General features: G+C 63.4%; 52 protein-coding genes and 1 riboswitch (2 of these 53 running past the window's edge). Of the genes, 25 read left to right on the top strand and 27 right to left on the bottom strand.

Features of this window, described 5'->3' with window-relative positions; translation table 11 throughout:
- A protein-coding gene (locus tag DKK67_RS18990; RefSeq protein WP_111498096.1) for an SDR family oxidoreductase crosses the window boundary here: on the top strand, positions 1–52 show its final stretch. It extends 671 nt beyond the left edge of the window; 52 of the gene's 723 nt are visible here — the last part of the coding sequence; its start codon lies off the left edge, out of view; its stop codon occupies positions 50–52.
- 72 nt (positions 53–124) lie between these two features.
- On the opposite strand, the gene DKK67_RS18985 is transcribed toward DKK67_RS18990, so the two are convergent.
- The 3 genes from DKK67_RS18985 to speA all read right to left on the bottom strand — a co-directional run bounded on the left by DKK67_RS18985 (position 125) and on the right by speA (position 3,437).
- Entirely contained in the window at positions 125–760 is a 636-nt protein-coding gene (locus DKK67_RS18985; protein WP_111498095.1) for a ChrR family anti-sigma-E factor, read from the bottom strand.
- On the bottom strand, positions 757–1,404 hold the full coding sequence (locus tag DKK67_RS18980; protein WP_111498094.1) for a sigma-70 family RNA polymerase sigma factor: 648 nt from the start codon (positions 1,402–1,404) through the stop codon (positions 757–759). The genes DKK67_RS18985 and DKK67_RS18980 overlap by 4 nt, the downstream gene beginning before the upstream one ends.
- 125 nt (positions 1,405–1,529) lie before the next feature.
- Complete coding sequence (gene speA / locus DKK67_RS18975; protein ID WP_111498093.1) at positions 1,530–3,437, bottom strand: biosynthetic arginine decarboxylase; 1,908 nt, start codon at positions 3,435–3,437, stop codon at positions 1,530–1,532.
- A 207-nt stretch (positions 3,438–3,644) separates the two neighbouring features.
- On the opposite strand from speA, the gene speE reads away from it, so the two are divergent.
- Positions 3,645–4,505: a polyamine aminopropyltransferase gene (speE, locus tag DKK67_RS18970; protein ID WP_111498092.1), complete on the top strand. Its 861-nt coding sequence runs from the start codon at positions 3,645–3,647 to the stop codon at positions 4,503–4,505.
- A 239-nt stretch (positions 4,506–4,744) separates the two neighbouring features.
- Positions 4,745–4,942 (top strand): DUF6316 family protein, encoded by a 198-nt coding sequence (locus DKK67_RS18965; RefSeq protein ID WP_111498091.1) that lies wholly within the window; start codon positions 4,745–4,747, stop codon positions 4,940–4,942.
- Between the two features lie 87 nt (positions 4,943–5,029).
- Here DKK67_RS18965 and DKK67_RS18960 read toward each other — a convergent pair whose 3' ends face one another.
- Positions 5,030–6,298: an ammonium transporter gene (locus tag DKK67_RS18960; protein ID WP_111498090.1), complete on the bottom strand. Its 1,269-nt coding sequence runs from the start codon at positions 6,296–6,298 to the stop codon at positions 5,030–5,032.
- A gap of 75 nt (positions 6,299–6,373) precedes the next feature.
- Positions 6,374–6,712, bottom strand: coding sequence for a P-II family nitrogen regulator (glnK, locus tag DKK67_RS18955; RefSeq protein ID WP_004578958.1), 339 nt, complete (start codon positions 6,710–6,712; stop codon positions 6,374–6,376).
- Between the two features lie 321 nt (positions 6,713–7,033).
- Here glnK and DKK67_RS18950 point away from each other — a divergent pair, with 321 nt between their 5' ends.
- Both DKK67_RS18950 and DKK67_RS18945 read left to right on the top strand, forming a co-directional pair.
- A complete protein-coding gene (locus DKK67_RS18950; protein ID WP_111498089.1) occupies positions 7,034–7,300 on the top strand; it encodes an accessory factor UbiK family protein in 267 nt (88 codons plus the stop codon).
- An 81-nt stretch (positions 7,301–7,381) separates the two neighbouring features.
- Positions 7,382–8,905: a YifB family Mg chelatase-like AAA ATPase gene (locus DKK67_RS18945; protein ID WP_111498088.1), complete on the top strand. Its 1,524-nt coding sequence runs from the start codon at positions 7,382–7,384 to the stop codon at positions 8,903–8,905.
- Between the two features lie 15 nt (positions 8,906–8,920).
- On the opposite strand, the gene DKK67_RS18940 is transcribed toward DKK67_RS18945, so the two are convergent.
- Entirely contained in the window at positions 8,921–10,027 is a 1,107-nt protein-coding gene (locus tag DKK67_RS18940; protein WP_111498087.1) for a histone deacetylase family protein, read from the bottom strand.
- Between the two features lie 186 nt (positions 10,028–10,213).
- Here DKK67_RS18940 and trmB point away from each other — a divergent pair, with 186 nt between their 5' ends.
- On the top strand, positions 10,214–10,942 hold the full coding sequence (gene trmB / locus DKK67_RS18935) for a tRNA (guanosine(46)-N7)-methyltransferase TrmB (RefSeq protein WP_111498086.1): 729 nt from the start codon (positions 10,214–10,216) through the stop codon (positions 10,940–10,942).
- Between the two features lie 28 nt (positions 10,943–10,970).
- Here the strand turns inward: trmB and DKK67_RS18930 are convergent, their stop codons facing one another.
- The 10 genes from DKK67_RS18930 to DKK67_RS18885 all read right to left on the bottom strand — a co-directional run bounded on the left by DKK67_RS18930 (position 10,971) and on the right by DKK67_RS18885 (position 20,185).
- Positions 10,971–11,495 carry a hypothetical protein gene (locus DKK67_RS18930; RefSeq protein WP_111498085.1) on the bottom strand — a complete coding sequence of 175 codons (525 nt, stop codon included), beginning with the start codon at positions 11,493–11,495 and terminating at the stop codon, positions 10,971–10,973.
- On the bottom strand, positions 11,492–12,646 hold the full coding sequence (gene hemW / locus DKK67_RS18925; RefSeq protein ID WP_111498084.1) for a radical SAM family heme chaperone HemW: 1,155 nt from the start codon (positions 12,644–12,646) through the stop codon (positions 11,492–11,494). The genes DKK67_RS18930 and hemW overlap by 4 nt, the downstream gene beginning before the upstream one ends.
- Positions 12,643–13,251 (bottom strand): RdgB/HAM1 family non-canonical purine NTP pyrophosphatase, encoded by a 609-nt coding sequence (gene rdgB, locus DKK67_RS18920; RefSeq protein WP_111498083.1) that lies wholly within the window; start codon positions 13,249–13,251, stop codon positions 12,643–12,645. The genes hemW and rdgB overlap by 4 nt, the downstream gene beginning before the upstream one ends.
- A 6-nt stretch (positions 13,252–13,257) precedes the next feature.
- Complete coding sequence (locus DKK67_RS18915; protein ID WP_111498082.1) at positions 13,258–13,716, bottom strand: DUF4426 domain-containing protein; 459 nt, start codon at positions 13,714–13,716, stop codon at positions 13,258–13,260.
- A 10-nt stretch (positions 13,717–13,726) separates the two neighbouring features.
- Positions 13,727–14,320: a methionine biosynthesis protein MetW gene (gene metW, locus DKK67_RS18910; protein ID WP_111498081.1), complete on the bottom strand. Its 594-nt coding sequence runs from the start codon at positions 14,318–14,320 to the stop codon at positions 13,727–13,729.
- Entirely contained in the window at positions 14,317–15,465 is a 1,149-nt protein-coding gene (gene metX, locus DKK67_RS18905; RefSeq protein WP_111498080.1) for a homoserine O-succinyltransferase MetX, read from the bottom strand. The genes metW and metX overlap by 4 nt, the downstream gene beginning before the upstream one ends.
- A 205-nt stretch (positions 15,466–15,670) precedes the next feature.
- Positions 15,671–17,635 carry a dynamin family protein gene (locus DKK67_RS18900; RefSeq protein ID WP_111498079.1) on the bottom strand — a complete coding sequence of 655 codons (1,965 nt, stop codon included), beginning with the start codon at positions 17,633–17,635 and terminating at the stop codon, positions 15,671–15,673.
- 309 nt (positions 17,636–17,944) lie between these two features.
- On the bottom strand, positions 17,945–18,529 hold the full coding sequence (locus DKK67_RS18895) for a YggT family protein (protein WP_111498078.1): 585 nt from the start codon (positions 18,527–18,529) through the stop codon (positions 17,945–17,947).
- Between the two features lie 63 nt (positions 18,530–18,592).
- Positions 18,593–19,429 (bottom strand): pyrroline-5-carboxylate reductase, encoded by an 837-nt coding sequence (gene proC, locus DKK67_RS18890; protein ID WP_111498077.1) that lies wholly within the window; start codon positions 19,427–19,429, stop codon positions 18,593–18,595.
- A gap of 57 nt (positions 19,430–19,486) precedes the next feature.
- Positions 19,487–20,185 carry a YggS family pyridoxal phosphate-dependent enzyme gene (locus DKK67_RS18885; RefSeq protein ID WP_111498076.1) on the bottom strand — a complete coding sequence of 233 codons (699 nt, stop codon included), beginning with the start codon at positions 20,183–20,185 and terminating at the stop codon, positions 19,487–19,489.
- A 249-nt stretch (positions 20,186–20,434) separates the two neighbouring features.
- Between DKK67_RS18885 and DKK67_RS18880 the strand changes: the two genes are divergently transcribed.
- The 5 genes from DKK67_RS18880 (at position 20,435) to DKK67_RS18860 (ending at position 26,276) form a co-directional block, all read left to right on the top strand.
- On the top strand, positions 20,435–21,469 hold the full coding sequence (locus DKK67_RS18880; protein WP_111498075.1) for a type IV pilus twitching motility protein PilT: 1,035 nt from the start codon (positions 20,435–20,437) through the stop codon (positions 21,467–21,469).
- 47 nt (positions 21,470–21,516) lie between these two features.
- Positions 21,517–22,638, top strand: a complete 1,122-nt coding sequence (locus DKK67_RS18875) for a PilT/PilU family type 4a pilus ATPase (RefSeq protein ID WP_111498074.1) — start codon at positions 21,517–21,519, stop codon at positions 22,636–22,638.
- A 326-nt stretch (positions 22,639–22,964) separates the two neighbouring features.
- Positions 22,965–24,350: an OmpP1/FadL family transporter gene (locus DKK67_RS18870; RefSeq protein WP_111498073.1), complete on the top strand. Its 1,386-nt coding sequence runs from the start codon at positions 22,965–22,967 to the stop codon at positions 24,348–24,350.
- Positions 24,351–24,516: 166 nt separating this feature from the next.
- Positions 24,517–25,482 (top strand): FecCD family ABC transporter permease, encoded by a 966-nt coding sequence (locus DKK67_RS18865; protein ID WP_111498072.1) that lies wholly within the window; start codon positions 24,517–24,519, stop codon positions 25,480–25,482.
- A complete protein-coding gene (locus DKK67_RS18860) occupies positions 25,482–26,276 on the top strand; it encodes an ABC transporter ATP-binding protein (RefSeq protein ID WP_111498071.1) in 795 nt (264 codons plus the stop codon). The genes DKK67_RS18865 and DKK67_RS18860 overlap by 1 nt, the downstream gene beginning before the upstream one ends.
- A 22-nt stretch (positions 26,277–26,298) precedes the next feature.
- On the opposite strand, the gene DKK67_RS18855 is transcribed toward DKK67_RS18860, so the two are convergent.
- Positions 26,299–26,661: a hypothetical protein gene (locus tag DKK67_RS18855; protein ID WP_111498070.1), complete on the bottom strand. Its 363-nt coding sequence runs from the start codon at positions 26,659–26,661 to the stop codon at positions 26,299–26,301.
- Positions 26,662–26,974: 313 nt separating this feature from the next.
- Positions 26,975–27,162: riboswitch (cobalamin riboswitch) on the top strand.
- A gap of 128 nt (positions 27,163–27,290) precedes the next feature.
- Here DKK67_RS18855 and DKK67_RS18850 point away from each other — a divergent pair.
- Complete coding sequence (locus tag DKK67_RS18850) at positions 27,291–29,084, top strand: TonB-dependent receptor domain-containing protein (RefSeq protein ID WP_111498069.1); 1,794 nt, start codon at positions 27,291–27,293, stop codon at positions 29,082–29,084.
- Between the two features lie 20 nt (positions 29,085–29,104).
- Here the strand turns inward: DKK67_RS18850 and polA are convergent, their stop codons facing one another.
- On the bottom strand, positions 29,105–31,819 hold the full coding sequence (gene polA / locus DKK67_RS18845) for a DNA polymerase I (RefSeq protein ID WP_111498068.1): 2,715 nt from the start codon (positions 31,817–31,819) through the stop codon (positions 29,105–29,107).
- Between the two features lie 90 nt (positions 31,820–31,909).
- On the opposite strand from polA, the gene DKK67_RS18840 reads away from it, so the two are divergent.
- Positions 31,910–32,236, top strand: coding sequence for a DUF2782 domain-containing protein (locus DKK67_RS18840; RefSeq protein WP_111498067.1), 327 nt, complete (start codon positions 31,910–31,912; stop codon positions 32,234–32,236).
- Between the two features lie 3 nt (positions 32,237–32,239).
- Here DKK67_RS18840 and DKK67_RS22035 read toward each other — a convergent pair whose 3' ends face one another.
- Complete coding sequence (locus tag DKK67_RS22035) at positions 32,240–32,680, bottom strand: fibronectin type III domain-containing protein (protein ID WP_111498066.1); 441 nt, start codon at positions 32,678–32,680, stop codon at positions 32,240–32,242.
- A gap of 382 nt (positions 32,681–33,062) precedes the next feature.
- Here DKK67_RS22035 and DKK67_RS18830 point away from each other — a divergent pair, with 382 nt between their 5' ends.
- A complete protein-coding gene (locus DKK67_RS18830; protein WP_111498065.1) occupies positions 33,063–33,485 on the top strand; it encodes a hypothetical protein in 423 nt (140 codons plus the stop codon).
- Positions 33,486–33,589: 104 nt separating this feature from the next.
- On the opposite strand, the gene DKK67_RS18825 is transcribed toward DKK67_RS18830, so the two are convergent.
- Positions 33,590–34,243: a DUF4124 domain-containing protein gene (locus tag DKK67_RS18825; protein ID WP_111498064.1), complete on the bottom strand. Its 654-nt coding sequence runs from the start codon at positions 34,241–34,243 to the stop codon at positions 33,590–33,592.
- Positions 34,244–34,340: 97 nt separating this feature from the next.
- Positions 34,341–34,979 carry an orotate phosphoribosyltransferase gene (pyrE, locus tag DKK67_RS18820; RefSeq protein WP_111498063.1) on the bottom strand — a complete coding sequence of 213 codons (639 nt, stop codon included), beginning with the start codon at positions 34,977–34,979 and terminating at the stop codon, positions 34,341–34,343.
- A gap of 81 nt (positions 34,980–35,060) precedes the next feature.
- Here pyrE and DKK67_RS18815 point away from each other — a divergent pair, with 81 nt between their 5' ends.
- On the top strand, positions 35,061–35,870 hold the full coding sequence (locus DKK67_RS18815; RefSeq protein WP_111498062.1) for an exodeoxyribonuclease III: 810 nt from the start codon (positions 35,061–35,063) through the stop codon (positions 35,868–35,870).
- 75 nt (positions 35,871–35,945) lie between these two features.
- Here DKK67_RS18815 and rph read toward each other — a convergent pair whose 3' ends face one another.
- Positions 35,946–36,662 carry a ribonuclease PH gene (gene rph, locus DKK67_RS18810; protein ID WP_111498061.1) on the bottom strand — a complete coding sequence of 239 codons (717 nt, stop codon included), beginning with the start codon at positions 36,660–36,662 and terminating at the stop codon, positions 35,946–35,948.
- A 215-nt stretch (positions 36,663–36,877) separates the two neighbouring features.
- Here rph and DKK67_RS18805 point away from each other — a divergent pair, with 215 nt between their 5' ends.
- The 5 genes from DKK67_RS18805 to DKK67_RS18785 all read left to right on the top strand — a co-directional run bounded on the left by DKK67_RS18805 (position 36,878) and on the right by DKK67_RS18785 (position 41,712).
- Entirely contained in the window at positions 36,878–37,744 is an 867-nt protein-coding gene (locus tag DKK67_RS18805; RefSeq protein WP_111498060.1) for a YicC/YloC family endoribonuclease, read from the top strand.
- A 140-nt stretch (positions 37,745–37,884) separates the two neighbouring features.
- Positions 37,885–38,532 carry a guanylate kinase gene (gene gmk / locus DKK67_RS18800; RefSeq protein ID WP_111498059.1) on the top strand — a complete coding sequence of 216 codons (648 nt, stop codon included), beginning with the start codon at positions 37,885–37,887 and terminating at the stop codon, positions 38,530–38,532.
- A gap of 87 nt (positions 38,533–38,619) precedes the next feature.
- Complete coding sequence (gene rpoZ, locus DKK67_RS18795) at positions 38,620–38,832, top strand: DNA-directed RNA polymerase subunit omega (RefSeq protein WP_111498058.1); 213 nt, start codon at positions 38,620–38,622, stop codon at positions 38,830–38,832.
- A 202-nt stretch (positions 38,833–39,034) separates the two neighbouring features.
- Positions 39,035–41,209: a RelA/SpoT family protein gene (locus DKK67_RS18790; RefSeq protein ID WP_111498158.1), complete on the top strand. Its 2,175-nt coding sequence runs from the start codon at positions 39,035–39,037 to the stop codon at positions 41,207–41,209.
- 116 nt (positions 41,210–41,325) lie between these two features.
- Positions 41,326–41,712 (top strand): RidA family protein, encoded by a 387-nt coding sequence (locus DKK67_RS18785; protein ID WP_111498057.1) that lies wholly within the window; start codon positions 41,326–41,328, stop codon positions 41,710–41,712.
- On the opposite strand, the gene DKK67_RS18780 is transcribed toward DKK67_RS18785, so the two are convergent.
- Positions 41,696–42,568 (bottom strand): sugar nucleotide-binding protein, encoded by an 873-nt coding sequence (locus DKK67_RS18780; protein ID WP_111498056.1) that lies wholly within the window; start codon positions 42,566–42,568, stop codon positions 41,696–41,698. The genes DKK67_RS18785 and DKK67_RS18780 overlap by 17 nt on opposite strands.
- Before the next feature lie 76 nt (positions 42,569–42,644).
- Here DKK67_RS18780 and DKK67_RS18775 point away from each other — a divergent pair, with 76 nt between their 5' ends.
- From DKK67_RS18775 to DKK67_RS18760, 4 genes are all read left to right on the top strand, one after another.
- On the top strand, positions 42,645–43,610 hold the full coding sequence (locus DKK67_RS18775; RefSeq protein WP_111498055.1) for a hydrogen peroxide-inducible genes activator: 966 nt from the start codon (positions 42,645–42,647) through the stop codon (positions 43,608–43,610).
- Between the two features lie 4 nt (positions 43,611–43,614).
- Positions 43,615–45,690, top strand: a complete 2,076-nt coding sequence (recG, locus tag DKK67_RS18770) for an ATP-dependent DNA helicase RecG (protein ID WP_111498054.1) — start codon at positions 43,615–43,617, stop codon at positions 45,688–45,690.
- Positions 45,691–45,749: 59 nt separating this feature from the next.
- Complete coding sequence (locus DKK67_RS18765; protein ID WP_111498053.1) at positions 45,750–47,123, top strand: HDOD domain-containing protein; 1,374 nt, start codon at positions 45,750–45,752, stop codon at positions 47,121–47,123.
- Between the two features lie 211 nt (positions 47,124–47,334).
- The gene (locus DKK67_RS18760) at positions 47,335–47,619 is read left to right on the top strand and encodes a hypothetical protein (RefSeq protein WP_111498052.1); all 285 of its coding nucleotides are present in this window, start codon (positions 47,335–47,337) and stop codon (positions 47,617–47,619) included.
- A gap of 203 nt (positions 47,620–47,822) precedes the next feature.
- Here DKK67_RS18760 and DKK67_RS18755 read toward each other — a convergent pair whose 3' ends face one another.
- From DKK67_RS18755 to DKK67_RS18740, 4 genes are all read right to left on the bottom strand, one after another.
- The gene (locus tag DKK67_RS18755) at positions 47,823–48,284 is read right to left on the bottom strand and encodes a DUF2489 domain-containing protein (protein WP_111498051.1); all 462 of its coding nucleotides are present in this window, start codon (positions 48,282–48,284) and stop codon (positions 47,823–47,825) included.
- A gap of 26 nt (positions 48,285–48,310) precedes the next feature.
- Positions 48,311–50,602: a molybdopterin-dependent oxidoreductase gene (locus tag DKK67_RS18750; protein ID WP_111498050.1), complete on the bottom strand. Its 2,292-nt coding sequence runs from the start codon at positions 50,600–50,602 to the stop codon at positions 48,311–48,313.
- 192 nt (positions 50,603–50,794) lie between these two features.
- Positions 50,795–54,022, bottom strand: a complete 3,228-nt coding sequence (locus tag DKK67_RS18745) for an Ig-like domain-containing protein (RefSeq protein WP_111498049.1) — start codon at positions 54,020–54,022, stop codon at positions 50,795–50,797.
- A gap of 17 nt (positions 54,023–54,039) precedes the next feature.
- Positions 54,040–55,383, bottom strand: a complete 1,344-nt coding sequence (locus DKK67_RS18740) for an outer membrane protein transport protein (RefSeq protein WP_111498157.1) — start codon at positions 55,381–55,383, stop codon at positions 54,040–54,042.
- Positions 55,384–55,905: 522 nt separating this feature from the next.
- Between DKK67_RS18740 and DKK67_RS18735 the strand changes: the two genes are divergently transcribed.
- Positions 55,906–56,521, top strand: partial view of a glutathione S-transferase N-terminal domain-containing protein gene (locus tag DKK67_RS18735; protein ID WP_111498048.1) — the 5' portion only. It continues 80 nt past the right edge of the window; 616 of the gene's 696 nt are visible here — the first part of the coding sequence; the start codon lies at positions 55,906–55,908; its stop codon lies beyond the right edge, outside the window.

The raw sequence follows: 56,521 nt of genomic DNA, 5'->3' as shown, positions 1-56,521 counted from the left end.
AGCCGATAACGGGGCGTTCCTGAGCTGGGACGGTTCAACGCTTCCCTGGTGAGAGGCAGGCAAAAAAAAGCCCCGGGAAGGGACCGGGGCAAGCGAGTTATTCAGGAAGGACGCAGATCGCTTCTCAGCGAATAAACGGGTTGAGCAGACGGGTGAAGGTTCCGGTCAGTTTCAGCGGCGCGCTGAGCACCGACAGGGTGATGCAGTCGTCCCCTTCCAGGGCCACCGGGCGGTGCTCGTCGTGCTGGTCCAGGACCACGAAGTCCCACTGCTTGAACACCCCCTTGTGATCGGTGAAGGCGCCTTGCAGCACGATGGTGGTTTCCACGCCGCGATGGGTGTGGGCCGGTGCCTTGCCGCCGGCGTTGAGTTTCTGCAGCACCACCTTCTCCGGCTGGCCGGGAAACAGGTCGGTAATGTCCAGCACGCTGACGTCGGCCAGTTGGCGCTTCCAGGGCAGGTGGTTCAGGTCCTCGCCCAGCAGGCGTTCGAGCGGATTGCCGCGCGGTATCCTGGGCTCGGGTATCGACGCCGGCTCGTCGTCGATCCGCGACATGATCCGGTCGAACGCGTCGACGGAGACGTCGACCCGGCTCTGTTCCTCCATCATCACCGCACCCAGGCTGTCGAGCGTATCCACGCGGCTGCGACAGTGCGGGCACTGATCCAGATGGAGACGAATGCACAGCGCGTGCGGGTCACTCAGGTTCCCGGCGCTGAATTCCATCAGGGTGTGACTGTCAGGATGATGCTGGCTCATGCGTTCTCGTCCTGCAAAATGACCTTGAGCTTGTTCAGGGCAAGTCGGACCCGGCTCTTGACGGTGCCGAGCGGAATCTGGAGTTCGTCGGCGACCACCTGGTGCGACTTGTTTTCCATGTAAACTTTGGCGATCACGGTGATCTGTTCTTCCGGCAGATGCTGGAGCGAATCACGGATGCGGCGCTCTGACATGATGCGGTGCAGGGAGGTGACCGGTTCGTTCTCGTCATCGCCGGGGATCTGCCAGAGGTCCTCGGTTTCCACGGTCATTTCCGCCCGCGAGCGTTGCATCTTGCGCAGCATGTCGATGCGCTGGTTCCGGGCAATGGTGAAAATCCAGGTGGAGGCGGCGGCCTTGCGCCAGTCATACAGGCAGGAGCGGCGCCAGATGGAGACGAACACTTCCTGCACCAGTTCCTCGGCCTGACCGGCGAGCCCGTTGGCCATGGCGTAGTACTTGATCTGCGGGCCGAAGTGCTCGAACAGGGCGCGGTAGGCTTCCCGATCCTGGGATTTGCCGACCTTTTCCAGCAATGGGCTCCAGGGATCCTTGCGACCTTCGGCACGGCTGGAGCCGGGGTTGGGCGTGGACACTGAGCGGTCCCCTGTCGTGGCTGCGTTCGAACGTGTAGTTGTGATCATTCTATGTGCTCGCCATGAATTTGTCAGTTGACCGATTTACGCGCCCGGCTGGACGCTGGATCACCGGTCGATGACAAATGGGTGAGCGAGGGGCGAACAGTCCGGCCCGCGAGCGCGGGCCGGGATCAGTCTTCCAGGTAGGTGTAGCCTTCCAGGCCCTGCAGCAGTTCGCCGATCAGGGTCTCCCGCTCGGCGGTGGGCAGGTCGCTGGCGCCGAACTTGCGGCGATAGGCGTCGCGCAGGGTGTCCGGATCGAAGTTCACGTAGCGCAGGATCTTGGCCACGGTATCGCCCTCGACCCGGTGACGCACCTGGTAGCGGCCGTCGTCGGCGTGGGTGACGTCCACCGAGTTGGTGTCGCCGAACAGGTTGTGCATGTCCCCCAGGATTTCCTGGTAGGCGCCGGTCATGAAAAAGCCCATCAGCATCGGCTGGCCGTCGTCGGCGGGCAGGGGCAGGGTGGTTTCCACGCCCTGGCCATCCACGTAGCGGTCGATGCGGCCGTCGGAGTCGCAGGTGATGTCCTGGATCACGGCGCGCCGGTTCAGCGGCTGGTTCAGGCCGCTGATCGGCAGCACCGGGAAGATCTGGTCGATGCCCCACACGTCCGGCAGGGACTGGAACAGGGAGAAGTTGATGAACAGCTTTTCGGCCAGCTTCTCGTTGAGCTCGTCGATGATCTCCCGGTGGGCGCGGTTGCCGGCGTCCAGTTGGCTCTGCAGGCGGCGGCAGCAGGCGGTGTAGAGCTGTTCCGCCTCGGCGCGGTGGCTCAGGGACAGCAGCCCGTGGGCGAACAGCGTGTGCACGTCGCTGATGGCGTGCACCACGTCGTGGTAGATCTCCACCTGCGAGCGGCGCGGTGCGCTCTGCTGCAGGCTGGTGTAGTCGCGCCACAGGTCATGCAGCGGGCCCGGCGCGTCGGCCGCGGGTTCGGACGGCGTCGGCGAGGCGGGCGCTTCCCGATCGATCACGTTGGTGATCAGCACCGCGTGATGGGCGGTCAGGGCGCGTCCGGACTCGCTGATCAGGTCGGGGTGGGGAATGCCGGCCTGGTCGCACTCCGCCTGCAGGGTGTGGATCACGTTGTAGGCGTACTCGTCCATGCTGTAGTTGATCGAGCAGGCGCTGCGCGAGCGGGTGCCTTCGTAGTCCACGCCCAGGCCGCCGCCGATGTCGACGGTGCCGATGGGCGCGCCCAGCTGGCGCAGTTCGCTGTAGAAGCGGGCGCACTCTTTCAGGCCGGTCTGGATGTCGCGGATGTTGGCGATCTGTGAACCCAGGTGGAAGTGCAGCAGTTGCAGGCTGTCCAGGGCGTCGGCGGCCTTGAGCTGGTCGATCACGTCCAGCACCTGGCTGGCGGACAGCCCGAACTTGGACTTCTCGCCGCCGGTGTTCTGCCAGTTGCCCTTGCCGATGCTGGCCAGCCGCGCGCGTACGCCGATCAGCGGCTGCACGCCGAGGGTGCGGGCCTCTTCCAGGATTTCCGGCAGCTCCGACTGTTTCTCCACCACGATAAAGACCCGGTGCCCCAGCTTCTGGCCGATCAGCGCCAGGCGGATGTACTCGCGGTCCTTGTAGCCGTTGCAGACGATCACCGACCCCGGCTGGCGGGACAGCGCCAGCACCGCCATCAGCTCCGGCTTGCTGCCGGCTTCCAGGCCGATCTGGCCCTGGCTGGCGGCGGGCTCCGCCTGGGTGATGGCCTCGACAACGTGGCGCTGCTGGTTCACCTTGATCGGATAGACGGCGGTGTAACGGCCCTGGTAGCCCTTGTCCTGCGCGGTCCGGTTGAACGCCTCGCACAGGCGATTGACGCGATCGTGCAGGATGTCGCCGAAACGCACCAGCACCGGCAACTGCACGCCCTGATCCTGCAGTTCCCGGGTGAGTCGGGGCAGGTTGATGGCGGCGCCGCTGTGACCCCGGTCCGGGCGCATCAGCACGTCGCCGGCGGCGTCGATGTCGATGTAGCCTTCGCCCCAGTGGGCGGTGTTGTAGACCTGGTGGGCCTTGCTGCCGGTGTTGTCTGTCATGGTGGCGTCAATCCTTGAATGGGGCCGTCATTGTAAAGAATGGCGGGCCGGAGCGGGAAGCGCGAGGCGCGGCCGACTTCGGCAAATACCTGTATTTTTATGCTTCTGCGCGGGACAATGAGCCTCTAGAATCGCCTGCAGATCCGGCCGGGAGAGCCCGACGCTTCCGGCACGCAAGAGAATCCACCGGTCAGAAGGAGTGAAACGATGTCGGCACTGAATGAAGGATGGTTTACCGAAGTCTTCCAGGACCAGGGTACGGCGTTCTCGCTCCAGGTCAAAAGCAAGCTCCACGAGGAGCAGACCCCTTACCAGAAGCTGGAAATCTACGAAACCGAAACCTTCGGCAACCTGATGGTGCTGGACGGCTGCGTGATGCTCACCAGCCGCGACAACTTCCTCTACCACGAGATGATGACCCATCCGGCGCTGTTCACCCACAAAGCCCCGCGCAAGGTCGTGGTCGTCGGTGGCGGCGATTGCGGCACCCTGCGTGAAGTGCTCAAACACCCGGACGTGGAGGAAGCCTGGCAGGTGGAAATCGACGAGCGGGTGACCCGTATGTCGGAGAAGTATTTCCCGGAACTGTGTGAGTCCAACGAAGACCCGCGCGCCAACTTCTTCTTCGGTGACGGCATCCAGTGGATCCGCGACGCTGACCCGGACAGCATCGACCTGATCATCATCGACAGCACCGATCCGGTCGGTCCGGCGGAAGGCCTGTTCGCGCTGGATTTCTACCGGGACTGCATGCTGGCGCTGCGCGAAGGCGGCCTCATCGTGCAGCAGAGCGAGTCGCCCCTGCTGCATGCCGATACCATCATCAAGGACATCCACGCCGACATGAAGAAAGCCGGCCTGGACCACGTCGTCACCCTGCCGTTCCCGCAGCCGGTGTACCCCACAGGCTGGTGGAGCTGCACCATGGCCAGCAAGGAAAACCCGCTGCACTACTTCCGTGAGGAAGACGCGGCCGAGCGGCCCTTCGTGACCCGTTACTACAACGAAGCGATCCACCACGCGGCCCTGGCCCAGCCCCAGTTCATGCGGGATATCCTCGAAGACTGAACCCGCCCCGCCGGCCCGGTTGCCCGGGCCGGCGGACATGCCTTTTCGCACTAAGCGTTCCCCCGTTTCATCGAAATCGGTCTCTCCGCTGTCTCCCAATCTCCTACGCTAATGAGTGTGAGGTCTTTCTCACTTTTCGCATCCTTGGTTGTGCCGGACCGGGTGGTATAAGGTCGCCATCGTCTGGCAAGGCATGCCCATCATCTGGCAGTGACACCGATTCGAGTCAGGAGGGCAAAATGGTGGTAAGACAGGGAGAGCCGGAAAAGAACTGGTTCCGCTGTGAGCGGTTCAGTTTCGTCAACGGGGAATGGTTCTTCGAGACCCGGGAAGGGATCGTCAAGGGGCCGTATGAGAATGAGCTGGAAGCGGAGCTGGAGCTCAATTTCTTTCTCCAGCAGGCGGACAGTCAGCCGTGCAAGTCGGCGACCGGCTAAGCCGATCGCGCGTGATGTCTGGAAAGCACCGGCCCACAAAAAAGGCGCCCCGCAGGGCGCCTTTCTCGTTGCTACCGGAGAGAACGCTTACTTGGCGCTCAGGAACTCCGGATAGGCTTCCATACCGCACTCGGACAGATCCACGCCCTCGTACTCTTCTTCCTCGGAAACTCGCAGACCCATGACCGCCTTGAGGATGCCCCAGACAATCAGGCTGGCTACGAAGACCCAGACGAAGATGGTGATGGCGCCGATGATCTGGCCGCTCAGGCTGACGCCGCCGTTGGTGGCCGGTACCAGCAGCAGACCCAGCAGACCGCACACGCCGTGGACGGAGATGGCGCCGACCGGATCGTCGATGCGCAGCTTGTCCAGGGTCACGATGCTGAAGACCACCAGGATACCGCCCAGGGCACCGAAGATGGTGGCGGTCAGGGCGCTCGGGGTGGACGGCTCAGCGGTGATGACCACCAGGCCCGCCAGGGCGCCGTTCAGCAGCATGGTCAGGTCGGCTTTGCCGAACATCAGACGCGCGGTGATCAGCGCCGCGATACCGCCGCCGGCAGCCGCCGCGTTGGTGTTCAGGAAGACCATGGCGACCGAGTGTGCGCTGGCGATATCGCCCAGCTTCAGGACGGAACCGCCGTTGAAGCCGAACCAGCCCATCCACAGGATGAAGGTACCCAGTGTGGCCAGCGGCAGGTTGGCACCCGGGAAGGCGCGGATTTCGCCGTTCGGGCCGTACTTGCCTTTACGCGCGCCCAGCAGCAGGACACCCGCCAGGGCGGCCGCCGCACCGGCCATGTGCACGATGCCGGAGCCGGCGAAGTCGCTGAAGCCCAGGTCGCCCAGGCTGTACATGCCGAAGACAGCAGCACCGCCCCAGGTCCAGGAGCCTTCCAGCGGGTAGATGAAGCCAGTCATGACGACCGCGAAGATCAGGAATGCCCAGAGCTTCATGCGCTCGGCCACGGCACCGGAAACGATGGACATGGCTGTGGCGACGAAGACCACCTGGAAGAAGAAGTCGGACGCGCCGGAGTAGATGGAGCCACCCTCGAAGCCGCCTTCACGGCCGGCGAAATCGCCCAGAACGCCAGCGACATCGACGCTGCCCATGCCGGACAGGAACACGTTGCCGCCGTACATGATGGCGTAACCGCAGACCATGTACATGGTGCAGGCAATCGCGTAGAGCGCGACGTTCTTGGTGAGAATCTCAGTGGTGTTCTTGGCGCGGACCAGACCGGACTCGAGCATGGCGAAACCGGCAGCCATCCACATGACTAATGCGCCGCAAATCAGGAAATAAAAGGTGTCTATAGCGTACTGCAGTTGGAAAATTTCGTTTTCCATGTGAAGCCCTCCGCACAAGGCTCTTCAGGAGTGAGTTGGGTATTTGCGTTGGCGTTGTTGTTGGATTCGGTGGTCTTAGACGGCTTCTTCGCCGGTCTCGCCGGTCCGGATCCGGATCGCCTGCTCCAGTTCGGTCACGAAGATCTTGCCGTCACCGATCTTGCCGGTGTTGGCTGCCTTGGTGATGGACTCGATGACCTGGTCGAGCAGGTTGTCGCCAATAGCCACTTCCACCTTCACTTTGGGCAGGAAGTCGACCACGTATTCCGCACCCCGATACAGCTCGGTGTGCCCCTTTTGCCGCCCGAAGCCTTTGACTTCAGTGACGGTCACGCCCTGTACGCCAATCTCGGACAATGCCTCGCGGACGTCGTCCAGCTTGAAAGGCTTGATGATCGCTGTCACAAGTTTCATTGCTGTCTCCTTGGTAATTCCGTCTCAAACTTGTTCTATGGGTTTGGTTTGAGCTCGGGATGCTGCCACCTCGCACACAGTGTGTGCGGATTGCGTACGAGGCATTAAGCATCGCGTGTGCCAACGCAAAAAATACCCGGTAAAACAGTGAATTAATCAAGGCTGGCCCCGAATTGGGTCACAGTGTTGCATCAGTCTGGTGCGCACTGTTCCGTAACGAACCGGATTGGTGCGCCATTTCGGTGCGTGCTGGATCAGCCTTGTATCACCCCGATTATGGTACACTTTTCCGACCATGCCTTGGGACCCGCGAGGATTACGTTGAAAAGACCACAGGATTTTCTGTCACAGCTCCAGGGCCAGTTTGGCCAGTTCGTTCCGGATATGGCGCGTGCCGCGAAGGACGACTTCGAACAGCACGCCCGGGCCACGGTTCTGTCGGTCCTCAATCGCCTGGACCTCGTGACCCGGGAAGAGTTCGACGCCCAGCAGGCCGTCCTGCAGCGCACCCGGGAAAAAGTCGAGGCCCTCGAGAAACAGGTGGCGGAGATGGAGCAGCGTCTGGCCACCGATAAGACCGACGGCTGATACCCGCGCGGCAGGACGCCGCGTCGCCGTCCATGCAGTTGCCGGATGCCCCGTGTCCGGCCCGAACCAGGGAAGGTTGTCATGCTTGCGATCGTTCACACGCGCGCCCGCCTGGGCGTTTCCGCGCCGGCCGTCACGGTCGAAATCCACCTCTCCAATGGCCTGCCGTCGCTTTCCATCGTCGGGTTACCGGAAACCGCGGTCCGCGAAAGTAAAGACCGCGTGCGCAGCGCCCTGATGAACGCCGGTTTCGAATTCCCCACCCGCCGCATCACCATCAACCTGGCCCCGGCCGATCTGCCCAAGGAAGGCGGGCGCTTCGACCTGCCCATTGCCCTGGGCATCCTGGCCGCGTCGGGCCAGATTCCGGCGGAAACGCTGGAGCGCCTGGAATGCGTCGGTGAACTGGCGCTGGATGGGACCCTGCGCCCGGTGCGCGGTGTGCTGCCGGCGGTCATGGCGGCGCGGGCGTCCGGACGCCAGTTGCTCGTCCCCCGGGAAAATGCCGAGGAAGCTGCGCTGGCGGCGGCCGACGACGTGCTCGCCGCCGATCACCTGCTGCAGGTGGTGGCGCACCTGTGCGGCGAAGAGCGCCTGCCGCCGCTGACCCGCACGCCGGAACCTCCGCTGGATGAAGGCTGGCCTGACCTGCGCGATGTGCGCGGCCAGCACGTGCCCAAGCGGGCGTTGGAAGTGGCGGCGGCCGGCGGGCACAACCTGTTGCTGTTCGGCCCGCCCGGCACCGGCAAGAGCATGCTGGCCAGCCGCATGCCGGGTATCCTGCCGCCGCTGACGGACGAGGCGGCGCTGGAAGTCGCCAGCGTGCGTTCGGTGGCGGGGGAGTCGGTGGAGCCGGGCAGCTGGCGCCGGCCGCCTTATCGCTCGCCGCACCACACGGCCTCCGCCGTGGCGCTGGTGGGTGGGGGCAGCAGCCCGCGTCCCGGCGAGATTTCCCTGGCCCACCGTGGCGTGCTGTTCATGGACGAGCTGCCGGAGTTCGATCGCAAGGTGCTGGAAGTGCTGCGCGAGCCCATGGAATCCGGTGAGATTGTCATTTCCCGCGCCGCCCAGCAGGTCACCTATCCGGCCCGTTTCCAGGTGGTCGCCGCGATGAACCCGTGCCCCTGCGGCTACCGCGGCCATCCCAGCATCGAATGCCAGTGCAGCCCGCAACAGGTGACCCGCTACCAGTCGCGTCTGTCCGGCCCGCTGCTGGACCGGTTCGATCTGCATGTGGAAGTGCCGGTTCAGGACGGCCAGACCCTGTTGCGCCAGGACCAGTCGGCCGACGACAGCCGCGGCGTGCGCGATCGGGTGCTGCGTGCCCGGGCGTTGCAGGCCGAGCGCGGTGTGCTCAACGCCGACCTGAGCGGTGACGCCCTGGACCGATACTGCCGTCCGGGGGAGGCCGGTGAACAGCTGCTGGCCCAGGCCATGGAGCGGCTGGGGCTGTCGGCCCGCGCATTGCACCGGATCCTGCGGGTGGCGCGCACCCTGGCGGACCTGGCCGGCGAAGCGGAGCTGCAGCAGACGCACCTGGTGGAAGCGCTGGGCTACCGCAAGCTGGACCGGCGCCAGGCCGGTGCGCCCGTCGCCACGCTCTGACGATCCCGGTTCGGATCACTCCGCGTCGGGCGCAATGAAGGCGTCGCGATGGAAGCGGGCTGCGGCTTCCACTTCGGCGAAGCCGCAGACGCCCGGTTGCGGCACCGGCCCGCCGGCCAGCACCTCCAGCACCGCATGTACGCCCCGGGGCAGGGACTCCAGGTTGTAGCCGCCCTCCAGAACCAGCGCCAGGCGCCCTCCGCAGTGCTTGCGGGCGATGGACTGGATGGCGCCGGCCATGGCGCCGAAGCCCTCGTAGGACACGTTCAGCGCCAGATCCATCCAGTGTGGATCGAAGCCGGCGGACACCAGCACCAGGTCGGGCCGGAACCAGTCCGCCGCGGGCACCAGGATCTCGTCGATGGCTTTCAGGTAGGCGGCATCGCCGGTACCGGCGGGCAGGGGCACGTTGACGGTGGTGCCTTCGCCCAGGCCGGCGCCCACCTCGTTCATCTGGCCGGATCCCGGGTAGAAGGGCGAGGCCCGGTGCAGGTCGAAGAAGAGCACATCCGGATCAGCCCAGAAAATCTGTTGGGTGCCGTTGCCGTGGTGGGCGTCCCAGTCGACGATCAGCACCCTTTCGCAGCCCAGCGCGGCGAGGGCATGGGCGGCCGCCACGGCGACGTTGTTGAACAGACAGAAGCCCCGGGCGCGCACCGACTCGGCGTGATGGCCGGGCGGGCGGACCAGGGCAAAAGCGCTTTCCGTGGCACCGGTCAGCACGCTCTCGACCGCGGCAATGGCGGTGCCTGCGGCCACCTCCGCGGCGTCGATACTGCCGGGAGAGACCGCCGTGGTGTCGACGTCGAGCCAGGCATTCTGGCCGCGCAGGTGGTACAGGGCGTCGAGGTAGCCGGTGGTGTGCACGCGGCCCAGTTGTTCCGCGGTGGCCTTGGCGCCGTGCGCGAAATGCACGCCGTCGACAGGATTGGCGTCGAGGAATTGCAGGATGCTGGTGAGCCGCCCGGGATGCTCGGGATAGCGCCAGGGTACGCTCAGTCCGGACAGGATCTGCCGGATCCGACGGTCCATCCGCCCCGGCACGAACGACAGGTCGGAGTCCGGTGCATGCGCCAGCACCCGCTCGTCGAAGAAAACCGTAACCTTGTGTGGGGCAGCCATGGCGTCAGTGTCTCCCTGAGCCTCACAGTCGGTGGTTTTAACAGGATAGTCCTTATTTTCGCCGGCGACTGTGCGGTGGTCCATTCCGCACACCCTGCGTAAGCTCTGGTACACTTCGCAGCATAAGGCGCGGGCGCCGCAGCGGCGCGTACCGCCCCAGAGACCGATTCAGAACGAGAGACCCCAATGACCGACGACAAAGACAGGCAAACCACCGATCACAGTGATGAGCCGGTCACCACGCGCCGTGGTATCCGCAGCTTCGTGCTGCGTCAGGGGCGGATGACCGAAGGCCAGAAAAAGGCCTACGACCGCAGTTGGCCCAAGTACGGCCTGACCCGGGAAGACGGCATGATCGACCCGCGCGAAGTGTTCGGCCGGGAAGCGGTGCTCAACCTGGAAATCGGTTTCGGCATGGGCCAGTCACTGGCCACGATGGCGGAAGCCGCGCCGGAGCAGGATTTCATTGGCGTGGAAGTGCACACCGCCGGCGTAGGCGCCCTGTTGAAGGAAGTCGAGACGCGCGGTCTGGACAACGTACGGGTCTACAACATTGACGCCAACGACGTCATCGATCTGTGCCTGCCGGACGCGTCCCTGGACCGGGTCATGCTGTTTTTCCCCGATCCCTGGCACAAGAAACGTCACCACAAGCGTCGTCTGGTGCAGCCAGAGTTCGTCCAGCGCATCCGCCACAAGTTGCGGGTGGGTGGCATCTTCCATCTGGCCACCGACTGGGAGAACTACAGCGAACATATGATGGAAGTGATGAGCGCGTCGGAAGGCTTCGCCAATACCATGCCCGAGGGTGGCTTTGCGCCGCGCCCCAAGGAGCGCCCGCTGACCAAGTTCGAGCAGCGCGGCATGAACCGCGGACACGGCGTCTGGGACCTGCTGTTCCGGCGCACCAACTGATGCGACGGCCGGCGCCAGGCCGGCCGGATCAGTGGCTCAGCGGGTGGCGGCGTGAGGCGCGCACGATCACCAGACCCGCCACCCCCAGCATCAGCGCCGTGAACTTGGCCATGGCGAGCAGGGTGGCGGTCAGGCTGACCGCATCCGCCGGCTCTGACAGGTTGCCCAGCAGACACACATTCTCGCCCAGATCGCAGGCCCCTGCGGTCACGAACAGGCCCCGTACCCAGCGACCCAACTGACGTTCGCGAATGCCCGGCCGGTCGCTCATCAGGTAACGGGTCAGCGCCAGCAGCATCAGCACGTAAATCACCGCAAACGGGATATCCAGCAGCAGCGAGGCCATCGCCCAGCCGCTGTTCTCACCCCAGCTTTGGACGATCTGCGCCGACTGTTCGGCGGTGGCGGCCAACTGCAGGCTGATGATGCCCTGCGGTGCTTGCGGCGTGAGCAGGGGGAGATTGATCAACAGCAGGATGACCAGAAGGCCGAGGGTGGCGAAGATCAGCCGCTTGAGCGTGGGCGGGACCGGCGGCAGGGTGGCTTCACTCATGACAGAAATCGCTCCAGGATACTGTTGAGATAGCGCTGTCCCAGAGGGGTGGCCTGAAGCCGGTGCGGCTCCAGCAGGCCCTCGGAGCGCAGGGTTTCGAGTATCGCAGCAATCTCACGCACTGGTAAACCCGTTCGTTGCACGAACATGTCCTCCGGCACCCCGTCGAGCAGGCGCAGGGCGTTCATCATGAACTCCAGCGGCTGGTCTTCCCGTGCGATGCCCTGTTGGCCGGCGGTGCGGCTGCCCAGCCGGTTGAGGTAGGCGTCCGGCTGTCGGGTCTTCCAGTAGCGGCGGATCTCGCCGGTGTCGGCGAAGGTGACCTTGCCATGGGCGCCGGCGCCGAGGGCCAGGTAATCACCGAACTCCCAGTAGTTGAGGTTGTGGCGGGCCCGGCGCCCCGGCTGGCTCCAGGCGGAAATTTCGTAGCTGCGAAAGCCGTGAGCTTCCAGCTTGTCGCGCCCGGCGCAGTAGATATCCCACAGGACGTCGTCGTCCGGCAGGTCCGGCGGGCGACTGTAGAACTCGGTGTTGGGCTCCAGGGTCAACTGGTACCAGGACAGGTGCGGCGGCTGCCATGCCAGGGCCGCGTCCAGATCGGCCATAGCCTGGTCGATGCTCTGGCCCGGCAGGCCGTGCATCAGGTCCAGGTTGAAGTTATCGAAGCCAGCCTCGCGAGCGGCGGTAATGGCGGCCCGGGCGGCGTCGGCATCGTGAATACGCCCCAGGGTCTGCAGTTGGCCCGGATCGAAACTCTGGATGCCCAGCGACAACCGGTTGATACCGGCGCGTCGGAAGGCCTGGAAACGCCCCTGCTCCAGGGTGCCGGGGTTGGCTTCCAGAGTGATCTCGGCGTCGGCGGCGAAATCCAGGTGATGGGACAGGCGTTCGAACAGCCGCGCGTAGAAATCACCGGACAGCAGCGAGGGCGTGCCGCCGCCGATGAACACCGTCTCAATAGGCCGGCCCTGGACGCCGGGCAGGTCCGCCTCCAGATCCTCCAGCAGCGCGTCCAGGTAGGCGTCCTCGGGAATCTCTCCCCGGGTGGCGTGGGAGTTGAAGTCGCAGTAGGGGCATTTGCGCACGCACCAGGGGACGTGCACGTAGAGGCTCAGTGGCGGCAATGGGCCTGTGGCGGCCGGAACGGTCATGGTCGGGCTTGCGCGCGGAGCTGTTCCATCAGCTGGTTGAGGGCGCGGCCGCGGTGACTGATGCGTCCTTTCTCGCTGCGGTCCAGCTCGGCGGCGCTGCAGCCGGTCTCGGGTGCCCAGAACACCGGGTCGTAACCAAAGCCGCCGACGCCGCGTTGTTCGGCCAGGATGCGGCCAGGCCAGATGCCGTGGCAGATCAGCGGCGTCGGATCGTCGGCGTGGCGCAGGTAGACCAGCACGCAGTGGAACTGGGCGCCGCGCTGCTTTTCGGGCACGTCCGTGAGATCGGCCAGCAGGCGGTCGATGTTGTCCTGGTCACTGGCGTCGGCGCCGGCGTAACGGGCCGAGCGCACGCCCGGGGCGCCGCCGAGGGCGTCCACGGCCAGGCCGGAATCGTCCGCCAGGGCGGGCAGGCCGGTGTGGTGGGCGGCGTTGCGGGCCTTGAGCAGGGCATTCTCGACGAAGGTCACCGCCGGCTCTTCGGCTTCCGGGACACCCAATGCGCCCTGGGCCTCGACCGTCCAGTCGAGCGGCGCGAGCAGGTCGCCCAGTTCACGGATCTTGCCGGCGTTGTTGCTGGCCAGGACCAGTCGTTGTTGCGTCATGGAACCTCAGTCGTTGAGCAGGGTTTGGGCGACCCGCACGGGCATGGTGTCGGGAGCGCCAGGGGCATTCGCTTCCAGTTCGAAGGTCAGCAGTTCGCCGTCGATGAACTGGAACTCGGCGATGTAATAGATGGCGTTGCCTTCGTTGATGCGCCGGAAACCCAGGATGCGCTGTTGCTGGATATCGTTCACCACCTGGCCTTCCACCTGACCGGACACCGGCTTGAGCCGGCCGTGGTCGCCTTCCTTGAGGATGCTGACGTTGACCACGCCAATCGACTTGCTGCGCACGATGTTGTACTGGGCGGCCACCTCCGGCGTCAGCAGACTGCTGGGAAAGACGCTGTAGTGCACCTGGTAGTCGCCGAACTGCACGAACTGGGCCGCCTGGACCGGCGCGGCCAGGCTCAGCAGCATCGCCAGGGCGGCGAGCAGGGGGAGGCGGAACACGATGCCGGTCTTCATTAGAGCGCTCCTAGCGGGTAATCCGGTAGATCGCGATTTGCCCGAGCATGTTGGGCCAGAGCCGGTTGAACCAGCGGTAGCGGTGTTCACTGTCCACTACGGTGCGGTTGAGAATCCGGATGTTCTTACGATAGCAGAGCGTCTCGAAGTCATTGAAGGTGCACAGATGGATATTGGGCGTGTTGTACCACTTGTATGGCAGGGTCTCGGACTCGGGCATGCGACCACGGCGCATCAGGTACCAGCGCAGGCGCCAGTAGGCGAAGTTGGGGAAGGTGACGATGCACTCACGACCCAGACGCAGCATCTCGTCCAGCACCACGTCCGGCCGGCGCACGGCCTGCAGGGCCTGGGTCATCAGCACCACGTCGAAACTCTGGTCCTGGAAGTTGCCCAGCCCCTGGTTGTCCAGGTCCTGCTCGATCACGCTCACACCCCGGCCCATGCAGGTGGTGATGTGGTCGGGATTGATTTCCAGGCCGAACCCGCTGGCGTTCTTCTCGCGCTGCAGGTAGTCCAGCAGGGTACCGTCGCCGCAGCCCAGGTCGAGCACGTGGCTTTCCGGCTGGATCCACTTTTCGATGATTTCCAGATCGGCTCTCATGCGCTGACCTCCCGGGCGACTCGGTCCATGTAGGCTGTGAAGGTGTCCATGTAGCGCGGCGTCGGGATCAGGAAGGCGTCGTGGCCCCAGGGTGCGTCGATCTCGGCGTAGCTGACCCGGCAGCGGGCGGCGATCATGGCTTTGACCAGCTCTTCGGAGCGTTCCGGGGTAAAGCGCCAGTCGGTGCTGAACGACAGCACCAGGAACTGGCAGCGGGCGTGCTGCAGCGCCTTGGCCAGATCGTTGTCGAACTCGCGGGCCGGATCGAAGTAGTCCAGGGCCCGGGTCATCAGCAGGTAGGTGTTGGCGTCGAAGGTCTCGGAGAAGCGCTCACCCTGGTAGCGCAGGTAGCTTTCCACCTGGAACTCGGCGTCGTAACCGAATTTCTGGGCTTCCTCGCGCAGCTCGCGCCCGAATTTCTCGCCCATGGAGGCGTCCGACAGGTAGGTGATATGCCCCACCATGCGCGCCAGCATCAGCCCGCGGCGCGGGGTTGTGTCGTGGTCGGCGTAGCGGCCCTCGTGGAAGTCCGGGTCGGAGGTGATGGCCTTGCGGGCCACTTCGTTGAAGGCGATGTTCTGCGCGGTCAGGCGCGGTGTCGAGGCGATGGCCACCGCATGGCGCAGGCGATCCGGGTAGCTCAGGCTCCATTGCAACGCCTGCATGCCGCCCAGCGAACCGCCGACGACGGCGGCCCACTGCTGGATGCCCAGGCGGTCGGCCAGACGCGCCTGGCTGTCGACCCAGTCGCGCACCGTGACCACCGGGAAATCCGGGCCGTAGCAGCGGCCGGTTTCCGGGTTGGTCGAGTTGGGGCCGGTGCTGCCGTGACAGCCGCCCAGGTTGTTGAGACTGACTACGAAGAAACGATCGGTGTCGATGGGCTTGCCCGGGCCGATGCAGCTGTCCCACCAGCCGGGTTTGCGTTCGTCGCTGCTGTGGTAGCCGGCGGCGTGGTGATGGCCGCTCAGGGCGTGGCAGATGAGCACCGCGTTGCTGGCGTCGGCGTTCAGCTCACCATAGGTTTCCACCACCAGGTCATACTCTGGCAGGGTCTGGCCACAGGCGAGCGTCAGTGGCTCCGGGAAATGCAGGGTCTGGGGTTCAACCAGGCCCACGGAATCGGGTGGCAGCGAATCGGGCATCGAGACTCTTTATCTTATCCTGAACGATCCTGAATGGCCGTTTTCCCGGCCGGCGGTTTCCTGAAGGCGGTAGTCTGGGCGACACCGGTGGCCGATCGGCGCGCAAATGCCGGCCAGCGAAGCAGTTTAAAGGTGGGGGGCAGGCGCTGCAACTGGAGGCGGGCGCTGTCTTCGCCCGGGGCATGGCGCCCCGGGCCGTGGTGCGTCAGGCGATGCCGGACAGGTTGACCACTTTTTGCTGGATCAGCGTCGGTGCCGGCTTGCGAATCTGGCGATGCATGCTGTCGGCCAGTTCCAGTTGGCGCTGCAGGTCGGCGATGCTGTCGTTCAACCGCTGACGTTCCTCTTTCAGGGTGCGCTCGTTGCGGACCGAGTCGCGTACCCGGCGGATCTGGTGTTCCAGCAGCTGCTTCTGTTCCATGGAGTACTGCATGATCGGCAGCAGGGCCTCCTGCGGCCAGCGTTCCACGTCGGCGCGGACCCGGTTGTGCAGGGTGCGGGCCTCGCTGACCATGACGTTGAAGAAGCGCCGGATCAGCAGGGTCTGTTCGGTCAGCATGTTCTTCGGGTTGAGGCGGAAGCGGTCCGCTTTCTTGCGCAGCTCGCGGATGGCGATCACATGGCGCCCGGCGCGCAGGGGAATCGGCTCCAGGTGCCGCGCGCGGGTATCTTCGTTGTAGCGCCGGTAGATGGAGTCCACCATCTTCTCGGCCAGGTGGCCTTCGGCCAGCAGGTTGTTGAAGTCGTTCTCCAGCAGCTCGAAGAAATGGTTCATCGCCCGGTTCATGCCGGCGGTGGTCCAGCTCTTGTTGAGCAACTGGCGGACTTTCTCGACGTAGCCCTCGAAGCGCTCCTCGCGCACCAGGTCCTTGAGCATGTCGCCCTGGGACTGCATCAGCCGGCGGCTGGAGCGCAGGGTGATCAGCTTCTTGTAATAGAAGTCGTAGTCGGTCTGGGCTCGGTCGGCCAGGCGCTTGAGCGCTTCCTTGTCGGTGTGGGTTTCGCTGCAGGCCTCCAGCTCCTCGCGCAGGGCGTCGAGGCGGATCTGCATGGCGGCCTGGCTGTTCTGCAGCATGCCCAGCAGGTCGTTGATCAGGCTCTGGGTGATCAGCGCTTCCTTATGCATCAGGATGCGGTGGATGATCAGTTTTTCCAGATCCGGCAGGCAGCTGCGCTCGAACAGGGCGTCGTTTTTCTGCACGCGGGCCAGCAGGCCCTGCTTGGCGGAGACCGGGATCACATCCTCGGGCCGGATGTTGAGGTGATCGGCGGTGTACTCGCGCACCCGGGTGATGGACGCCTCGGTGTGCTCGGGGCCCTGCAGGTCGTCCCAGAGTACGTCGATCTTGTTGAGCACGGCGAAGCGGCCGGCGCGGTGGTCGGCATCTTCGGTGGCGATGTGCTCCTTCCAGATGGTCATGTCGCTGGCGGTGACGCCGGTGTCGGCGCTGAGCAGGAAAATCACCGCGTGGGCATTGGGCAGCATGCTGATGGTCAGCTCGGGCTCGGAGCCCAGGGCGTTCAGGCCCGGGGTGTCGAGGATGCGCAGCCCGCGTTCGAACAGCGGATGGCGAATGCTGATCTGGGCGTTACGCCAGGCCGGAACCAGCACGTAGCCGGGGCGCTTGCGGTCGTGCTCCAGCATGTTCTCTTCGAAGCCCAGATCGCGGGCCTCGCCCGGAGTCACGCTCTTGACCTGCGCCACCTGGGCCAGCGCTTCGCGCATGGCGTCGGGGGAACTGGAATCCAGCTCGATGCGCTGCCAGCGGTCCTGGCGCTTGCGCAGCTGCTGCAGGGAGATGTCTTCGCGGCGGGTCTCGATGGGCAGCAGCAACAGGTAGTCCTTGCCCTCGCTGCGGTCGTAGAACAGTTCGGTCGGGCACATGGTGGTGCGGCCGGCCTGGGAGGGCAGGATGCGCTGGCCGTACTCCGAGAAAAACAGGGCGTTGATCAGCTCGGTCTTGCCCCGGGAATACTCGCCGACGAAGGCGATGGTCAGTTCGTCCTCGATCAGCAGTTCCAGACCGCGCCGGATGCGCTGGCTGACGTCGTCCGAAAACAGGTCGTTGTCCTGCAGCCAGAGACGGTAGCGGGAGATCTGTCGGATCAGTTCCTTCTTCCAGGCGTGGTAGGCCTCCACCTGGTGGGACAAGCTTCCTGTTGCGTGCATCGGGCCAGCCTTTTGCGCTCGGTCAGTTCCTTTAGCCCGCCGGTAACCGGTCGGACCTTTTCTTTTGTCTTGATTTTTCCGTATTTGTCGGGTTACGACATTTCCGGTCTATTGTAGCGATGGTAGGCGATTGGGAAAGATCGGGCCGAGGTCCTGTGGGCTGTCAAGCAACTGATTTGCGTCAGGATATTGGCGGCGCCTGGAGAAACTTCGGAAAATCAGGAGGCTGGAGGTGGGTTTCGGTGTGTAGAAAATTGCGTCATTTTGTAACAGGCCGAGGGGCGGATCGCCCCTCGGCCATGGCGCGCATCAGAGGGCGACGCCGATGTTCCCCAGGCCAACGCCGCGGGCCATGTATTCGATCACGATCGAGACCACGTTGAGCAGCAGGAATACCACGATCGGTGACAGGTCCAGGCCGCCGACAGCCGGCATGACGTTACGCACCGGGCGCATCACCGGCTCAGTGAGCTGGCCGATCAACTGGATGGCCGGATGCGGGCTGCCGGGGGCAATCCAGCTGATGATGACGATGGCCAGCACCGACCAGAAGTAGATCTTGACGATCAGTCCCAGCACGGTCACCGCCGACCACGCCAGCAGCGTCACCGGGTTGAAGGAGGGGACGCCGCCGCTCAGGGCGATCAGGATCAGGAAGAACGTGAGCATCTGGATCAGGACGGCCAACACCAGGGCGGCGCCGTCCACGCCACCCCAGCCCGGAATGATCCGGCGCAGCGGTCGCAGTGGCGGGTTGGTGGCCTTGACCACGAACTGGCTGATCGGGTTGTAGAAGTCGGCCCGGGCCAGTTGCAGCAGGAAGCGCAGCAACACGATGGTGAGATAGAAAGTCGAAAGGATCTGTAACGTCGTAATTACGATCTGCGCCAGCATTTGGGGCTCCGTACTGGGGTTTCGGCGTCAATAATGCGCATGAATGTCGGGATTTTCCAGCGATCAGCCGTCATCTTTGCTGAGTTCGACCGCCAGCTCCTCCGAGCGTTTGAACGCGGCCTGACTGGCTTTCTGCACCAGGGCCCGCAGGTCGCCGTCCTCGAAGGTCTGGATGGCGCGTTCGGTGGTGCCGCCGGGGGACATGACGTTGCGCTTGAGCTGGGCCGGCTCGTCGCTGCCTTGCGCGGCCATCTCGGCGGCGCCGGCCATGGTCTGGATGGCCAGTTTGCGGGCGGTGGCCGCTTCCAGGCCGTTGGCGATGGCCGCTTCTTCCAAGGCTTCCAGGAACAGGAAGCAGTAGGCCGGGCCGCTGCCGGACAGGGCGGTGACGGCATGCAGGAGGGATTCTTCCTCGACCCAGACCGCTTCGCCGATGCCGCCGAAGATGGCGGTTACCGCATCACGCTGTTTGTCCTTGACGTCGTCAGTGGCGAACAGGCCGGCGGCGCCCTTGCCCACCAGTGACGGGGTGTTGGGCATGACCCGCACCAGCGGCAGGCCTCCGCCGAGCCAGCTGTCGAGGGTGGCGCATTCCAGCCCCGCGGCGATGGAGACCATCAGCGGGCGGGTGTTCTGCACCACCGGCGCGATGTCCTGGCAGACGCTGCGCATGACCTGAGGTTTGACGGCGAGCACGATGATGTCCGCCTGCTGGGCGCAGTGCCGGTTGTCGGTGGTGACGCTCACCCCGAAGCGGGTGCGCAGGCCCTGCAGGTGGCTGTCTTCCGGCGCACTGACCCAGATGTTGTCAGCACTGTAGCCGTTCTCGATCATGCCGCCGATGATGGCGCTGGCCATGTTACCGGCCCCGATGAATGCGATCGTCTGGGTCTTGCTCACGCTGGAACTCCGTCAGTCAGGTGGATCATTGGATTGAGATCATAACAGGTTCATCCGTCAGGCGGCGCGGGCCCCGAACAGGGCGGTACCCACACGCACCAGGGTGGCCCCCTCGGCAATGGCCGCCTCCAGGTCACCGCTCATGCCCATGGACAGGGTATCCAGGCCGGCGGCATCGGGATGGGCCTGGCGCAGCCCGGCCAGTTTGTCGGCCAGGGCCCGGAAGCTGGCCCGCAGGTCGGCGTCCGGCTGGTCGGGATCGGGAATGGCCATCAGCCCGCGCAGGCGCAGGTTGGGCAGGGCCAGTACGTCGGCTGCCAGGGCGTCGATGTCCGCCAGGGCGACGCCGGACTTGCTGGCTTCGTCGTCGATGTTGACCTGCAGGCAGATATCGAGCGGCGGTTTGTCCGCGGGGCGCTGCTCGCTGAGCCGCCGGGCGATCTTGAGCCGGTCGACGCTGTGCACCCAGTGGAAATGGCCGGCGATGTCGCGGGTCTTGTTGGACTGGATCGGGCCGATGAAGTGCCACTCGATGTTGTCCAGGTCGGCCAGTGCCGCGACCTTCTCCAGGGCTTCCTGAAGGTAGTTTTCGCCGAAGCAACGTTGTCCCGCCGCATAGGCGGAACGCAGGTCTTCAGGCGGGCGCGTCTTGCTGACGGCGAGCAGCGTGACGCCGCTCTCCGGCCGGCCTGCGGCCATTGTTGCTTTTTGTATGCGTCGGGTTACGCTCCCGAGGTTGTCTGCTATGCTGGCCATTCAAGGAATCTCTGGAACTTCTGGGCACGTTTGTTCGCAATTCTGGCTTGGCATTCCGGGCTTGCGCAAGGCGCTGGATGACGACAGGTCGAGCTGTCGTGGGGTCGCGAAGACCGCTTTCCCTGAGCGGTTGGCTTAGCCGGTTACGCCCCTGGCCCCGGTCACGCCCTTGCCAGGGCACGGGCGGATAAACGGCAAATAGAATACAGAACCCGAACGAATCAAGAAAAAGCCTTCCGAGGAATTCTGATGGATATTACTGAACTCCTGGCCTTCTCGGCGAAACAGGGCGCGTCGGATTTGCACCTGTCTGCCGGGCTGCCTCCCATGATCCGTGTCGACGGGGACGTGCGCCGGATCAACCTGCCCCCCATGGAGCATAAAGAAGTCCATTCGCTGATCTACGACATCATGAACGATAAGCAGCGTAAGGACTACGAAGAATTCCTTGAGACAGACTTTTCCTTTGAGGTTCCCGGCGTCGCCCGTTTCCGGGTTAACGCCTTCAACCAGAATCGCGGCGCCGGCGCCGTGTTCCGGACCATCCCCTCCAAGGTCCTGACCATGGAAGACCTGGGCATGGGGCAGGTGTTCAAGGACATCGCCTCCGTGCCGCGTGGTCTGGTGCTGGTGACCGGGCCCACCGGTTCCGGTAAGTCGACGACCCTGGCGGCGATGCTCGACTACATCAACGATTCCCGCTACGAGCACATCCTCACCATCGAGGATCCGATCGAATTCGTGCACGAATCCAAAAAGTGCCTGCTCAACCAGCGGGAAGTCCACCGCGACACCCTGGGCTTCAACGAAGCGCTGCGTTCGGCCCTGCGGGAAGACCCGGACATCATCCTGGTCGGTGAGCTGCGGGACCTGGAAACCATTCGCCTGGCGCTGACCGCCGCCGAAACCGGTCACCTGGTGTTCGGCACCCTGCACACCACCTCCGCCGCCAAGACCATCGACCGGGTGGTCGACGTGTTCCCGGCGGAAGAGAAGTCCATGGTCCGCTCGATGCTGTCCGAATCCCTGCAGGCGGTGGTGTCCCAGGCCCTGATGAAGAAAGTGGGCGGTGGTCGTGTCGCGGCCCACGAAATCATGATCGGCACCTCGGCGATCCGGAACCTGATCCGTGAGGACAAGGTGGCGCAGATGTACTCCGCCATCCAGACCGGCGGCTCCCTGGGGATGCAGACCCTGGACCAGTGCCTGCTGAAGATGCTCCAGAAAGGTTTGATCACGCGGGAAGCGGCGCGGTCGAAAGCCAAGATGCCGGATAACTTCTGACGCACCGCTGAGTCGGTGCCGGGAACCAGAACAAGACAGGTGAACTGATGGAATTCGAAAAACTGCTGCGGCTGATGGTGGAGAAGGGGGGATCGGACCTCTTTATCACGGCGGGGGTGCCGCCCAGCATGAAGGTCAACGGCAAGGTGCTGCCGGTGACCAAGAACGCGCTGACGCCGGAACAGACCCGTGAACTGGTCTACGGCGCGATGAACGACAAGCAGCGCGCGGAGTTCGAGGAAACCCACGAGTGCAACTTCGCCATCAGTGCCCGCGGCATCGGCCGTTTCCGGGTCAGCGCCTTCTTCCAGCGCAACCTGTGCGGCATGGTGCTGCGTCGCATCGAGGTGAAGATCCCGCAGATCGACGACCTGTCGCTGCCGGACGTCATCAAGGATCTGGCCATGACCAAGCGCGGCCTGATCATTTTCGTGGGGGCCACCGGTACCGGTAAGTCTACATCCCTGGCGGCGATGATCGGCCACCGCAACCGCAACTCCCGGGGCCACATCATTTCCATCGAGGACCCGATCGAATTCGTCCACCAGCACCAGGGTTGCATCGTCACCCAGCGCGAGGTGGGGATCGACACGGAGAGCTTCGAGGTCGCCCTGAAGAACACCCTGCGGCAGGCGCCGGATGTGATCCTGATCGGTGAGGTGCGGACCAAGCAGACCATGGAGTACGCGGTGCAGTTCGCGGAAACCGGTCACCTGTGCCTGGCCACCCTGCACGCCAACAACGCCAACCAGGCGCTGGACCGGATCATCCAGTTCTTCAATCCCGAGCAGCACAACCAGATCTGGATGGACCTGTCCCTCAACCTCAAGGCCATCGTGGCCCAGCAGCTGATTCCCACGCCGGACGGCAAGGGGCGGCGCGCGGTCATCGAAGTGCTGATCAACAGCCCGCTGGCCCAGGACATGATCCGCAAGGGCGAGGTGCACAAGCTCAAGGAACTGATGTCCAAGTCCACGGAAGGCGGCATGCAGACCTTCGACCAGGCGCTGTACCGGCTCTATGCCGAGGGCTCGATCACCTACGAAGACGCCCTGGCGCATGCCGACTCCGCCAACGATCTGCGTCTGATGATCAAGCTGGGGGCCGATGCCACCGATTCCGACGCACTGTCGTCCACTGTCGACAAGCTCTCGATCCAGAACGATTAAGTGTCTTTGCCTGGGCGTGGCGGGGTGCTGCCACGCCCGGTTTTCCTTCCTGCTTTTCTGGCGGTTCCCATTTCTTGTTTCTGTCTCACCTTCCGCGCGGATCGGAGCCCGTGGTTGTGCCGAAGGCATGCCGTGCGTCGCTCCGGCCAGTAGTCATACGGTCTATTCATACGCCCCTTTCATACGCTCTTTTTAAAATTGGCATGAAACCTGGGCGGCATATTATTGAATTGCAAAGCTAATCAATGAAATTAGCATTTGAGGCCAGTCCATACACCCCTGTATACTCCGCCGGTCACAAGACTTACGGCGGAGATATAACAATCATGAGCTATAACAAGACACTATCACGCGCCATGCTGGCGACCATCCTGTGCGCCCCGGCGGCTTCCTTTGCGGGCGGTTTTTCCCTTAACGAGCTGAGCGCCAGCGCCATGGGTGTGGCTAACGCGGGTACCGCGGCCAACCCCGAGAACGCAACCACCGTCTACTACAATCCGGCCGGCATGAGCCAGCTGTCCGGCACCAATATTTCCTTCGGTGCGGCGGTCCTGGACATCGATGCAGAAGCCAAGGACGGTTCCACCAGCGCGACGGATTCCGTAGGCCAGCCGGTCAGTGGTAGCGAAGGCGGCGACATCGCCGACCTGTCCGTACTGCCCAATTTCTTTGTAACCCACGAGGTCAACGATCGCGTTGACGTAGGCTTCGGTATTCACGCGCCGTATGGCCTGGCTGCCGATTACGACAACGACTTCACCGGTCGTTATTTTGCTGACAAGACCGAGATCACCGTGATCTCCTTCAGCCCGACCCTGTCCGTTAACAACGGCGAAGGTCTGTCCATGGGCGTGAGCTTCAACGTCCTGTATGCCGACGGCAAGCTGACCAAGTATCAGGAATACAGTGCAACCGAAGCGCAGCTGGCGGCCGCGGGTATGCCGGTGACTCTTTCTGACGGCTACTTCAAGGCGGAAGGCGACGACATTGCGACCAACTTCACCGTTGGCCTGCTGTATGAGCTGAACGACCGGACCCAGTTTGGTATCACCGGTCGTACCGCCACCACCCTGAAACTGAAGGGTGATGCGACGCTGACCAACTTCCCGGATGCCGCCACGCTTACCACCGGCACGGCCGAGGAAGACGCCGTCGTACCTGTCGACATTCCTGCCAGCGTCACCCTGGGTGCCCGTCACAAGCTGACCGACAGCGTGACCCTGCTGGCCGGTGCCACCTGGGCCGAGTGGAGCGACTTCGAGGCGCTCGACGTTGTCAGCCGTGAGGAAAACGGCGCGATCTCCTCCGTGTCGGGTGCCGCCAAGTACGGTGACAGCGATATCATCGGTCACGTCTCTGAGAACTGGAACGACACCTGGCAGTTCAACGTGGGTGCCATCTGGCAGGCCACGCCGCACTGGGCTTTCAAGACCGGCTACGCCTACGACCAGTCCCCGGTGGACGAGGACTTCCGTACCGCGCGGGTGCCGTCTGACGACCGTCACTGGCTGTCCCTGGGCACGCAGTGGAAAGACGATCAGAGTGGCTGGACTGTGGATGTGGCTGCCGGCATGCTGCTGTTTGACGACGTTGACGTGGACGAGCAGGAATACACCGTCGACGACGAGCCGGCTCCGGGCGCTGCCAGCTACAATGGCACCTACGAGCTGGACGCCTGGAACGCGGCCATTCAGGTCAGCAAGGCGTTCTGATCCCGCTCGAATTCCTGCGTGGACTGCGGTCCGCGCGGGACGCTTTTCGGTCCGGCCGTTCAGGCCGGACCTTCATGCTCTACCCGCCTCTCGATTGACTACCCACGCCTTAACCCCTTGCCATCCCGCCGCTATACTCGTGTTCCTTTCATGAACCGGGTGATTCGTGCGGCATTCAACGATCTGGCTTCCAACGCTGCTGTTGCTCAACCTGCTGGTCTTCGGTCTGGCGCTGGGCTGGGGATCCATTGCAATCGATCCGCTGCAGGTCTTTGCCGGCGAGCTGCCGGACTGGCAGTCCACTATTCTCATGGAGCTGCGCCTGCCCCGCGCCGTCACGGCGTTTGCCGTCGGCGGTATGCTGGCCCTGGCTGGCGTGCTGATGCAGGTGCTGTTGCGCAACCCACTGGCTGAACCCTATGTGCTGGGCATTTCCGGTGGGGCGGCCGTAGCGGCCCTGGGCGCCATCACCCTGGGATTGGGCGGCTGGTGGGTTTCCGGCAGTGCGTTTGTGGGCAGCCTGGCCAGCATGCTGCTGGTGTTCCTGCTGGGTGGTCGCATGGGCTATGGCCGGGGCGATCGGTTGTTGCTTACCGGTGTCGTGATTGCTGCCGGCTGGGGTGCCTGTATCAGTCTTCTGTTGGTGCTGGGGCCGGATCAGTCCCTGCGCGGCATGCTGTTCTGGCTGATGGGGGACCTGTCCCGGCCGGAAACGCCCTGGTGGGCGCTGCTGGTGCTGGCGTTGGCGCTGGCGGCGGCCTGGTTCATGGCGCCGGCGCTGGATCTTCTGGCTCGTGGCGATGAACAGGCCGCGGTCCTGGGTGTGGAAACCCGCCGCCTGCGGGGTGTCTGCTACCTGACGGCGTCGTTTCTGACCGCCTGTGCGGTAACGCTGGCCGGCCCCGTCGGGTTCGTCGGGCTGGTGGTGCCACACCTGATGCGGCAGTGGCTGGGGGCTGGTCACCGCGCGTTGGCCCCGGCCAGCCTGTTGGCCGGGGGTGCCTTGCTGATGCTGGCCGATACGGCTGCCCGCTCACTGATAGCGCCACGGCAGCTGCCGGTCGGTGTGTTGACGGCGGCGGTTGGCGTGCCGCTTTTCCTCTACCTGCTGCAACGCCGGGGGACCCGCTGATGCCCTCCTTGCAGTTGGACGGCCTGACTTTTGGTCGTGGCGACCGGGCCCTGGCGGAGCCGCTTGATCTGCAGGCCGAAGGCGGCGAAGTCTGGGCCATCCTGGGGGAGAACGGTGTCGGCAAATCCTCGCTGCTGCTGACTCTGGCTGGTCTGCTGCCGGTGTTGGCGGGACGGGTGTTTGTCGATGGCGTGGACATCCGGCGCTGCCCGCGCAAAGTGCTGGCGCGTCGCGTTGGTCTGTTGCTGCAGCAGTCGCCGATGGATTTTCCGTTTACCGTAACCGAAGCCGTAGGGGCCGGCCGTTACGCGCACCGACCGGGCTGGCAGGCGCTGGGAGCGAATGATCAGGTCATCATCCGCCAGGCGTTGGCGAGCTGTGGGCTGGAAGGTCTGGCGGAGGCTCGGGTCGACCGCCTGTCCGGCGGCGAACAGCGCCGGGTGGCCATGGCAACCCTGCTGACCCAGGCCCCCGGCGTCCTGTTGCTGGACGAGCCGGTGAACCACCTGGATCTCCGCCACCAGGCGGAACTGATGGCAACCCTGTGTGCGCTGGCGCGGGAGCAGCGGCGGTTAGTGGTCATGACCGTTCACGACATCAACCTGGCGGCACGCTACGCCGACCGGGTCCTGTTACTGTATCCCGACGGTCACCACGATGCCGGTTCGGCGTCTGAAATGCTGTCGTCGGAGCGCCTGCAGCGGGTCTACAGCTATCCGGTCGAGCGGGTCGGCGAGGGCGGGGACAGCTTCTGGCGGCCCGCGCCGCGATGGACTCCCGACCCGGTGGATTGAACGCGCCGTCGGCGTGCCGCGATCAGGCGGGCACTTCCATTTTGCGGCCCCGGTAGGTGATGGTGCGGGTCTTGCTGCTGCTGGCCGGTTCCTCTTTCTTGGCCGCCGCGGCCGGCTCCGCCAACTCCTGGCCGCGGTAATTGCGCGGCTTGTCGTCGTCCTGCTCGGCCAGATCCGGAACCTGTTTCTTGAGCTCTTCCCAGGCATTGTTCAGGTGGCTGGAGCGGGACTGCCTGGCGTAGGACGCCAACTGGTCCTCCAGGTCGTTGTCGGTCAGGTGAAGCTTAACGCCGAATTCCGCCAGGATCAGTCGGCGGCACTGGTGGACGAGTTTGAGGAGTCCGCGATCCAGTAGCCAACTGCGTTCTGCTGCTAGCGTCGTCATTGTCGTACCTCATTTCAAAGCGCTCTTGCGTCTGGACGGTCCCGAGCCTGTGGGGGGATCAGAGCGTGCGCGTTATCGACCCTGAATATTAAGCTAAAAATGTGCCTATCGTTAAAATCCTGAAATAAAAGGCGAAAACATCAGCTTTGCACGGAGTTGCGCACCGCCATGACGCATCACGGGTTCTGTCTGCACCGTTGTGGTGAGTTCGGCGGGCGTGCAGGGGAATGAGAAAATCCGGGAAAATGCGTTGACCCGGTGAGCCAGTCCTCCTAAAGTCCCGGCAAGTTCGGTGACGCCTGCGTCACCGGCGTCAATTGGCAGGCGGTGCTCGCACGGCGAGTGAAACGGGAAACTGGTGCAAACCCAGTGCTGCCCCCGCAACGGTAAATTCCTCTGCAGCAGCAAGGCCACTGGACCTCCGGTCCGGGAAGGCGCTGCCGGCCCCCGATCCCCGGGGAAGGAATGAGTCCGGAGACCGGCCACCTGCTTCCCGGCAGGGATCTCTCTGATCCTGGCCGGTGCATGCGGTGCTGCGGAGGGCGTCACCGGTGGTTGCCCATCCCGTAACCGCGCGTCCTCCGTCCACCGGCTTCGACTGAACCGGATGCGAACCCAGGACGCTCTCTGTGAACAAGCCCTTTTCCCTGGCCGCCGGCCTGATGACCGGCTGTCTTGCCGCCCCGCTCAACGCGGATATCCTCAATCCCCTTGTGGTGACCGCGACCCGGACCGCGCAAACGGCCGACGAGGTGAACGCCTCGGTGACGGTCATCAGCCGGCAGGACATCCAGCGCAGCACGGCCAGCAGCATCGAGGACCTGTTGCGCGGTGTTCCCGGCGTGACCGTGTCCCAGAGTGGTGGTGCCGGCAAGCAGTCCAGCGTGTTCATGCGGGGTTCGAACTCCGATCACGTGCTGGTGCTGGTGGACGGCCTGAAAGTCGGCGGTGCAACGGCGGGCACGGCCCAGTTGGAAAACATTCCCCTGGCGCTGGTGGATCGCATCGAAGTGGTGCGTGGTCCGCGCTCCAGCCTCTACGGCTCCGAGGCCATCGGTGGGGTGATCCAGATCTTCACGCGCCGGGGCACGCCGGAGCCGGAAGCCATTTCGGAAGTCAGCGCCGGTACCGAGGGCACCTCGCGCCTGACCCAGCACTTCTCGGGCCGCACCGGCGATACGGCCTACAGTCTGTCGGCGTCGATGTATGAGACCGACGGTGTGGATTCCCAGCCGGTCAGCAACCAGCGCGATGACGACGGTTTCGAGAGCCAGTCGTTCAGCGCCAGCGTGGATCAGCGCGTCAATGATCGGTTGTCGCTCGGCCTCAACGCGATGCACGCCCAGGGCGAGAACGATTACGACAGCGTTTTCGGTACAGCCGATCAGCGCTACTGGAACGAGTTCGTGCAGCAGTCCGGGCGGGTTTTCGCCGATTTTGCCGCCAGCGACGATGTCACCCTGCACGCCCAGATCGGCTACGGGCGCGAGGACAACGACAACTTCATCGACCAGGCGGATTACTTCGACTATGAAACCCGGCGCCGCCAGTACCTGGTTCAATCCGATGCCTACCTCACTGGCCACCAGTTGCTGACCGTGGGCGTCGAGCGGGTTGAAGAGCGGGTGGAGGCCTCGACGGCCTACACGGAAGACGCTCGCTACAACAACGCGGTGTTTGGTCAGTGGCAGACCGTCGATCAGCCGCTGCATGTGGAGACGTCGCTGCGCTACGACAACAACCAGGCCTACGGCGACGAGACCACCGGGGCGGTATCGGTGGGCTACCAGCTGACGCCTGCGCTAAAGCCCTACGTCAGCTACGGCACCGGCTTCAAGGCGCCCAATTTCAACGATCTGTATTCGCCGTTTGGCGCCAATCCGGACCTGGACGCGGAAACCTCGGAAACCTACGAAGTGGGGCTCAAGGGCAGTGTCGGACGTCTGTCCTACGAGTGGGCGGCCTATCGCACCAACTTCGATGACCTGATCCAGCTGGACGCCTTGTTCATTCCCTACAACACGGAGTCGGCCACGGCGGAAGGTACGGAACTGAGCGTCATCTACCGGGGCGGTGACTGGCGGCTGGAAATGGGTGCCGGCTATACCCGCGCCACCGACGACGACACCGGCGATGCCCTGGCCCGGCGACCCAAGTGGAACGGGCGCCTGGCGGGAACAAAAACGTTCGGGCCGCTGGAAGCGAGCCTGGAATGGCTGGGGCGGACGGATTCGGTGGATACGGCGGCGGACAGCGACATTCCCGGTTATGGGATGACCAACCTGACGCTGGCCTATGCCGCGACCGACCGCCTCGACCTGACGCTCAAAGGGCGCAACCTGCTCGACCAGGAGGCGGTCACCGTGGCCGGATACTCTGGCCAGCAACGGGCGTTGCTGGCCTCCCTGCGTTACAGTTACTGAACGCAGCCGGGGCGAGGTCGCTAGTGCGCCTCGTCCCAGTTGTCGCCGACACCGGCTTCCACCAGCAGCGGCACCTTGAGGTCGGCGGCGGCTGACATGCGATCGGTGAGGCCCTTGATGACGTCGTCCAGGGCCGACTCCTTCACTTCCAGGATCAGTTCGTCGTGGACCTGCATGACCATGCGGGCGTCCCTGGCGTGCTGGTCCAGCAGCCAGTTCTCCACCGTCACCATTGCTTTCTTGATGATGTCCGCCGCGGTGCCCTGCATGGGGGCGTTGATTGCGGTGCGCTCGGCGGCCTGCTGCATCTGCTTGTTCTTGGCGTTGATCTCCGGCAGGTACAGGCGACGGCCGAACAGGGTTTCCACGTAACCGTCGTCGTGGGCCTGCTTGCGGATGTCGTCCATGTACTGGCGAACACCGGGGTAGCGGTGGAAATAGAGGTCGATGTACTCCTGGGCGAGCTTGCGCTCCACGCCCAGCTGGCGCGACAGACCGAAGGCGGACATGCCGTAGATCAGGCCGAAGTTGATGGCCTTGGCGCTGCGGCGCTGGTCGGACGTGACCTTGTCCACCGTGGTGTCGAAGACCTCGGCGGCGGTGGCCTTGTGGATGTCCTTGCCCTCGGCGAAAGCCTTGAGCAGCCCCTCGTCGCCGGACAGGTGCGCCATGATGCGCAGCTCGATCTGGGAATAGTCCGCCGCCACCAGCTTGTAGCCCTCCGGCGCGATGAACGCCTGGCGAATGCGCCGGCCCTCGTGGGTGCGGATGGGAATGTTCTGCAGGTTGGGCTCGGAGGACGACAGGCGCCCGGTGGCCGCCACCGCCTGGTGATAGGAGGTGTGCACCCGGTTGTCGCGGGCGCTGATCATCTCCGGCAGGCGATCGGTGTAGGTGGACTTGAGCTTGCTCAGGCTGCGGTGCTCCAGGATCAGGTGCGGCAGCTTGTAGTCGTGGGCCAGTTCCTGCAGCACCGGCTCGGCGGTGGAGGGCGCGCCCTTGGGCGTCTTCTTGATCACCGGCAGCCCCAGCTTCTCGTAGAAGATGGCCTGCAACTGCTTGGGGGATCCCAGGTTGAAGGTTTCACCGGCCTCATCGTGGGCGGCCTTCTCCAGCTCCGCCATACGCTCGGCCAGCTCCTGGCTGTGGCGCTTGAGCGTGCCGGCGTCGATCATCACACCGCGCTGCTCCATGCGCGACAGCACCGGTACCAGCGGCAGGTCGATGTCGGTGTAGACGCTTTCCAGCTTGCCTTCCCTGGCCAGGCGCGGGCGCAAGGCCTGATGCAGGCGCAGGGTGATGTCCGCGTCCTCGGCGGCGTAGGGGCCGGCCTGTTCCAGATCGATCTGGTTGAAGGTGAGCTGTTTGGCGCCCTTGCCGGCAATGGATTCGAACGAGATGGTGGCTTCCCCCAGGTACTTCAGGGCCAGGCTGTCCATGTCGTGGCGTGAGGCGGTGGAGTTGAGCACGTAGGACTCCAGCATGGTGTCCTCGGCGATGCCTTCCAGGGAAATGCCGTGGTTGGCCAGCACGTTCTTGTCGTACTTCAGGTTCTGGCCGACTTTCCTGAGCCTGGGATCTTCCAGCAGCGGTTTGAGCTGCTCCAGCACGGCCTCCCGGTCGAGTTGGTCCGGCGCGCCCATGTAGTCGTGGCCGAAGGGCACGTAGATCGCTTCACCCGCTTCGATGGCGAAGGACACCCCTACGACTTCCGCCTGACTGTAGTTGAGGCTGGTGGTTTCGGTGTCGAAGGCAAACAGATCCGCCTTTTTCAGGCGCTTGACCCAGTCGTCCAGCTCCGCCTGTTCGGTGACCACGCTGTAGTGTTTCTCGGGAATGTCGGGGGTGCTGTCGTCCTCGGTGTCCGCCGGGGCGTCGTCGCTCAGCTCGGCGATCCAGGTCTTGAATTCGTACTCGCGGAACAGGGCCAGCAGTTTGTCGTTATCCGCGTCATCGGGTTTAACGTCCTGGATGCCGAATGCCAGCTCCACATCCGTTTTGATGGTGGCCAGCTCCTTGCTCAGCGGCAGTTGCTCCACAGCGTTGCGCAGGTTCTCGCCGATCTTGCCCTTGACCTCGTCCGCGTGCTCGACGAGATTCTCCAGCGTTTCGTACTGCTCCAGCCATTTGACCGCGGTCTTGGGGCCACACTTTTCCACACCGGGGATGTTGTCCACCTTGTCGCCCACCAGAGCCAGGTAGTCGATGATCTGCTCCGGGGTGATGCCGAACTTGTCCTTCACGCCGTCCCGGTCCATGGCGGTTTCGGTCATGGTGTTGATCAGGGTGACGTGCTCGCTGACCAGCTGCGCCATGTCCTTGTCGCCGGTGGAGATCACCACATCAACGCCCTTGTCGGTGGCCTCGCAGGCGAGGGTGCCGATCACGTCGTCCGCCTCCACATCGGGGACGATCAGCAGCGGCAGGCCCATGGCGCGCACGATCTCGTGGATGGGCGCGATCTGGGTGGCCAGGTCTTCCGGCATGGGCGGACGGTTGGCCTTGTACTCTTCATACAGTTCATGGCGGAACGTCTTGCCCTTGGCGTCGAAGACCACCACGACCTTGGAGCCGGGGTAGTCCTGGTCGAGCCGGCGCAGCATACTGATGACGCCCTTGATGGCGCCGGTGGGCTGACCCTTACTGGTGGTCAGCGGCGGCAGGGCGTGGAAGGCGCGGAAAAGGTAGGAGGATCCGTCGACGAGGACGACCGGTGGCGTCTGCTTCTGGCTCATAGGGGCTGGTATCCGGAATCAGGTTGTCTAGTGCCCTGGGATGTGTAAATCTCAGAGAACAATCAAGGATTTCAGGATGCCAAGGTTAACATGAAAAAAACGATCCCCCTCGTGATTGCATTGGTGATCGCATCGTTCAGCCTGACAGCGGCCGCCCAGGAAGACGGCGCGTCGTCGTCCGCCCCGGTGCGGGCGTCTGAATACCAGGCCGCGTCTCCGGACGAACCCCAGGTGGTGATTCGTCCAGGCAAGGAAGCCACCTACTACGAGTACCGCGTGAACGGCCAGCTCAGGGAAATCCGGGTGGAGCCCAAGGTGGGCCCCGTCTACTACCTGGTTCCGGCCGACGGCGGTGGCTTCATCCGGCAGGACGGCTCCCAGCTCGTGGTGCCCAAATGGGTCCTGTTCCGCTGGTAGCGATCAGATCACGCTGACCGAGATTACCTCGGAACGCTGGCTTTCCAACCCGTCGGTGTCCAGGGTGGTCACGGAGAACTCGTACTGCCCCGGCTCGAAAGCCTTTAAGGGGTATTGGGTTCTGTCCGAGCCGCTTACCTTGATGGAGCGGTAGCCACTCTGGTGCTTGAGCTTGTAGTAAATCCGATAGCCGCTGATTTCCCCCACATACAGTTTACTGCCGTCAGCCCGGGTGGCGGGCGCCGTCCAGCGCAGTTTGGAAGAGACTGTGGCCTCGCTGGCTGCAGAACTTCCGCTTGATCCCGAATTCGACGTGCTGTCCGAGGTTTTGCTGGAGCTGTCGGAAGATGACCCGCCGCCGTTGCAGCCGGCAAGCAGGAGCGTGACAGAAATAAAGCACAGGGCGAGGACGTGCCGGGCCCGGCAAGGATTTGAATAGGACATTGATATACCTGACGTTTCTCTAATAGATGATGGCTCGCTTTAGCGAGTTCTTTTTAGAGAGGCACAGCGGAGTAGGCTCCATCCTCACAAGTCCTTTGCCGCCTCATTATGCGAATGAGATTGAGACTCACAAGTGAACATTTCGTCAGTTTTTTTATGATATGGAGTCACGTTTCTTGCAGGGTCTCCGGGGTTTTTTCGGAAAAAGCTTTGGTGACAAATAACTAGGGCGTACCGGTTGTCTCGGCGGTCGAATGGAACCCTAGTATGAATATTCTAATTTTTGCGATTAACGTCCGTGGTGTTATCCGGAAAAGGCGTCGGGCACGCCTCCGTCAATCTCTCAATCAATCTGCAGTCAAAGCAATGGAGAGGCACCACAATGGGTAAACTGAAAAGCTATCAGGAACAGATTCAGGAGATGGTCGAGAAGGGCATTAATGCGGCGGAAGAGCGTCAGAAGAAGCTGTCGTCCAAGCCGTTCGAATATGCCGAAAAGCTGGAATCCGAAGCCCGCGAGTACAGCGTCAAGTCGCTGCGCAAGCGTTACGACGGCTACAGCGAGAACCTGTTCGAGCAGCTTCGCAGCCTGAACAGCCGTTTCGGTAACTTTGCGTCGGAAATGGTGGCCAGGGTCGAGAAGGAAACCGCAGAGGGCGCCGAAGCGGTGTCCGAGGCCGCGGACGAAGTGTCCGATCAGGCCAAGTCGGTGAAGAAATCCGCCACTTCAACGGCGAAGAAGTCGACCAGCACGGCCCGTAAGAGCACCGCACGCAAGTCGACCTCGACCACCACCTCCGCCTGATCGCCGAGTGGGTTGACCAAAACAGAAAGGGTCGCTTCGGCGACCCTTTTTAGTACCTGCTTGCCTTTATACCCGTGTGCCGCGAGTGCGACTCCGGCTCCGGCTTATTCCGTCGCGCGGGTCTCCGCGGTGTGCAGTTCGACGGTGCGGGATTCCCCGGTGATTTGTTCCAGGCGCTGGATCTTGGCCTCGTAGGATTCGCGGATTTTGGCGGTTTCCTGATCCTGCTTGTTGATCTCCTGCTCCAGCTCGCGTTTCTGGGACTGCAGTCGTTCAATGCGGGTTTTCAGGTTATCCGGAATCTTGCGTCCGGCCCGTTCCAGGTCCGCTGCCTTGCCCTGCTGTTCCTCCAGTTGACTGTCGATCACAGCGATGTTGCCGCGCTTGAGCTGCACCAGGCTGTGGCGTTCCTGCAGCTTGCGGTTCAGGGCGCGCACGGCATCGTCCGGATGGCTGTAGATGCGCAGCAGCTCTTCGTCCGCCTCCCGCTGGCGTTCAGCCGCCTGTTTGCGCTGCTCGGCCTGGGCGCGGGCTTTCAGCTCCTCTTCCGTTGGTGCCGGAGGCACCACTTTGACCACGCGACCCTGGGAGTTGAGGACTTCGTAGCCGTGTTTCGTGGCGTCGGACGGCACAGTGTTGCTCATCACCATGCGGCCGTTGTCGTCCTTGTAGCGATACATGGTCGATGCCAGCGCCGACGAAGCGCCGAAAACGCCGCAAAAGAGGAGTGCAAAGGTTAGGGAGGAGGCGTGTCTCATAGACTGCTTGGTCACCGTTTGGTTGGCCTCGGCTGAGCATAGCGGGCGAATTGCCGGCCTGGCAACAGGCCGTGCCCGGCGAAGCCCTGAATTGCGATCAGATGCCGAATTCCTCGCGGTAGGTCGCTACTTTGCGCGCGTTCTCCTGGAAATCCGGACGATCCGCCAGATAACTGATTACCTGGTCCAGCTGGATGATGCTTGTGACCGGCAGCTTGTAATCCCGTTCCACTTCCTGGATGGCCGACAGCTCACTCTGGCCCCGCTCCTGACGATCCAGGGCGATCAGTACGCCCGCAGGCTCGGCGCCGGCTTCGTGAATGATGTCGATGGACTCGCGGATCGCGGTCCCGGCGGTGATGACGTCGTCAATGATCAGCACTTTGCCCTTTAATGGTGCGCCGACAATGTTACCGCCCTCTCCGTGATCTTTTTTCTCTTTCCGGTTGAACGCGTAGGGCCGGTCGTCGCCGGTTTCCGCCAGGGACATCGCCGTCGCTGCGGCCAACGGTATGCCCTTATAGGCAGGTCCGAAAAGAATGTCATAATTCAGGCCGCTATTTTGCAGGGCAGACGCATAGGCACGCCCGAGCTGAAGCAAATCCGACCCCGTATTGAACAGGCCTGCATTGAAGAAGTAGGGACTCTTGCGTCCGGACTTGAGGGTGAACTCCCCAAAACGGAGGACGTCCCGACGGATGGCAAATTCGATGAAATCGCGTTGATAGTCGTGCATGGCAAGGTATCTGGAAGGGTTGGATTCTTTCAAAAAGGCGTAAAAACGGTATCATACACACAAACGTTTCAGGGAACATCTATGCGGGTAGTATCGATCAGCGTCAACGGCCTGGCACAGGCGATTGACCGTGGTTTTTTTGACTGGCTGGCGGGCCAGGATGCAGACGTGGTCTGTGTCCAGGATCATCGCATGCGGGTCTACGAATTCGACGATCCCCGCTATGTCCCCGAAGGCTACGAAGCGTATTTCATCGACGGCGAGGAAACCGAGTACGGCGGCGTCGGTATCTATACCCGTCACTTCCCGAAAGCCATCATCTACGGTTTCGGCAACGAGATCTCCGACCGCGAGGGCCGCTTCATCCAGGCGGACTTCGACAAGGTCAGTGTGGCCTCGGTGCTGGCCCCCAACGCGCTGGGCCGTGAGGAAGAGTTGCTGGGCGACGGCAACGACCTGACCATGCTGGATCACAAGGACGCCTTCATGGAAGGCTACGGCCAGCACATGCAGAAGACCCTGCGCAAGCGCCGGCAGTTCATCTTTGGTGCCAACCTGCAGACCGCGCATCATGTGACCGACACCAGTCCCCGTTACCACAAACTGGACGTGTCCGGTTTTCTGCCCCATGAGAGGGCATGGCTGGACCGCCTGTTCGACGAGCTGGGCGCGGTTGATGCGTTCCGCGAGGTCAACAAGGACGGCGACCAGTTCACCTGGTGGCCTGAGTGGGCCGAAGGCTGGCGTCAGCACGCCGGCTGGCGCACCGATTACCAACTGGCCACGCCGGGCATCCGCAAGACGATCCAGAATGCCTGGATCGATGACGAGACCCGCTTCTCCGACCACGCGCCGCTGATCATCGATTACGACATCGACATCGGTTTCTGATCCGGCGTCGAGTCGGCGGATCCTCCAAAAGAAAAGGCCAGCGTTTGCTGGCCTTTTTGCGTTCCGGAGCCGGGTTTATTCGGCCAGGGCGGCGTTCTGCAGCTCAAACAGGTGGTTGATGCCCTGTTTGGCGAGCGACAGCATGCTGTCGAGTTCGTCCTGGGCGAAGGGGGCGCCTTCCGCCGTGCCCTGGATTTCAATGAAACCGCCCTGGTCGGTCATGATGACGTTCATGTCGGTTTCCGCCGCCGAGTCTTCCGGGTAGTCCAGGTCCACCACGGTGGTGCCTTCGTAGACGCCCACAGAGATGGCGCCGACCATCTGTACCAGCGGCGTGGCCTTCAGGCGGCCTTCCTTGACCAGGTGATTGAGCGCGTCCACCAGAGCCACACAGCCGCCGGTGATCGCCGCGGTGCGGGTGCCGCCGTCGGCCTGGATGACGTCACAATCGATGGTGATGGTGTGCTCGCCCAGTTTGGTCAGGTCCACGGCCGCGCGCAGTGAGCGACCGATCAGGCGCTGGATTTCCACGGTGCGTCCGCCCTGCTTGCCACGGGCGGCTTCACGGCCCATCCGGCTGCCCGTCGAACGCGGCAGCATGCCGTATTCGGCGGTGATCCAGCCTTTGCCACTGCCTTTGAGGAAGCGGGGTACGTTGTTGTCGACGGAAGCCGTGCAAATGACTTTGGTATCGCCGAATTCGATCAGGACCGAGCCTTCCGCGTGCTTGGTGTAGTTGCGTGTGATGCGGATGTCACGAGTCTGTTCTGGAGCGCGTCCACTGGGTCGCATAGCGATTCCTGTACTGATTGGGTGGAGGGTGTTGGCCGGCCATCGCCGGGAGGCGGACCGGTCCCGTGAAATAGCCGTTCAGTGTAACATGGAGGAACCAGGATGGCGTCGGTGGCTCGACGTTCGGGCAAGTGTGGTGCCGGATGCCCGTTTCCTGTCCATTTCACGAACAGGGCACTAGAATACAGCCATTCCAACGACAGGCCGGAGTTCACATGATCAGGAGTATGACCGCGTTCGCGCGCAAGGACACCGAAGGAGAGTGGGGCAGCCTCACCTGTGAAATCCGTGCGGTCAACCATCGTTACCTGGAGCCGGCGTTTCGCCTGCCAGAGCCGCTGCGGGAACTGGAGAACGGCTTCCGGGAAACCCTGCGCAAGCGGCTGGGCCGTGGCAAGGTGGAGATCGGGCTGCGTCTGCAACTGACGGACGACGCCACCGGTGGCCTCACGGTGAACCAGGCCCTGGCCGAAGAGCTCAACGACGCGGCCAACCACATCAACCGCATCCTCGATAACCCGGCCCACATTAATGCGCTGGATATCCTGCGCTGGCCCGGTGTGCTGCAGTCCGGCGAGCGCGACCTGGAGCCGGTCAAGGAAGCGGCGCAGGCCCTGTTTGCCGAGACCGTGGACGAGCTGGTCGGCGTCCGCGAGCGCGAAGGTGAGCGCCTGCGTCCGCTGTTCGAGGAGCGGCTGCAGGAGATCACGGATTCGGTCAGTCAGGTTCGCAAGCGCATGCCCGAATTGCTTGAGCAGCAGTCCGACAGTCTGCGCGAGCGTTTCGAGGCGGCGAAGGTGGAACTGGACCCGGACCGCCTGGCCCAGGAAATGGTCGTGCTGGCGCAGAAGTCCGACGTGGCCGAAGAGCTGGACCGGCTCGATACCCACGTCAGCGAAGTGCGCCAGACCCTGTCCGGCGACAAGCCCATTGGTCGCCGCCTGGATTTTCTGATGCAGGAGCTGAACCGCGAGGCCAATACCCTGAGCAGTAAGTCGATCGACGCGGAAGTCACCCGCGTGGCGGTCGACCTCAAGGTCCTGATTGAGCAGATGCGCGAGCAGGTGCAGAACCTGGAGTAAGCCATTTCGCTGCCGGTGGGTGCCGGATCGCGGCAATCTCCGTATAATGCGGCGCCTGTTATCCATGAAACCCCTATGACAACGAAGCCGCGGACGCATGCGCCGGCGGCTTCGAAGCGAAATTTCCGGAGTTGTACGTCATGAGTCAGGTCGCAGAGAAGGGCACCCTATATGTGATTTCTGCGCCGTCCGGTGCCGGCAAGACCAGCCTGGTGGCTGAGATGCTGGCCCGGGACAGCAAACTGGGCGTGTCCGTGTCCCATACCACGCGGCCCATGCGCCCGGGCGAGCAGGATGGCGTGAACTACCACTTCACCAGCCGCGACGAGTTTGAGGCGATGATCGGCCGCGACGATTTCCTGGAGCACGCCGATGTTTTCGGCAACTACTACGGCACCTCCCAGGTGTGGGTGGAAGAGACCCTGGACAAGGGGCAGGACGTGATCCTCGAGATCGACTGGCAGGGCGCCGTACAGGTCCGCCGACAGTTGCCGGATTGCGTCAGCATCTTCATTGTGCCGCCGTCGCCGGAAGCCCTGCGGGACCGCCTGACTGGCCGTGGCCAGGACGAGCCGGCGGTCATCGAGCGGCGTCTGCGGGAAGCGGCGGAAGAATGCAGCCACGCCCTGGAATTCGACTACCTGGTGGTCAACGATGCCTTCGAGGTGGCCCTGGAAGAGCTGCTTTCGATCGTCCGTACCCAGCGCCTGCGGGTCGAGAACCAGGAGCGGCGCCACGCCGATCTGCTGGCGGCGCTGGTTTCCGGTGGTTCGGCGTATACAAATTGAGCATTTCCATTTATACTGCGCGGTCTGCTTCGGGGCGGCTCCGCCCGGCCGGGCAACCAGTTATCCAATTACTTTTTCGGGGAAGTTATGGCACGAGTCACTGTTGAAGACTGTCTGGATCACGTCGATAACCGTTTTGAGCTGGTTATGCTGGCGACCAAACGGGCTCGTCAGATTTCAACCAAGGGCCACGAGCCGATGGTTCCTGAGGAAAACGATAAGCCAACCGTTCTGGCCCTGCGCGAAATCGCCGAGGGCAAGGTCGACAACGCTTTGGTCGAGCAGGACGACGACGAGTAAGCGTCTCCGCTTCAGCCCCGTCAGTACGGGGCTTGCGGCTAATGCCGCATTGAAATCTGCGCCACGGCTCTTATAGTAGGAGTTGAGGGGCTGCTTCAGGCAGCTCCGGCAGGGCAAAGGAAGACCCGGGTGTGACTGCATTCGGGTTTTTTTGTCGGTGATTCATTCGGACCTGGCGGTCCATGTCGTCTCCGGAGGCGCAGTGTCAGCAGAGGCTCCAGCGCTTACATCCGTCGAAACACTGGCGGATCAGCTGAGTACCTACCTTGACCGGCCCCGCATCAATCAGGTGCGGCGGGCCTACTATTACGCCGAGCAGGCCCACGAAGGCCAGATGCGCCGTTCCGGCGAAGCCTACATTACTCATCCGCTGGCGGTGGCCGGCATCCTGGCGGACATGAAGCTCGATCACCAGAGCCTGATGGCGGCCATGCTGCATGACGTCATCGAGGATACCGGCATTCCCAAGGACGCCCTGTCCGAACAGTTCGGGGAACCGGTGGCGGACCTGGTGGACGGTGTCTCCAAGCTGACCCAGATCGAATTCCGCTCCCGCGCCGAAGCCCAGGCCGAGAACTTCCAGAAGATGACCCTGGCCATGGCCCGGGACATCCGCGTGATCCTGGTGAAGCTGGCGGACCGCCTGCACAACATGCGCACACTCGGGCACATGTCCTACGAAAAGCGCCAGCGTATTGCGACCGAGACACTGGACATCTACGCGCCGATCGCCAACCGTCTGGGCATGCACACCCTGTGTACCGAGCTGGAGGACCTGGGCTTCTCCTTCCTGTATCCAATGCGTTCGCGCTACATCTCCAAGGCGGTGGAGACCCTCCGTGGCAGTCATCGTGAGATTATCGAGGAGATCCGCGGCAGGCTCGAGGAAAAGCTGCATGAGCGCGGCCTGCCAGGGCGAATCATGGGGCGCGAGAAGCACTTGAACAGCATCTACAACAAGATGAAGTTCAAGCACAAATCCTTCCATGAAATCATGGATGTCTACGCCTTCCGCATCATCACCGACTCCACCGACGACTGTTACCGCATCCTCGGCGCCGTTCACAGCCTCTACAAACCCCTTCCCGGACGCTTCAAGGACTACATTGCCATGCCCAAGGCCAATGGCTACCAGTCCCTGCACACGACGCTGTTCGGTATGCACGTGAACATCGAGATCCAGATCCGTACCGAGGAGATGGAGCACATCGCCAACAACGGGATCGCCGCCCACTGGCTCTACAAGAACGACAACTCGTCGGTGCTGGAGGTCAGCCAGCGGCGGGTGGATCGCTGGGTCAAGGGCCTGATGGAGATGCGCGAGCGGGCCGATGATTCGCTGGAATTCATCGAGCACGTCAAGGTCGACCTGTTCCCGGACGAGATCTACGTGTTCACGCCCAAGGGCAAGATCCTGGAGCTGCCCGGCGGCGCCACGCCCATCGATTTCGCCTACGCCATCCACACCGATATCGGCAACGCCTGCGTCGCCTGCCGCATCAACCGCAACCTGGGCTCGCTGAGCCAGCCGCTGCAGAGTGGCCAGACGGTGGAAATCATCACTGCGCCGGGCGCCCGCCCCAATCCGGCCTGGCTGGGTTTCGTGGTGACCGGCAAGGCGCGCAGCAGCATCCGTCATTTCCTCAAGTACCAGAAGAAGGCGGAATCCCTGGAATTGGGCAAGACGCTGCTCAAGAAATCCCTGGCCGGTTTTGGCCACAAGCTGGGGGACATCGACGACTCCCAGCGTCAGCGGGTGTGCAAGCATAATCAGGTGGGCAGTTTTGACGACCTGCTCAGCGATATCGGTCTGGGCAACCGCATGGCCTATATCGTGGCGCGGCAACTGGTGTCCGACCCGGGCGGGGATGGCCAGCAGCCCGATCACGACGGCTTCGATGTGGTCAACCTGCATCCCTCCGGCGCCGGTCGCGGCACCATGACCATCCAGGGCACCGAAGGCCTGGTGATCCGTTTCGCCGGCTGCTGCAAGCCGATCCCGGGCGATCCGGTGGTGGGCGTCATGGAGTCCGGCACCGGCATGGTTATCCACAGCGACACGTGCCGCAAACTGCCGGAGAAGGGTGCCGACGGTTCGCCGCTGATGCACCTGAAGTGGGCCAAGGACATCACCGACGAGTTCTCGGTAGAGCTTCGGGTGGAGCTGGAGCGCCAGCGGGGTGTCATCGCCGAGGTGGCCAGTGCCGTGTCCATGGCCGACGGCAATATCGAGCGGATCAACGTGGAAGAGCAGAATGCGCGCCTGAGCATCGTCAGCCTGGTGGTCCACGTCAACGGGCGTCGTCATCTGGCCCGGGTCATGCGCCGGGTGCGCAACATCCGCGCGGTAACGCACATTGCCAGGGTCCGCCACTGACCCCTTCGCTTGCCGCCGTGGACAGCGGTTGACAGGAGCGCCTGATCCCGGTGAGGATCTCCGTTTTTCATTAGAAAAGTCCCGCCTCAGGCGGGGTTGTGAGGGCTTTGAAGACGATGACCAATAAATCCGTAATCCAGACCGAAAACGCGCCGGCGGCGATCGGCACCTATTCCCAGGCGGTCAAGGCGGGCGATACCGTTTACCTGTCCGGCCAGATCCCGCTTGATCCGGAGACCATGGACGTGGTCAGCGGCGACATCAGCGTCAGCATCCGCCGGGTGTTCGACAACCTGGCCGCGGTATGCGAGGCGTCCGGCGGCCAGTTGCAGGACATCGTCAAGCTGAACATCTACCTGACCGATCTGGGTAACTTTGGCACCGTCAACGAAATCATGGCCACCTATTTCCAGGAGCCCTATCCGGCCCGGGCCGCCATCGGCGTGGCCGCGCTGCCCAAGGGCGTGCCGGTGGAAATGGACGCGGTCATGGTGCTGAGCTGAGTTCGCGCAGCATCTCCCCGTAGCCTTCCCGATAGCCGGGATAGCGGAACTCGAAACCGCTGTCCCGCAAGCGTCGGTTGCTGATGCGCTTGCTGCCGGCGCGGGCGCCCCGGCTCGCCTCGCCCTGCGGCGGATCACATGGTACTTGCTGGCGAATCCAGTCAACGATCTCATCGATACGCACCGGCTCGCAGTCGCTGCCCAGGTAGCGGGGTTCCAGCGGGTTGCCCTGCAGCGACTGACGGATCAGGTGGGCCGCGGCGGCGGCGGCGTCGTCTTCATGAATCCGGTTAGTGAAGGGCCCCGGTGAGGGCGGGTGAATCTTGCCCGACAGCACCGACTGCAGGAAACGGCGGCGGGTGGGGCCGTAGATCCCGCTGAAACGGATCACCGTCGACGGCCAGGGACTGTCGTGTACCAGGCGTTCGCCTTCCAGCAACCGCTGTCCGCTGAACTTCTCCGGTTCCGTGGGGCTGTCTTCGTCGACCCAGCCGTCGTCGTTCTGGTGGTAGACGCCGGTGCTGGAGACAAACAGCAGCCGGTTCAGCGTCTGGCCGCGCGTCCGCAGTGCCCGGATCAGGTTGCCCAGCCCGGTCACGAACGCGTCCCGGTAGCCGGCATCGTCGTACTGGTTGGGCGTCAGGCAGTAGACGACGGCATCGAGGTCGTCGGGCAACTGTTCCTCCAGAATATCCTCTTCGAGCAGATCGCCGGGCACCGGGATAATATCCCGCGTCAGGGTGTCTACATTGCGTTTGAGACCATAGACCACGGCGTCTGCGGCCAGGTTTACAGCGATGCGGCTGCCCAGGGCACCGCAACCGGCCACAAGAATACGTGGTTCACTGATTGCCATAGTCAATTTCAATCCCTATTCTGTTACTCATTAAAACGCTGTCCTGATCGAGAGCCCAGATTGTCCGGAGTATTCCATGACCCTGACCGAATTACGCTACATCGTCACCCTGGCGCGGGAAAAGCATTTCGGCCGAGCGGCTGAGCGCTGCCACGTCAGCCAGCCTACCCTGAGTGTCGCCGTTAAGAAACTGGAGGATGAACTCGGCGTGCCGCTGTTCGAGCGCAGCAAGAGCAGCATCCGCGTGACCGAGACCGGATCCCAGATCATCGAGCAGGCCCAGCGGGTTCTGGATCAGGTGGGCGTGATCCGCGACATGGCTCAAAACGGCAAGAACCAGCTCAATTCGCCGTTGAAAGTGGGAGCCATTTACACCATCGGCCCCTATCTCTTCCCGCACCTGCTGCCGGAACTGCGCCGCGCCGCGCCGGAGATGCCGCTGTTCATCGAGGAAGGCTACACCGGCGACCTGCGCAAGAAGCTGCGTCAGTCGGAGTTGGACGCCATCATCATCGCGCTGCCGTTCGAAGAGCCGGAAGTGGTGACTCTGCCGCTTTACGACGAACCGTTCGTGGTCCTGCTGCCGGCGGATCACCCGCTGACCCGCGAAGAGTCCCTGTCGCCGGAACAACTGGCCAAGGAACAGCTGCTGCTGCTGGGACCGGGTCACTGTTTCCGGGATCAGGTGCTGGAATCCTGCCCGCCGCTGGAAGACGCCATCGCCGCACGGGTTTCCGGCGCCGCGGCCAAGCCCTCCCTGGTGACCGAAGGCAGTTCCCTGGAAACCATCCGCCACATGGTGGCCTCCGGCCTGGGCGTGACCGTGCTGCCCATGTCCGCCGCCACGGCCATGGAGTACCGGGAAGACATCCTGGCGGTACGCCCGTTCAAGGCGCCGGTGCCTTTCCGCACCGTGGCCCTGGCCTGGCGTGTCACGTTCCCGCGGCCCAAGGCCATCGACGTGCTGTCGCTGGCCGCGAGCCAGTGCCGCGTGATCGAGAAGTCCGACAAGGCCCTGCCCGTCTCGGCGGCCTCTGCCTGAGCGGATGGCCTCGCTGGAAGACATCGGCGTCACGACCCTGAAAGGGGTTGGCGCCGCGCTGGCAGGGACGCTGGCGAAACTGGGCATCCACTCGCTGCAGGACCTGCTGTTCCACCTGCCGCACCGCTACGAGGACCGCTCCCGGGTATTGCCCATCGGCGGTCTGCACGTCGGTGACGTGGGCGTGGTCGAGGGCGAAGTGGTCAAGGTCGATATCGTCATGGGGCGTCGCCGCAGCATGCAGGTGACTCTCCGTGATGACTCCGGTTTCCTGGTGCTGCGCTTTTTCCACTTCAATGCCGCCCAGAAAAACCAGCTCAGCGAAGGAACACGGGTGCGCTGCTTCGGCGAAGTGCGCCCCGGTCGCGCCGGTTTCGAGTTCTACCACCCCGAATACCAGACCAACCCGCCCCCCATGCCGCCGCCGGACCAGGCCACGTTGACGCCGGTCTACCCGCTGACCGAAGGCATCCAGCAACCGCGTGTGCGCAGCCTGTGCCAGCAGGCCCTTAAGTATCTGGATCGTTATCCGGTGAGAGACTGGCTGCCCGAGTCCCTGCTGGCGGATTTCCAGTTGCCGGACATCAATACCGCTCTGCATCAGGTGCATGCACCACCGGTGGGAGCGCCGGTGCCGGAACTGATCGAGGGGCGCCACCCGGCCCAGCAGCGCCTGGTGATGGAAGAACTACTGGCCCACCAGCTCAGCCTGCTGCGGGTACGAGAGCAGATCCAGGCACGGGAAGCGCTGGCGTTGCTGCGCCAGGGGGATCTGGAAGAGCGTTTCCGCGACCAGTTGCCGTTCCAGCTCACACCGGCCCAGGAGCGCGTCCTGTCCGACGTGCGCCAGGACCTGAGCCAGCCGCTGCCGATGCTGCGCCTGGTGCAGGGGGATGTAGGCTCGGGCAAGACCGTGGTGGCCGCCATTGCGGCGCTGCAGGCGATCTCCGCCGGCGCCCAGGTGGCCCTGATGGCGCCCACCGAAATCCTCGCCGAGCAGCACTATCTGAACTTCCACGACTGGCTCGCGCCGCTGGGGCTGGAGCCGGTGTGGTTATCCGGCAAGGTCAAGGGCAAGGCGCGCCAGGCGGCGCTGGAGCGTGTGGCCACCGGCGAGGCACGGATCGTGATCGGCACCCACGCCCTGTTCCAGGGGGACGTTGCCTTCGAGCGTCTGGCGCTGGTGATCGTGGACGAGCAGCACCGTTTCGGCGTACACCAGCGACTGGCCCTGCGCGAGAAGGGCGCCGCCGGCCAGTTGGCGCCGCACCAGTTGATCATGACCGCCACCCCGATTCCCCGCACCCTGGCGATGAGCGCCTACGCCGACCTGGACACGTCGGTGATCGACGAATTGCCGCCGGGCCGCAAGCCCATCGAAACGATTGCCATCGCCGATGCCCGACGCGAGGAGGTCATCGAGCGAGTGCAAAATGCGTGTAAAGCCGGGCGTCAGGCTTACTGGGTGTGTACACTGATTGAAGAATCCGAGGCGCTGCAGTGCCAGGCGGCGGAAGTCACCGCCGGGGAACTGCGCGAGCGACTGCCCGGTCTGTCGATCGGCCTGGTGCACGGTCGTCTCAAGGCCAGGGAAAAAGCGGACATCATGCAGCGCTTCAAGGACGGCGAGCTGGACCTGCTGGTGGCCACCACGGTCATCGAGGTGGGGGTGGATGTCCCCAACGCGTCGTTGATCATCATCGAGAATCCGGAACGCCTGGGCCTGGCCCAGTTGCACCAGTTGCGCGGCCGGGTGGGGCGCGGGCACGAGGCGAGTTTCTGTGTGCTGATGTATCATCCGCCGCTGTCGAAGAACGGCAAGGCCCGCCTGCAGGTCCTGCGGGACAGTCAGGACGGCTTTGTCATCGCGGAGAAAGATCTGGAAATTCGCGGCCCCGGCGAGGTTCTGGGGACCCGCCAGACCGGCATGATGCAGTTCCGGCTGGCGGATTTCGAGCGGGACAAGGGCTGGATACCGATCATTCGGGAAGCGGCGCCGACGCTGATGGGCGACGCGAACCGGGTCGACGCCCTGATTCGCCGCTGGCTGGGGGAACGCATTCGTTACGGCGATGTCTGATCCGGTGTCCGTTCCCCGGCGTCAATCCGTTTACAGTTAGATCCATTTCGGGGGTAAGCATGGAACTGCCGATTGCAGTTCGGGATGCCCTGCAGGCTGCATCGCAAAGCCAGGGTACGCCACTGTTCGAAATTGTCGAGGCGGAGGCTCAGGACCAGGCCCTGCGCATGGTCCCGCTGGAAGACCACCAAGGTAAGTTGCAGGTGATCTGCCGACGCCAGGACCTGCTCGACATCAATCGCCTGAACACCAAACTGGGGCGGGATCTGCGGATCATCAGCCGCCAGGAACTGCATCGCATCCGCGAGCGCCTCAATGTCCAGCTGCTGCCGGCGCTGCCGTCCCTGACCGGTTGGCCCACCCTGGTGGACGAGGCGGTGGACGGGCTGGAGGTGGTGACCCTGGCCTACGCCGAGGGCGGCCCGCGAATCCAGCTGCCCATCGCCGCGTTCCGGCAGATGACGGCCGGGGCTGGACGTCTGTCGGTGACCACACCCGCCTCGGCGATCCAGGTGAACCTGTCCGATCCCCAGAATGACCGCGCGCAGCTGCACAGTGCCATCGAGCGCTTCACCAACCTGCGGGTGCGCCAGCGCCTGGACGACACACTGGAACTGCCGCCTCTGCCGGAAACGGCTCAGCGCATCATCCATCTGCGGGTCAATCCCAACGCGGTGATGAATGACCTGGTGGATGTTGTCGAGAGCGATCCCAGCCTGGCCGCGCAGGTGGTGAGCTGGGCGTCGTCCTCGTTCTACGCCGCCGCCGGTGAGGTGCGGTCGGTGCACGACGCCATCTCCCGGGTACTGGGTTTCGAGCTGGTGATGAACCTGGCGATGGGCTTGTCCCTGGGCAAGGCGCTCAAGCCGCCGGAGGACGAGCCCGACGGCTACATCGGCTACTGGCAGCAGGCCATCTGGCAGGCCCAGGCCGCCGGCGTGCTGGCCGCGATGATGCGCCGTGGCGAGCGGCCCTCGTTTGGTCTGGCTTATCTTGCCGGTTTGCTGCACAACTTCGGCTACCTGCTGCTCAACCAGGTGTTTCCGCCCCATTTCCGCGCCGTGTGCCGTAATGTGGAAGCCAACGGTCATCTGGATTCGTCGCTGATCGAGCATCACATCCTGGGGCTGAGCCGGGAGCAGATTGGCGCCCAGTTGATGGAAAACTGGGAAATGCCCGACGAAGTCGTGGTGGCCATCCGCCACCAGAAGAATCCGGGGTATGACGGCCCCAATGCCACGTACGCGTCGATCCTGAGCCTGGGGCGCCACCTGCTCATCGAGCGTGGTGTCGGGCTCGGTGCACCGTCCGCGCTGGCCCCATCCATCTACGACGAACTGGGCCTGGACCCGGAAGCGGTTGCCGAGCAGATGGATGCGCTGGTGGAAGACCGCGACAGTATCCTCGCCATGGCCGGCATGATGCAGTCGTGACGGTCGCCCCGGCCCCGTCCGCGGGACCGGGATGCCTTTCTTTTTCGCGCTGATCCGCGATGCACCGTCTTTTCTCCCTTTTGTGGCCGTTTGTCCTGCCTGTTGCTTTATCCGCCTGCCAATTCGATTTCCCTGGTCTACAGTGAAAGTAAAGGAGAACCGATCGGATGCCGGCGTTCAGCCGCGCCGGCCGGTGTGCGGGAGGTTGCTGATGGACACGTTGATCTTCAACTCCAGCAGTATCTTTCATCTGTATCAGCTCGAGTCGCAGTTCCGTCACCGGGGCGGGCGGCATTTCCACCTGGCCGACGCCGATGAGCGACTTGAGCTGCTGCGGCAATGCTCGGCCTCACGGGACCCGGTGGTACAACGCTTTTTCCACGAGTTCTGGGAGCGCCTGGAGCCGGAGCAGATCCGGGCACTCCACGACGAAGGGGTGGTCGCCGAACCGGCTCTGGAGGACGGCGATACGCCGGATCCCCGTTCCGTTACCTGAATTCAGTCAGCGGTTTCAGGATCGCTTACGGCAGGAATCTCCCTGGCCTGCATTCGGGGAGGGTGTTGCGGAGTGCCTGAGGGCTCTGTGGGTCGTGTTTATGGACGCGATCGACAGGGAGGCACTCCGGTGGTTACTCAGGTTGATCTGCATCTGCGGGTGATTTGCCGGCCGGAATGGCCGGCTTTTTTGTGGCCGCCCGGTCAATCGTCGAACCGGTGATAGCGAATCGCGGTGGCGGCCCGGCGGATGGCGTCGGCGTGCCTGGTTTCCAGTTCGAAGCGCTGTTCGTCCATCTTGCGAATAAAGTGAGCGGAGGTGTCCTGGCGCGCCTGGTGAGTGGGCATGTGCTGCAGGGCATCGTGCATTTCCTGGAATATCCGGTAGGGAGCTTCGTCCAGAAGCTCCGGGGCCAGGTGATCCAGTAACCCCTTGATACGCAGGCAGGCTTCGGAGTATTCCACCTGATCCTGCTCCACCGACATGGCCAGCACCCGCACGCTTTCAACCATTTGCTCCCGGCGCGTGTTGTGGAACGCCTCGGCGCGGGCGGCCTGGCGTTCCTGCTGCCGCATCAGGCGGGTGCGCTGCCAGATAAACCGGGCCAGCAGGGCGATGACGAGCAGCCCGGCAATAATCAGCACCCATTGAATCCACTGCGGCATGTTTTCCTCCTGCGTTTGCGATGGCGTCAGGCCCGTCGGCGTTGTTCGTTGGCATGGCGCGTGACCGTCACCGCCTGCCCGTTGAGCACCGAGGTGCCGCTGACCGGGTCCACCTGGTTGTCACGGATCACGTCGTTAATGCTCGCGCCGGCGTGGGCCTGGGCAACCCGCTGTGTGGTACCGGCGCGGGTGTGGCCCCAGCCATGGGGCACCGAGACCACACCGGGCATGACATCTTCGGTGATCTCGACCGGCAGCACAATGCGTCCGGCCTCCGAAGTCACCTCCGCCTGGTCGCCGTTGGCCAGTCCTGCCAGCGACGCGTCCCGGGGGTGAATCATCAGGGTGCAGCGCTCCGGGCCTTTGACCAGACGCTGGCTGTTGTGCATCCAGGAATTGTTGCTGCGCAGGTGGCGCCGACCGATCAGCTGCAGGTGACCACCGACCGGCTCCGACAGGCGTTGGTAGAGGCGGGGCAGATCTTCCAGGTAGCGTCGCGGTGCCAGGTGGACCTGGCGATCCCGGGTGTAGAGCCGGTCGGGCAGGCTCGGCCGTAACGGCCCCAGGTCAAGGCCGTGGGGCTGGTCGCGCAGTGCGGCCAGGGATAATCCCTTGGGCAGATCCTGCCAGCGTCGATCCAACGGGCTCAAACCGGTCAGGTGCTTGAGGGGGTGGCGTTCAGGCAGGACGGCCTCGATCAGGTCCACTGCCGGCTGCAACAAGGGTTGCAGGCGTCCCACCGGTTGACCGTAGGGGCCGGTGCGCAGGGCCAGATCCAGCAAACCGTCCGGCCCGATCCGCTTGAAAGCGCGCCAGCCCAGTTCCCGGCGCAGACCCAGCGAGCCACCGCGTTTCAGCCGTTCCAGGCGATGGGCCAGTTCCAGCATGATCTGCCAGTCGTGACGGGCATCGTCGTCGGGCTGGAACAGGGGCTCGCTGTACTTGGCCACATTGCGCACCGCGAGCATGTTGAAGATCACATCGTAATGACTGCGCTCCAGGGCGCTGGTGGGCGGCAGGATGATGTCGGCGTGGCGGGTGGTTTCATTGAGGTAGTAGTCGATGGAGACCATGAAGTCGAGCTGGGCCAGACCCTCGTCCAGCCGCTGACCGCCGGGGCTGGACAGGACCGGATTCCCGGCGATGGTCACGAAAGCGCGGATGCGGCCGTTGCCCGGCGTCAGCATTTCTTCGGCCATGGTGCTGGCAGGGTATTCGCCGCCGAACTCCGGCAACCCGCGCACGCGGCTGGTGCGTCGTCCCACATGGCCGCGCTGGCCGGAGAGGGCGCCCAGGGTCACCAGATCCACCGCCGGCTGGGTGAACATCAGGCCGCCGGTGGCGTCGAGCTTGCCGGTCAGGATGTTGAGCAGGTAGATGAGCCAGGTGGCCAGGCCGCCGAAGGATTGGGTACTGGTGCCGATGCGGCCGTAGAGCACGGCTCGCTGGGTTGTGGCCAGCCGGTGCGCCAGGTCGCGGATGATCACCGGCTCGATACCGGTCTGCTGGGCCACGGCTTCCGGGCTATAGGGCAGGCACGCCAGGCGCACCAGTTCCAGGTCGCGGGTCCAGTGCTGGGCGGCACCGAGATCCACCCGGTTCTCCGCGAACAGCACGTTGACCATGGCCATCAGCAGCAGGGCGTCGCTGCCGGGGCGGATGAAGTGAAAGGCGTCCGCCTGGCGCGCCGTTTCCGTCCGGCGTGGATCGATCACCACCAATTCGCCGCCACGGGCCTTGAGTGCCTTGAGCCGGCCCTTGAGATCCGGTACCGACATCAGGCTGCCGTTGGAGGCCAGGGGGTTGGCGCCGATGCAGATGAGCAGCTCGGTGTGGTCGATGTCGGGAATCGGGAACAGCAACTGGTGGCCGAACATTTCCAGATTGGCCAGCATGTGGGGCAACTGGTCGTTGGAGGTGGCGGAAAAACGGTTCTGGGTGCCCAGCGCGCGCAGGAACGGCAGGTTGGCCACCAGGGCGCCGTGGTTGTGGACGTTGGGGTTGCCCAGGTAGACACCGACGGCGTTGCGGCCGTGTTCCGTGCGGACCTGGTGCAGACGACGGGCGACCAGGTCGAGGGCGCTGTCCCAGTCCAGTTCCTTCCAGCCCTCGGCGGTGCGTTGCAGGGGCCGGGTCAGGCGATCCGGATCGTTGTGGATATCCTTGAGCGCCACCGCCTTGGGACAGATGTGGCCGTGACTGAACGGGTCGTCCCGGTCGCCACGAACCGAGGCGATGTGCCCGTCCCGCATCTCGATGGCCACGCCGCACATGGCTTCGCACAGGTGGCAGGTCCGGTAATGGATACCGTTTTCCATGGTCTCTCTCCGGTTTTGTTATTGGTGGTGTGGTGCCGGTTATTCGAGTTTTGTCAGGAAACCAGATTAGCAGCATCTGACGAAGGAGGGGGACTGGCAAGCACGCTCGATGCTACGGGGGCTTCCGGTTGCGAGTTGTCCGAAACAAAAAAGGCCAGCCCGGAGGCTGGCCTAACAGGGCGAAACAATCGTTCAGCCTTCTTCCGGAATCTCCTTGATTGGGTTGGAGATGAAGTTGAGGTAGACGCCTTGTTCCGGAATCTTCAGAGGAATTTTGACCGCTTGCCCAGAGCCTTCGCCCAGGTCCTCGCAGGCTCCGAAGCTACCCGTGAAGATTCCACCCAAACAGCTGACGAAGCCCAGGAATCCCGATGTTGTATCGTTCGAGCCAGCGACGGCGACGTTAATTTCCGGAACATTGTTGTTGTACTGTGCGATTTGCATGCGTCCATCATCAAAGAAGGTGATGGGACCGTCCAGCTCAAGGGTAAATGGATAGCTGAACAGGTTATGCGACAGCAATTCGCCCAGCGGCAAAGTGAGGTTTGGCGCATCCAGCGTCAGCCGCGCGCTCGTTTCGAACGTTGGCCGACCGTCAGTCCCTTCATAAATAACGCCTTCCACCAAGCCCATTGGATTGCCGTCGGCCGCTGCTCCGTACCGCATTCTCAGGATCTGCGGGCCGGTGTTCTGCTCCCCAAAGGTGTCGAGGTAAACCCGTGCTGGCGTTGTGACCAGCAATGTGGGATACAGCAACACGCGTACGGCCGTGTTCTCGCCCGTCATCGGGTTTTCCGCCGGACCAATGACTTCTGTATTCAGGCCATAGGTCTGGTAGATGAACTTGTTCTCCGGGCAGTCTTCAGCCGCATTCTGGTCACAACCTACCCGCGCATTCCCGTCACTGGTCGTCCCCAGAATGGACGCGTTGCCGTTCATAAGCAGCTTGGCCGCGTTGGCGGAAGGTTTGAAACCGTCGTTACCGGCTTCGTGATTGAATGGTTCCAGGCAGTTCGTTTCGCCGGGAGACGCACAGTCCACGATGTAGTTCGAATTGGTGTCTCGAATGGGAAGGTTTCTCAGTGGTGTAAACACCGACTCAAGCGCAGGTCCGCCACGGAAGTAAATATCAAGGTTGGGGCCGCCGGTATCTTCGCTGTCCACGAGGATGTCCGTTTGCAGAGCCAGGCCATTCTCGCCGCATATGAAGCCGGGCGCTGAACCTGAACAAACGCCATCCTGGACGGATTTCATCCTATAGCGGTACAACGCGTCCTCCTCCCACGGCTGGTCGGGATAGAAACGGATACGTTGATTATTCAGCTCCAACCGGCCATTGACGTTCCCCAGACTGGATCCCGAAGCATCAACCTTCTGCACTTCGAACGTTTCGTTCAGCCGGATAGAGTCCAGTTCCATGGATTGTGAGAACACGACAACGATCGGTCGGTCGGCCGGCATCGAAGTCACTGGAAGCTCATCGACCGGCTGGCCATCGGGGCGCGGAACGTCTGTTTCGGAAGGCTTGTCGATGCAGTAGCCATGCGAGTTGTTTGCCAGGTCCAGGTCCCGTGTGACACACGGATAGCCGGGGTACGTCGTGAGCGCAATTGGCGAACGCTCTGTGACCGTCGTGGAGTCATCATCCAGAGCCGGCAATGCAAAATTCAGCGTCTCACTCGTTGCCCCATTGCCGGCAATATCCGTCAGCGAACTGTTGATGTTCAGCGAGTAGTCCACCCCGTGCTTGAGGCCGCCTTCCGGATTGACCACCACCACAGTGCCGTCGAGCCTGGTCCGCAGGTTGGTCACTTCCGTGCCGCCCTCGAACAGGGTGACGCCGTTGGCCACTGAATCCGCGTCCAGCGGTTCGTCGAAGTTCAGCACCACCGGGTCGCCCGGGCGCTGCATGGACTGGCGGGTGGCCGGAATCGCGTCCTCGGGGCCGGGCATCCAGCTCACCAGTTGCGGCCCGGTCTGATCGATGGGGCGCTCCGGGGCGATGTCCTGCTCGGAGGTGTCCGCCTCGATGCGGAAGGCGATGGTGGAGTCGGTGAACTCCTGCCCCAGCAGGTTGGGCTCGACCATGCCGATGGCGTCGATGGTGAGGATGCCGTCCTCGACGATGGCAACGCCGCTCAGTTCCACCCGCAGCAGGTCCTGGGATAGCGAGGCGTTGGGCTGCGCCTCCTCGGTGTTCATGGACACGTCCATCCACAGGCGCACGTGACGCGGCGCTTCGACCGAGTCGCTGTAGGGATTGGGATAGAGGTAGCCCATGGCGTCGGACAGCATGGTGACCTTGATGGTGCCGGTTTGCTGTAACTGGCCGGTGGCCGCGTCGAGTACCGGAACGCTGCCGTTGACCTTAACGTCCAGGCTGGTGCTCTCCAGGATGGTGCCCTTGGGCACCCGCAGCGGGACCGGGGTATCCCCCGGGAAACTCGGGGCGTAGCCCAGTTCGGCGTAAAGCGCGCCGGTCTGCTGGGAGGGGCCGGCCGTGCCCTGCAGCACGGAGTTGAGGGTGACCGCGTTGACATACTGGCCGTTGAGGATCGACTGCTGGCTGAAACCGGAATCGACGATTTCCTGATACAGCACTTCGGTCGGCCCTGTTTCCTGGGGCTGGAAGGTTTCTTCGTAGTTCAGGGTATTGCCTTTTCGATCCATCACCCCGTTAAGGCTGAGGGTGTAGGTCTGCGCGGGATCCAACTGGTCGTCGGCGCCGCCGCAGTCGTGGGGATCGTCGGTGGTGCAGGGGTCCACCGTCAGCTTGTTGCCCTTGACCAGCAGCGTGGCTGGAACCAGCGAGCCCTCGCCGTCGAGCAACGACACGGTGGTGCCGTAGACCGCCGAATCCGGGTGGATCGGGTGGCTGGTGCGCAGGCGCACGGTGGAGAAATCCATGAAGCGGAAGGTGTCGCCGTCCGGCAGGCTGTCGAGGACGGTGAAATCGTCGCTGAGGTTGGCCAGTGCCGCCACCTCCGTCAGACCGCCGCGGGTAACGAACTGGATACCCGCCTCGCCCGTCGCATTGGGCGTAGCGATGGTGCGATTGCCGGCGGCGTCGAGGTTTTCCGTAAAGCTGACGGTGTAGTCGGTGCCTGGCGCCAGCGCCTCGTCCGGCGTCAGCACCAGGCTGTTGCCGCCGTCCACTTCGCTGACGCTGTAACCGATGCCGGCGTCGCTGCCGCTGGGCGCGATGCGGACCTTGCCCGCCACATCCTCGTCGGTGATGGGGTTGGAAAAGCGCAACACGATATCGGCTTCGGTGGATATGCTGGCCTGGCCGTCCGCCGGGTAGGAGTAGATCACCGAGCCAGGTGTCTTGGGCTCGTCCGTGCTCTGCTCCTCACCGCCACAGGCGGCGAGAAGCAGGGCGGGTGTCAGTGCCAGGATCTTGATTTTGTTGTTGGTCATGGCGTTTTCTCCGGGGTTCAGAACTTGAACGTGACAGAGCCGCTGATCACGTCGACATCGCCGTCGGTGGTCACCGTCTCGCCGGTGCGTGCCCCGGCGGCCGTGTTGTCGGTTTCGAAGTCGCGCTCTTCAAGCATCTGGTGCTGGTAGGCGATGTCGAAGCGAATCGGGTAGGTGAACAGTCGTGTCCGGGTGTACTCGGCGCTCAGGCCGATGCCGAAGATGTACTTGTCGTTGTCGAAGTAATTGACGTCCTGGGTGCTGTTGCTCTTCAGCGCGGACTCCTGGTAGGCCGCGCCCAGGGTCAGGCCGAAATGCTCGGCGAACTTGAACTCGGCGCCGATGCGCGGGATCAGGATGTCGTCGAATTTGGCGTTGGCCTGGTCCTTGATGGTGTCGTTCTCGAACTCGTCCTCCAGGTCCGACCAGTTCTGCTGCTCCAGGGTCACACCCACGCGCCAGCTGTCGGTGCTGTACTGCACGCCGACGGCGTAGATCGACGGCTGGTAGGAGTCGTAGGTCAGTACCGAGAACACCAGCGGCGCGCTTTCGGGAATCAGCCCCGGGATAACGGTCCGGGCGTCAACGGTGGTGTTGGTGTTGGAGCTGCTCCGGTAGGCGAACGAGGTATCCCAGCCGTCGAGCCAGCAGTCGCTGTCCGGGCAGACGGTCTCGCCCCAGTCGATATTGGTGCTCAGGATCGAGCGCAGGGAGGGCTCAGCGTTGACCGACAGGGATTCGTACTCGGTGTTGCCCGCCAGATCCGTGGTGGTGGACAGCTCGGCGGTGGAGTGCAGCGTAATACGGAACGAGGCGCCCACATCGATCCCGCGCCAGGCGGTGGTGGCGCCGCCGATGTTCAGGAACAACGGCTGGCGGCCGTATTCCAGGAACTGGCCATCCTCGGAGGTGGTGGATTCGAACGCCAGCATCTCCTTGCCATACTTTTCCACACCGGCGATGAAGCCCAGGTAGATCGGGTGATCGAAACGGGTCAGGGACGACAGGTTGGTCTTCATGCCGATGAGCACGTGCTGGCTTTCCTGGTCCGACAGGATGTCGCCGTCGCGGGCCGGTGACGAGGCCCGCAGTTCCGGCTCGGCGTGGAGCAGGCCGGTGGTCAGCTCGCCGCGCGGGTCCTTGGCCAGGTAGGCCGGGTTGTAGTAGGTCGCCGACACCTGGGAGTTGAACATCGACAGGGCCTGGGCCGAGGCAATGTCCGCCGGAAACAGACCGTAGGTGGTGCCGATGTTGCCCATGCTGGCGTGAGCACCGGTGGACAGGCCGGCGAGGGTCAGGGCGATGGCCGGGGTGAGTCGACCGCGGGAACGTAATGCCGAGGATGCCTGAAGGGGCGACATAGTCATCTGGATACTCCGTTATTGTGTTCTTGTCTGTTTTTATCCCGGGATACGGGGCCAGGTTGGCTGGCGATGCATCCGGCTTGGGGGTACGCCTAATGAGACATTTGTACATTTGTTGTTTTGTAACGATCTTAGGACGTCACGGCGCTCAGGTGTTTGGCCTGAGTGACAGCCCGGTCAGTCCGTCTAGTCATATGAGGCCGCGAAGCGGCGGCACGGCACCCGATACCGATGGGGAAGCCGACGCTAAGTGGTTGTATATCAAAAAGTTGAAACCAAATTCAGTTTTTGGTCAAGAGTCGCGGTGAGAGACGGGAAGGCAACATTACTGTGCGTTGGCTTTTGGTTTCATTGTGACGTCCGTCACAAAGAGGTGGCGTATCGCGTCATTTGAGCCACGTTGACAGGCATCGTGAGGCTTGAGAATAATAGACCGGTCGTCTATTTCAGGTCGGTGAATACCCGCGCGCGACCGCCGGCCGAGATCCGTTCATTCATCCCAATAACGGGAGCCGCTCCATGATCGACCTTTACTACTGGACCACGCCCAACGGCCACAAGATCACCATTTTCCTTGAAGAGGCGGGGCTGGATTACACCATCCATCCCATTCACATCGGCCAGGGAGATCAGTTTGCCGAAGACTTCCTGAAAATTTCGCCCAACAACAAGATCCCCGCCATCGTCGACCAGACTCCGGCGGACGGCGGTGGGCCGCTACCCCTGTTCGAGTCCGGCGCCATCCTTGAATACCTGGCGGACAAGACCGGCCAGTTCCTGTCGAACGACCTGCGCAAGCGCTGGGAAACCCTGCAGTGGCTGTACTGGCAGATGGGTGGTTTCGGGCCGATGCTGGGTCAGAATCATCACTTCGCCCAATACGCGCCGGAGAAGCTCGACTACGCCATCGACCGTTACGTGAAGGAGAGCGAGCGTCTCTACGGCGTGCTGGACGACCTGCTGGCGGACCGGGACTTCATGGCCGGCGACTATTCCATCGCCGACATGGCGACTTTCCCCTGGGCCAAGGGCTGGGAGAAGCAGCGCCAGGACATCGACAGCCTGCCCAACGTCAAGCGCTGGCTGGAGCGCATCGAATCCCGCCCGGCGGTGCAGCGGGCGTATGCCCGGGCCG

Source organism: Marinobacter bohaiensis, from assembly GCF_003258515.1.
Classification (GTDB): domain Bacteria; phylum Pseudomonadota; class Gammaproteobacteria; order Pseudomonadales; family Oleiphilaceae; genus Marinobacter_A; species Marinobacter_A bohaiensis.
The sequence above is the reverse complement of the archived record's forward strand: the minus strand, read 5'-3'. Positions and strand labels throughout refer to the sequence as shown.

Coding starts and splice junctions, on each gene's coding strand:
- DKK67_RS18830 (WP_111498065.1), top strand. CDS start 33,063: ATGGGTAAACTGAAAAGCTATCAGGAACAGATTCAGGAGATGGTCGAG.
- pyrE (WP_111498063.1), bottom strand. CDS start 34,979: ATGCACGACTATCAACGCGATTTCATCGAATTTGCCATCCGTCGGGAC.
- DKK67_RS18860 (WP_111498071.1), top strand. CDS start 25,482: ATGCCCTCCTTGCAGTTGGACGGCCTGACTTTTGGTCGTGGCGACCGG.
- hemW (WP_111498084.1), bottom strand. CDS start 12,646: ATGACCGTTCCGGCCGCCACAGGCCCATTGCCGCCACTGAGCCTCTAC.
- DKK67_RS18945 (WP_111498088.1), top strand. CDS start 7,382: ATGCTTGCGATCGTTCACACGCGCGCCCGCCTGGGCGTTTCCGCGCCG.
- speE (WP_111498092.1), top strand. CDS start 3,645: ATGTCGGCACTGAATGAAGGATGGTTTACCGAAGTCTTCCAGGACCAG.
- gmk (WP_111498059.1), top strand. CDS start 37,885: ATGAGTCAGGTCGCAGAGAAGGGCACCCTATATGTGATTTCTGCGCCG.
- DKK67_RS18965 (WP_111498091.1), top strand. CDS start 4,745: ATGGTGGTAAGACAGGGAGAGCCGGAAAAGAACTGGTTCCGCTGTGAG.
- rdgB (WP_111498083.1), bottom strand. CDS start 13,251: ATGACGCAACAACGACTGGTCCTGGCCAGCAACAACGCCGGCAAGATC.
- rpoZ (WP_111498058.1), top strand. CDS start 38,620: ATGGCACGAGTCACTGTTGAAGACTGTCTGGATCACGTCGATAACCGT.
- DKK67_RS18855 (WP_111498070.1), bottom strand. CDS start 26,661: ATGACGACGCTAGCAGCAGAACGCAGTTGGCTACTGGATCGCGGACTC.
- DKK67_RS18900 (WP_111498079.1), bottom strand. CDS start 17,635: ATGCACGCAACAGGAAGCTTGTCCCACCAGGTGGAGGCCTACCACGCC.
- DKK67_RS18740 (WP_111498157.1), bottom strand. CDS start 55,383: ATGTCGCCCCTTCAGGCATCCTCGGCATTACGTTCCCGCGGTCGACTC.
- rph (WP_111498061.1), bottom strand. CDS start 36,662: ATGCGACCCAGTGGACGCGCTCCAGAACAGACTCGTGACATCCGCATC.
- DKK67_RS18765 (WP_111498053.1), top strand. CDS start 45,750: ATGGAACTGCCGATTGCAGTTCGGGATGCCCTGCAGGCTGCATCGCAA.
- DKK67_RS18750 (WP_111498050.1), bottom strand. CDS start 50,602: ATGGAAAACGGTATCCATTACCGGACCTGCCACCTGTGCGAAGCCATG.
- DKK67_RS18930 (WP_111498085.1), bottom strand. CDS start 11,495: ATGAGTGAAGCCACCCTGCCGCCGGTCCCGCCCACGCTCAAGCGGCTG.
- trmB (WP_111498086.1), top strand. CDS start 10,214: ATGACCGACGACAAAGACAGGCAAACCACCGATCACAGTGATGAGCCG.
- polA (WP_111498068.1), bottom strand. CDS start 31,819: ATGAGCCAGAAGCAGACGCCACCGGTCGTCCTCGTCGACGGATCCTCC.
- DKK67_RS18805 (WP_111498060.1), top strand. CDS start 36,878: ATGATCAGGAGTATGACCGCGTTCGCGCGCAAGGACACCGAAGGAGAG.
- DKK67_RS18760 (WP_111498052.1), top strand. CDS start 47,335: ATGGACACGTTGATCTTCAACTCCAGCAGTATCTTTCATCTGTATCAG.
- DKK67_RS18885 (WP_111498076.1), bottom strand. CDS start 20,185: ATGGCCAGCATAGCAGACAACCTCGGGAGCGTAACCCGACGCATACAA.
- DKK67_RS18960 (WP_111498090.1), bottom strand. CDS start 6,298: ATGGAAAACGAAATTTTCCAACTGCAGTACGCTATAGACACCTTTTAT.
- DKK67_RS18870 (WP_111498073.1), top strand. CDS start 22,965: ATGAGCTATAACAAGACACTATCACGCGCCATGCTGGCGACCATCCTG.
- DKK67_RS18915 (WP_111498082.1), bottom strand. CDS start 13,716: ATGAAGACCGGCATCGTGTTCCGCCTCCCCCTGCTCGCCGCCCTGGCG.
- DKK67_RS18785 (WP_111498057.1), top strand. CDS start 41,326: ATGACCAATAAATCCGTAATCCAGACCGAAAACGCGCCGGCGGCGATC.
- DKK67_RS18780 (WP_111498056.1), bottom strand. CDS start 42,568: ATGGCAATCAGTGAACCACGTATTCTTGTGGCCGGTTGCGGTGCCCTG.
- DKK67_RS18775 (WP_111498055.1), top strand. CDS start 42,645: ATGACCCTGACCGAATTACGCTACATCGTCACCCTGGCGCGGGAAAAG.
- DKK67_RS18880 (WP_111498075.1), top strand. CDS start 20,435: ATGGATATTACTGAACTCCTGGCCTTCTCGGCGAAACAGGGCGCGTCG.
- DKK67_RS18745 (WP_111498049.1), bottom strand. CDS start 54,022: ATGACCAACAACAAAATCAAGATCCTGGCACTGACACCCGCCCTGCTT.
- metX (WP_111498080.1), bottom strand. CDS start 15,465: ATGCCCGATTCGCTGCCACCCGATTCCGTGGGCCTGGTTGAACCCCAG.
- DKK67_RS18755 (WP_111498051.1), bottom strand. CDS start 48,284: ATGCCGCAGTGGATTCAATGGGTGCTGATTATTGCCGGGCTGCTCGTC.
- speA (WP_111498093.1), bottom strand. CDS start 3,437: ATGACAGACAACACCGGCAGCAAGGCCCACCAGGTCTACAACACCGCC.
- DKK67_RS18825 (WP_111498064.1), bottom strand. CDS start 34,243: ATGAGACACGCCTCCTCCCTAACCTTTGCACTCCTCTTTTGCGGCGTT.
- glnK (WP_004578958.1), bottom strand. CDS start 6,712: ATGAAACTTGTGACAGCGATCATCAAGCCTTTCAAGCTGGACGACGTC.
- recG (WP_111498054.1), top strand. CDS start 43,615: ATGGCCTCGCTGGAAGACATCGGCGTCACGACCCTGAAAGGGGTTGGC.
- DKK67_RS18985 (WP_111498095.1), bottom strand. CDS start 760: ATGAGCCAGCATCATCCTGACAGTCACACCCTGATGGAATTCAGCGCC.
- DKK67_RS18980 (WP_111498094.1), bottom strand. CDS start 1,404: ATGATCACAACTACACGTTCGAACGCAGCCACGACAGGGGACCGCTCA.
- DKK67_RS18895 (WP_111498078.1), bottom strand. CDS start 18,529: ATGCTGGCGCAGATCGTAATTACGACGTTACAGATCCTTTCGACTTTC.
- DKK67_RS18940 (WP_111498087.1), bottom strand. CDS start 10,027: ATGGCTGCCCCACACAAGGTTACGGTTTTCTTCGACGAGCGGGTGCTG.
- DKK67_RS18840 (WP_111498067.1), top strand. CDS start 31,910: ATGAAAAAAACGATCCCCCTCGTGATTGCATTGGTGATCGCATCGTTC.
- DKK67_RS22035 (WP_111498066.1), bottom strand. CDS start 32,680: ATGTCCTATTCAAATCCTTGCCGGGCCCGGCACGTCCTCGCCCTGTGC.
- DKK67_RS18815 (WP_111498062.1), top strand. CDS start 35,061: ATGCGGGTAGTATCGATCAGCGTCAACGGCCTGGCACAGGCGATTGAC.
- metW (WP_111498081.1), bottom strand. CDS start 14,320: ATGAGAGCCGATCTGGAAATCATCGAAAAGTGGATCCAGCCGGAAAGC.
- DKK67_RS18875 (WP_111498074.1), top strand. CDS start 21,517: ATGGAATTCGAAAAACTGCTGCGGCTGATGGTGGAGAAGGGGGGATCG.